41 protein-coding genes, 7 tRNA genes and 3 pseudogenes are annotated in these 47,981 nt (G+C 43.5%); 11 read left to right on the top strand and 40 right to left on the bottom strand.

What is annotated here, in order from left to right:
• Positions 1–130: 130 nt before the first annotated feature.
• The 16 genes from HUO09_RS21100 to cysP all read right to left on the bottom strand — a co-directional run bounded on the left by HUO09_RS21100 (position 131) and on the right by cysP (position 11,798).
• Positions 131–207 (bottom strand) — tRNA-Arg (locus tag HUO09_RS21100).
• 66 nt (positions 208–273) lie between these two features.
• Positions 274–366: transfer RNA gene (locus tag HUO09_RS21095), tRNA-Ser, on the bottom strand.
• Between the two features lie 48 nt (positions 367–414).
• Positions 415–491 (bottom strand) — tRNA-Arg (locus HUO09_RS21090).
• Between the two features lie 42 nt (positions 492–533).
• A tRNA-Ser gene (locus HUO09_RS21085) sits at positions 534–626 on the bottom strand.
• A 48-nt stretch (positions 627–674) separates the two neighbouring features.
• Positions 675–751, bottom strand: a tRNA-Arg gene (locus tag HUO09_RS21080).
• Between the two features lie 42 nt (positions 752–793).
• Positions 794–886: transfer RNA gene (locus HUO09_RS21075), tRNA-Ser, on the bottom strand.
• A gap of 181 nt (positions 887–1,067) precedes the next feature.
• On the bottom strand, positions 1,068–1,265 hold the full coding sequence (csrA, locus tag HUO09_RS21070) for a carbon storage regulator CsrA (protein ID WP_021712262.1): 198 nt from the start codon (positions 1,263–1,265) through the stop codon (positions 1,068–1,070).
• Between the two features lie 90 nt (positions 1,266–1,355).
• Positions 1,356–2,543, bottom strand: a complete 1,188-nt coding sequence (locus tag HUO09_RS21065) for an aspartate kinase (RefSeq protein ID WP_167412437.1) — start codon at positions 2,541–2,543, stop codon at positions 1,356–1,358.
• 189 nt (positions 2,544–2,732) lie between these two features.
• Positions 2,733–5,315 (bottom strand): alanine--tRNA ligase, encoded by a 2,583-nt coding sequence (gene alaS, locus HUO09_RS21060; RefSeq protein WP_188235223.1) that lies wholly within the window; start codon positions 5,313–5,315, stop codon positions 2,733–2,735.
• A 177-nt stretch (positions 5,316–5,492) separates the two neighbouring features.
• Complete coding sequence (gene recX, locus HUO09_RS21055; protein WP_188235222.1) at positions 5,493–5,960, bottom strand: recombination regulator RecX; 468 nt, start codon at positions 5,958–5,960, stop codon at positions 5,493–5,495.
• A 97-nt stretch (positions 5,961–6,057) separates the two neighbouring features.
• On the bottom strand, positions 6,058–7,107 hold the full coding sequence (recA, locus tag HUO09_RS21050; RefSeq protein WP_167412440.1) for a recombinase RecA: 1,050 nt from the start codon (positions 7,105–7,107) through the stop codon (positions 6,058–6,060).
• Between the two features lie 157 nt (positions 7,108–7,264).
• On the bottom strand, positions 7,265–7,747 hold the full coding sequence (gene pncC, locus HUO09_RS21045) for a nicotinamide-nucleotide amidase (RefSeq protein ID WP_188235221.1): 483 nt from the start codon (positions 7,745–7,747) through the stop codon (positions 7,265–7,267).
• A gap of 130 nt (positions 7,748–7,877) precedes the next feature.
• Positions 7,878–9,008, bottom strand: a complete 1,131-nt coding sequence (locus HUO09_RS21040) for a sulfate/molybdate ABC transporter ATP-binding protein (protein ID WP_188235220.1) — start codon at positions 9,006–9,008, stop codon at positions 7,878–7,880.
• Positions 9,005–9,862, bottom strand: coding sequence for a sulfate ABC transporter permease subunit CysW (cysW, locus tag HUO09_RS21035; protein WP_167412443.1), 858 nt, complete (start codon positions 9,860–9,862; stop codon positions 9,005–9,007). Before cysW ends, HUO09_RS21040 begins: the two co-directional genes overlap by 4 nt.
• Before the next feature lie 9 nt (positions 9,863–9,871).
• Entirely contained in the window at positions 9,872–10,723 is an 852-nt protein-coding gene (gene cysT, locus HUO09_RS21030) for a sulfate/thiosulfate ABC transporter permease CysT (protein ID WP_167412444.1), read from the bottom strand.
• 73 nt (positions 10,724–10,796) lie between these two features.
• Positions 10,797–11,798, bottom strand: a complete 1,002-nt coding sequence (gene cysP, locus HUO09_RS21025) for a thiosulfate ABC transporter substrate-binding protein CysP (RefSeq protein ID WP_188235219.1) — start codon at positions 11,796–11,798, stop codon at positions 10,797–10,799.
• Positions 11,799–12,029: 231 nt separating this feature from the next.
• Here cysP and cysM point away from each other — a divergent pair, with 231 nt between their 5' ends.
• Together cysM and mutS are read left to right on the top strand one after the other, a co-directional pair.
• Positions 12,030–12,920 carry a cysteine synthase CysM gene (gene cysM / locus HUO09_RS21020; RefSeq protein ID WP_188235218.1) on the top strand — a complete coding sequence of 297 codons (891 nt, stop codon included), beginning with the start codon at positions 12,030–12,032 and terminating at the stop codon, positions 12,918–12,920.
• A 201-nt stretch (positions 12,921–13,121) separates the two neighbouring features.
• On the top strand, positions 13,122–15,707 hold the full coding sequence (gene mutS / locus HUO09_RS21015; protein WP_188235217.1) for a DNA mismatch repair protein MutS: 2,586 nt from the start codon (positions 13,122–13,124) through the stop codon (positions 15,705–15,707).
• An 85-nt stretch (positions 15,708–15,792) separates the two neighbouring features.
• Here the strand turns inward: mutS and rpoS are convergent, their stop codons facing one another.
• The 12 genes and pseudogenes from rpoS to folB form a co-directional block, all read right to left on the bottom strand.
• A complete protein-coding gene (rpoS, locus tag HUO09_RS21010; protein ID WP_167412448.1) occupies positions 15,793–16,791 on the bottom strand; it encodes an RNA polymerase sigma factor RpoS in 999 nt (332 codons plus the stop codon).
• A gap of 71 nt (positions 16,792–16,862) precedes the next feature.
• Positions 16,863–17,357, bottom strand: a pseudogene (locus tag HUO09_RS22645) (peptidoglycan DD-metalloendopeptidase family protein); the annotation flags it as partial.
• 83 nt (positions 17,358–17,440) lie between these two features.
• A pseudogene (locus HUO09_RS22640) lies at positions 17,441–17,786 on the bottom strand (LysM peptidoglycan-binding domain-containing protein); the annotation flags it as partial.
• On the bottom strand, positions 17,786–18,412 hold the full coding sequence (locus HUO09_RS21000; protein WP_167412450.1) for a protein-L-isoaspartate(D-aspartate) O-methyltransferase: 627 nt from the start codon (positions 18,410–18,412) through the stop codon (positions 17,786–17,788). The gene HUO09_RS21000 and the pseudogene HUO09_RS22640, both read right to left, overlap by 1 nt.
• Positions 18,405–19,172, bottom strand: a complete 768-nt coding sequence (gene surE / locus HUO09_RS20995; RefSeq protein ID WP_188235216.1) for a 5'/3'-nucleotidase SurE — start codon at positions 19,170–19,172, stop codon at positions 18,405–18,407. Before surE ends, HUO09_RS21000 begins: the two co-directional genes overlap by 8 nt.
• On the bottom strand, positions 19,165–20,211 hold the full coding sequence (truD, locus tag HUO09_RS20990; protein WP_188235215.1) for a tRNA pseudouridine(13) synthase TruD: 1,047 nt from the start codon (positions 20,209–20,211) through the stop codon (positions 19,165–19,167). The genes surE and truD overlap by 8 nt, the downstream gene beginning before the upstream one ends.
• A 10-nt stretch (positions 20,212–20,221) precedes the next feature.
• Entirely contained in the window at positions 20,222–20,698 is a 477-nt protein-coding gene (gene ispF / locus HUO09_RS20985) for a 2-C-methyl-D-erythritol 2,4-cyclodiphosphate synthase (protein ID WP_112403333.1), read from the bottom strand.
• 2 nt (positions 20,699–20,700) lie between these two features.
• Positions 20,701–21,396, bottom strand: coding sequence for a 2-C-methyl-D-erythritol 4-phosphate cytidylyltransferase (gene ispD, locus HUO09_RS20980; protein WP_188235214.1), 696 nt, complete (start codon positions 21,394–21,396; stop codon positions 20,701–20,703).
• Positions 21,396–21,677 (bottom strand): cell division protein FtsB, encoded by a 282-nt coding sequence (gene ftsB / locus HUO09_RS20975; RefSeq protein ID WP_188235213.1) that lies wholly within the window; start codon positions 21,675–21,677, stop codon positions 21,396–21,398. The genes ispD and ftsB overlap by 1 nt, the downstream gene beginning before the upstream one ends.
• 126 nt (positions 21,678–21,803) lie before the next feature.
• Complete coding sequence (locus HUO09_RS20970; protein WP_167412456.1) at positions 21,804–22,607, bottom strand: undecaprenyl-diphosphate phosphatase; 804 nt, start codon at positions 22,605–22,607, stop codon at positions 21,804–21,806.
• A gap of 8 nt (positions 22,608–22,615) precedes the next feature.
• A complete protein-coding gene (gene folK, locus HUO09_RS20965; protein ID WP_188235212.1) occupies positions 22,616–23,107 on the bottom strand; it encodes a 2-amino-4-hydroxy-6-hydroxymethyldihydropteridine diphosphokinase in 492 nt (163 codons plus the stop codon).
• Positions 23,104–23,457, bottom strand: coding sequence for a bifunctional dihydroneopterin aldolase/7,8-dihydroneopterin epimerase (gene folB, locus HUO09_RS20960; protein WP_167412458.1), 354 nt, complete (start codon positions 23,455–23,457; stop codon positions 23,104–23,106). The genes folK and folB overlap by 4 nt, the downstream gene beginning before the upstream one ends.
• A gap of 235 nt (positions 23,458–23,692) precedes the next feature.
• Here folB and plsY point away from each other — a divergent pair, with 235 nt between their 5' ends.
• A complete protein-coding gene (gene plsY / locus HUO09_RS20955; RefSeq protein ID WP_188235211.1) occupies positions 23,693–24,289 on the top strand; it encodes a glycerol-3-phosphate 1-O-acyltransferase PlsY in 597 nt (198 codons plus the stop codon).
• Between the two features lie 72 nt (positions 24,290–24,361).
• Here the strand turns inward: plsY and tsaD are convergent, their stop codons facing one another.
• Complete coding sequence (tsaD, locus tag HUO09_RS20950) at positions 24,362–25,378, bottom strand: tRNA (adenosine(37)-N6)-threonylcarbamoyltransferase complex transferase subunit TsaD (protein WP_167412460.1); 1,017 nt, start codon at positions 25,376–25,378, stop codon at positions 24,362–24,364.
• 240 nt (positions 25,379–25,618) lie between these two features.
• Between tsaD and rpsU the strand changes: the two genes are divergently transcribed.
• The 6 genes from rpsU to HUO09_RS20920 all read left to right on the top strand — a co-directional run bounded on the left by rpsU (position 25,619) and on the right by HUO09_RS20920 (position 32,305).
• Entirely contained in the window at positions 25,619–25,834 is a 216-nt protein-coding gene (rpsU, locus tag HUO09_RS20945; protein ID WP_001145625.1) for a 30S ribosomal protein S21, read from the top strand.
• A gap of 27 nt (positions 25,835–25,861) precedes the next feature.
• Positions 25,862–26,305: a GatB/YqeY domain-containing protein gene (locus HUO09_RS20940; protein ID WP_167412461.1), complete on the top strand. Its 444-nt coding sequence runs from the start codon at positions 25,862–25,864 to the stop codon at positions 26,303–26,305.
• Between the two features lie 107 nt (positions 26,306–26,412).
• Positions 26,413–28,158, top strand: coding sequence for a DNA primase (gene dnaG / locus HUO09_RS20935; protein WP_188235210.1), 1,746 nt, complete (start codon positions 26,413–26,415; stop codon positions 28,156–28,158).
• Positions 28,159–28,255: 97 nt separating this feature from the next.
• On the top strand, positions 28,256–30,112 hold the full coding sequence (gene rpoD, locus HUO09_RS20930) for an RNA polymerase sigma factor RpoD (protein ID WP_167412463.1): 1,857 nt from the start codon (positions 28,256–28,258) through the stop codon (positions 30,110–30,112).
• Between the two features lie 155 nt (positions 30,113–30,267).
• Positions 30,268–30,343: transfer RNA gene (locus tag HUO09_RS20925), tRNA-Ile, on the top strand.
• A gap of 207 nt (positions 30,344–30,550) precedes the next feature.
• A complete protein-coding gene (locus tag HUO09_RS20920) occupies positions 30,551–32,305 on the top strand; it encodes a lysophospholipid acyltransferase family protein (RefSeq protein WP_188235209.1) in 1,755 nt (584 codons plus the stop codon).
• Between the two features lie 229 nt (positions 32,306–32,534).
• On the opposite strand, the gene hutZ is transcribed toward HUO09_RS20920, so the two are convergent.
• The 4 genes and pseudogenes from hutZ to HUO09_RS20905 form a co-directional block, all read right to left on the bottom strand.
• Positions 32,535–33,113, bottom strand: a complete 579-nt coding sequence (gene hutZ, locus HUO09_RS22370; RefSeq protein ID WP_373563711.1) for a heme utilization protein HutZ — start codon at positions 33,111–33,113, stop codon at positions 32,535–32,537.
• Positions 33,114–33,227: 114 nt separating this feature from the next.
• A pseudogene (locus HUO09_RS22505) lies at positions 33,228–33,332 on the bottom strand (heme utilization cystosolic carrier protein HutX); the annotation flags it as partial.
• A gap of 237 nt (positions 33,333–33,569) precedes the next feature.
• A complete protein-coding gene (glmS, locus tag HUO09_RS20910; RefSeq protein ID WP_188235207.1) occupies positions 33,570–35,402 on the bottom strand; it encodes a glutamine--fructose-6-phosphate transaminase (isomerizing) in 1,833 nt (610 codons plus the stop codon).
• A 101-nt stretch (positions 35,403–35,503) separates the two neighbouring features.
• A complete protein-coding gene (locus tag HUO09_RS20905) occupies positions 35,504–36,265 on the bottom strand; it encodes a DeoR/GlpR family DNA-binding transcription regulator (RefSeq protein WP_167413420.1) in 762 nt (253 codons plus the stop codon).
• Between the two features lie 427 nt (positions 36,266–36,692).
• Between HUO09_RS20905 and pykF the strand changes: the two genes are divergently transcribed.
• A complete protein-coding gene (gene pykF, locus HUO09_RS20900; protein WP_167413421.1) occupies positions 36,693–38,105 on the top strand; it encodes a pyruvate kinase PykF in 1,413 nt (470 codons plus the stop codon).
• A 421-nt stretch (positions 38,106–38,526) separates the two neighbouring features.
• On the opposite strand, the gene HUO09_RS20895 is transcribed toward pykF, so the two are convergent.
• From HUO09_RS20895 to HUO09_RS20885, 3 genes are all read right to left on the bottom strand, one after another.
• Positions 38,527–40,410 carry a sensor domain-containing diguanylate cyclase gene (locus HUO09_RS20895; RefSeq protein WP_188235206.1) on the bottom strand — a complete coding sequence of 628 codons (1,884 nt, stop codon included), beginning with the start codon at positions 40,408–40,410 and terminating at the stop codon, positions 38,527–38,529.
• 156 nt (positions 40,411–40,566) lie between these two features.
• A complete protein-coding gene (locus HUO09_RS20890) occupies positions 40,567–41,262 on the bottom strand; it encodes an oxidative stress defense protein (protein ID WP_188235205.1) in 696 nt (231 codons plus the stop codon).
• Positions 41,263–41,357: 95 nt separating this feature from the next.
• Positions 41,358–42,254: a LysR family transcriptional regulator ArgP gene (locus HUO09_RS20885; RefSeq protein ID WP_188235204.1), complete on the bottom strand. Its 897-nt coding sequence runs from the start codon at positions 42,252–42,254 to the stop codon at positions 41,358–41,360.
• Between the two features lie 113 nt (positions 42,255–42,367).
• On the opposite strand from HUO09_RS20885, the gene HUO09_RS20880 reads away from it, so the two are divergent.
• Positions 42,368–43,000 (top strand): LysE/ArgO family amino acid transporter, encoded by a 633-nt coding sequence (locus tag HUO09_RS20880; RefSeq protein WP_188235203.1) that lies wholly within the window; start codon positions 42,368–42,370, stop codon positions 42,998–43,000.
• A gap of 50 nt (positions 43,001–43,050) precedes the next feature.
• Here the strand turns inward: HUO09_RS20880 and mscS are convergent, their stop codons facing one another.
• The 4 genes from mscS to epd form a co-directional block, all read right to left on the bottom strand.
• The gene (mscS, locus tag HUO09_RS20875) at positions 43,051–43,914 is read right to left on the bottom strand and encodes a small-conductance mechanosensitive channel MscS (protein WP_188235202.1); all 864 of its coding nucleotides are present in this window, start codon (positions 43,912–43,914) and stop codon (positions 43,051–43,053) included.
• Positions 43,915–44,233: 319 nt separating this feature from the next.
• Complete coding sequence (gene fbaA / locus HUO09_RS20870) at positions 44,234–45,310, bottom strand: class II fructose-bisphosphate aldolase (protein WP_167413427.1); 1,077 nt, start codon at positions 45,308–45,310, stop codon at positions 44,234–44,236.
• Positions 45,311–45,472: 162 nt separating this feature from the next.
• On the bottom strand, positions 45,473–46,636 hold the full coding sequence (locus tag HUO09_RS20865) for a phosphoglycerate kinase (protein WP_167413428.1): 1,164 nt from the start codon (positions 46,634–46,636) through the stop codon (positions 45,473–45,475).
• A 147-nt stretch (positions 46,637–46,783) separates the two neighbouring features.
• On the bottom strand, positions 46,784–47,809 hold the full coding sequence (gene epd / locus HUO09_RS20860; RefSeq protein WP_188235201.1) for an erythrose-4-phosphate dehydrogenase: 1,026 nt from the start codon (positions 47,807–47,809) through the stop codon (positions 46,784–46,786).
• Positions 47,810–47,981 lie beyond the last annotated feature (172 nt).

The following is a 47,981-nucleotide window of genomic DNA, read 5'->3' as shown; positions in this document are numbered from 1 at the left end:
TACTCTATCCAGCTGAGCTATGAGCGCGCAGTTTTTAATATTCTAGTCTTAAAAACTAAGACCGATATATGGGCATTACCCAACACCCAAGATACTTGTCGTTACCAACAACATCTTAGACGATAAATAGTGGCGCGTCCTGGAGGATTCGAACCTCCGACCGCCTGGTTCGTAGCCAGGTACTCTATCCAGCTGAGCTAAGGACGCGCAGGGTGTGAAGCATATCACACTAAATTTATTTCAGAACAAAAAAATTGACCGTTGGTCAATAAATGGCGGTGAGGGAGGGATTCGAACCCTCGATGCGGCTACAAACCACATACTCCCTTAGCAGGGGAGCGCCTTCGGCCTCTCGGCCACCTCACCGCATTATATTCACATTCAATAACTTGCTCTAAAACAAGAGAAAGAATATGGCGCGTCCTGGAGGATTCGAACCTCCGACCGCCTGGTTCGTAGCCAGGTACTCTATCCAGCTGAGCTAAGGACGCACTTTGTTCTTTGTTTGGTTGCTAACCCAAACAAGGCAAGAATGGCGGTGAGGGAGGGATTCGAACCCTCGATGCGGCTACAAACCACATACTCCCTTAGCAGGGGAGCGCCTTCGGCCTCTCGGCCACCTCACCGCATTATATTCACATTCAATAACTTGCTCTAAAACAAGAGAAAGAATATGGCGCGTCCTGGAGGATTCGAACCTCCGACCGCCTGGTTCGTAGCCAGGTACTCTATCCAGCTGAGCTAAGGACGCACTTTGTTCTTTGTTTGGTTGCTAACCCAAACAAGGCAAGAATGGCGGTGAGGGAGGGATTCGAACCCTCGATGCGGCTACAAACCACATACTCCCTTAGCAGGGGAGCGCCTTCGGCCTCTCGGCCACCTCACCGTCTTGCGGAGGCACATATTACGATTTACCAAAAATATGTCAAACATTTTCTTGGCAAAAATAGCAAAAACCAAGTCAATCGTTGCCTATTTAATCAAAGCGCTATGAAATTACACTTTTATTAAAAAAAGCTTCTCTTAAAAACAAAAAAGGCTGGCGAATGTGCCAGCTCTTTTGAGAATTAGTAGTTGCCAGTTGCAACGTTACCATTGCCCTTTTCAGCTTGAATGCGCATGTAAATTTCTTCACGGTGCACAGATACTTCTTTCGGCGCATTTACACCAATACGTACTTGGTTACCTTTTACGCCTAAAACAGTAACAGTGACTTCATCACCGATCATTAGAGTTTCGCCAACACGACGAGTCAAAATTAGCATTCTTTGCTCCTTGAGTAATCTCTGAATTATCTTGCAGTTACACTATTATCCAACAGAAGTTATATTTTGGTAAACTCTGTTGGCAGTTTATTAACCTAAAGATACTTGCCTAGGTTGAAAATCTAATAGTTCGTCAGAAGTTATAAAAGCCTCATGCAAAATATTAGCTGCTGAATTAACACTTTCTGGACTTAACATAAGCATGAATGATTGCGAAGTCGTTGAAACATAATGAATATTTATGTCGTGTTCAGCCAGTAATGCAAAAGATCGGTCAACAAAGCTCGGGGCTTGTAAACCTACTGTGGTTAATAAACTCACATGTTCACTATTACGGATTTTGTCACTGAACACCAGCTTCAACTTAGCACAAGCATCAAGTTTTATGACCACTCCTGCCCAATCTGTATCCTCGATCACACTCCACACCTCAATACCCAACATTTGACAATGTTTCTGCAGGCTTGAAAGCGCGTCATGCTCAATGGAAATCAAAGCCATATCTCTTTGAATGGCGATACCACAGACAGGTTTTGTTCCCAGTTCACCTTTAATCAAACTACCTTGATTAACATCAAAAGTAGACAAGACACGAAGTGGAACCGCATTGTCCCATGCGTACTGAACACAAGGTAAATGTAAAACTTTTGCACCCTTACGTGCCATTTCTTCCATAGATGGAAAATCTACTACATCTAATTTCTGCGCATTGGGTACAACTCTTGGATCACAAGAGTACACACCATCTACATCAGTGAAGATTTGGCATTCGTCAGCCTTGAGAGCTCCGGCAAGTGTCACAGCACTTGTATCTGAGCCACCGCGCCCTAACGTGGTGATGTCCCCATTCTCATTAACACCTTGAAAACCCGCTACTATAACAATTTGGTCTTGTTCTAGTAGCTCAAAGATCGTTCGTGTATCAATGTTCTTAATCGTCGCGTCATTATGCAGATTATCTGTCACAATGTTCGCTTGAGCTCCGGTTAATGAACGAGCAGCAAAACCTAATTTATTTAAAGTCATTGCTAACAGTGCCATAGACACTTGTTCACCAGCAGAGAGCAAAACATCAAGTTCTCTTGCAGTTGGTACGCTATCGACTTGCTGAGCTAACGCCACTAATCGATTCGTTTCACCCGCCATTGCAGATACAACTACAACAACTTGATTACCATCATTTTTCGCCTTTATGATGTGTTCAGCTACCGTATGGATTGTTTCAATGGAACCCATAGAAGTTCCGCCAAACTTTTGCACGATAAGGGACTTTTTCACCAGTATTCACCTTCCCAAGACCGAAGTCTCATACGCACCAACTCGTTTATCCAACCGATAAATTCGTTAAGTAATAACAAAAACAAAACCAAGCAGATAACTGAGCGGAAAACTCCACCCAATTAAACCACTTGGTCAATGGAATTAAACATACGCCAGTTTAAGGTAAAACTGACGTAGCTAATTAATTTATAAGCGTTCTTCTAGCCAAGGCTGAACAGTTTGCATAGCCGCAGGTAAAGCTGATACATCTGTACCACCAGCCTGAGCCATATCAGGGCGACCGCCGCCCTTACCACCAACTTGTTCTGCAACCATCTTAACTAAATCACCTGCTTTAACTTTGCCAGTCAGGTCGTTAGTTACACCAGCAATAAGGCCGACTTTGTCGTCCGCCACATTGGCCAGTAGAACAACACCACTACCAAGTTGATTCTTAATATCGTCAACCATGGTTCTTAGATTCTTACTGTCTGCGCCTTCAAGACCAGCGATAAGAACTTTAGTGCCGTTGATAACTTGAGCTTTGCCCATGATGTTGGCACTTTCAGCCGCTGCCATTTTATCTTTCAGCTTCTGAATTTCTTTCTCTAACGCTTTCGCTTTGTTAGCCGCTTCAACAAGCTTCTCTTCGTACTTGAGTGTTTGAGCATCGATAACATCTAATGCTGATTCACCAGTAACCGCTTCAATACGACGGATACCCGCTGCGATACCACTTTCAGAAGTGATCTTGAATAGACCGATATCACCCGTATTTGATGCGTGAATACCACCACACAACTCAGTTGAGAACTCACCCATTGAAAGAACACGAACTTGGTCATCGTATTTCTCACCGAACAGTGCCATCGCACCTTTCTTCTTCGCTGATTCGATATCCATGATGTTCGTTTCAATCACGTGGTTACGACGTACTTGTTCGTTAACCAAACGCTCTACTTCTTTCAGCTCTTGAGCCGTTACCGCTTCAAGGTGAGAGAAGTCAAAACGCAGACCTTCAGGTTTCACTAAAGAACCTTTCTGAGTCACGTGTTCACCTAATACTTGGCGAAGTGCTGCGTGTAACAGGTGAGTCGCTGAGTGGTTAAGAGACGTTGCTTGACGACGTTTAGCATCGACAATCGCAATAACTTTATCGCCTTTAGCAAATACACCTTCAACAAGCACACCGTGATGAGCAAAAGCATTGCCCAATTTCTGAGTGTCTTCGACTTTGAACAAACCTGATTCAAGTTTCAGTACACCAGCATCACCACACTGACCACCTGATTCTGCATAGAAAGGTGTTTCGTCTAGTACAACAATCGCTTTATCACCGGCAGACAATGAATCAACTTCGTTGCCTTCAACGAACATAGCAGTGATAGTGCCCTGACCTTCTGTTGCGCTATAGCCACAGAATTCAGTGCTGCCATCAACTTTGATTAACGTGTTGTAATCAGTGCCAAATTGACCCGCTTCACGAGCACGTTGGCGCTGCCCTTCCATTGCCACTTCGAAGCCTGCTTCGTCAATAGTGAAGTTACGTTCACGAGCAACGTCGTTGGTTAAATCTGCTGGGAAACCGTATGTGTCATACAGTTTGAATACTGTTTCACCGTCAAGCTCATTGCCTTCTAGGTTATCCAGTGCTTCATTTAGAATAGCCATACCGCGGTCAAGTGTGCGGCTGAAGTTTTCTTCTTCAATGCGAAGTACTTTCTCTACCACAGCTTGTTGCTTCTTAAGCTCTTCACCTGCCGTACCCATAACATCAGCCAGTACAGAAACAAGTTTGTAGAAGAAAGAGCCCTGAGCACCCAGTTTGTTGCCATGACGAACTGCACGACGAATGATTCGGCGCAGTACATAGCCACGGCCTTCGTTAGAAGGCATAACGCCATCTACGATTAAGAATGCACATGAACGGATATGGTCAGCAACAACGCGCAATGACTGGTTAGAAAGGTCGTCATGACCTGTAACTTCAGCGGCTGCTTTAATTAGTGTTTGGAATACATCGATTTCGTAGTTTGAGTGTACGTTCTGCATAATTGCAGAGATACGCTCAATACCCATACCCGTGTCCACAGATGGCTTAGGTAGTGGTTCCATCGTGCCATCAGCATGACGGTTGAACTGCATAAATACGTTGTTCCAGATCTCGATGAATCGGTCACCGTCTTCTTCTGGAGAGCCCGGAGGACCGCCCCAAATATGATCACCGTGATCGTAGAAAATCTCTGTACATGGACCACATGGACCAGTATCGCCCATCTGCCAGAAGTTATCTGATTCATACGCTTTACCGCCAGGCTTGTCGCCAATGCGGATAATGCGTTCTGCCGGAATACCAACCTGTTTGTTCCAGATATCGAATGCTTCATCATCCGTCTGGTAAACCGTTACTAGCAGACGCTCTTTTGGTAGTTGCAGAACTTCAGTCAGAAATTCCCATGCAAAGTTGATGGCATCTTCTTTGAAGTAATCACCAAAGCTGAAGTTACCCAACATTTCAAAGAATGTGTGGTGACGCGCGGTGAAACCCACGTTCTCTAAGTCATTGTGTTTACCACCAGCACGAACACAGCGCTGAGCTGTTGTGGCGCGAGTGTAAGCTCGTTTCTCTAAACCTAGGAAACAATCTTTAAACTGGTTCATCCCTGCGTTAGTGAACAGCAAGGTAGGATCATTAGCAGGCACCAAAGACGAACTGTCGACGATTTGGTGACCTTTACTTTCAAAGAATGAGAGGAACGCGCGGCGAACCTCATCCGTGCTCATGTACATGCAGCTCTTCCTGAAATACTCAAGTTAGAATTTTGCGCTATTGTAAAGCATGGATAAGAGTTCGCCTAGTTTTCTTAAAGAAAAGACGAACAAGAATTGAAATTTAGCGGGATGTCATGAAGTTAAATGACTAATAGAATTGAGACGAGTGACAGCAAGCGACGGAGCAATTGGTGCTCAGTTACCGCCTTCTTCATCAGCACTCAAAGCATAGTTTATTTGGTCGAAGTTAAAGCCACGATACTGAAGGAATCTTACCCTCTTCGCGTACTCTTTTTGATCTTGAGTCATAACCTGTTTGAACTTCTTTTCTGCCGTTTGCTTCGCTAACTCAAACCAATCGACTTCTTCTTGTTCTATTGCACTACTAATCGCATCATTTTCAACGCGTTTCTGTTGCAGCTCCCGACGAATTCGTCTTTCTCCATGCCCTTTCGCAATATGTTGTCTAACTTGGCTTTGCGCAAAACGCTGATCATCTAAATAACCGTGCTCTTTACAATAGATAACGGCTTGTTGAACTTCCTCTTCTTCAAAGCCTTTCAACAATAACTTTTGCCAAAGCTCGAACTCGCCGTGATCACGTCTTGTCAGCAGATACAAAGCACGCTCTTTGCAACTCATTTTATTGGGGCTTGAATACATAACACCTCAACGATCTCACCTAAATCTGAGTAATAAAAAGCCCCGCTAAACAGCAGGGCTCTGAATTCACTATCACTGTGATGAAAACCAGTAGTGATTAAAACTCTTCTTCTTCAACAGACGGCTCAGCTACATCTGCAGACTCAGCCTTTTCTAAGCTAGGGGTTAGCAACATCTCACGAAGTTTAGCATCAATAGTTGTAGCCGCTTCTGGATTCTCACGTAGGTATTTACATGCGTTAGCTTTACCTTGGCCAATTTTGTCGCCATTGTAGCTATACCAAGCACCCGCTTTCTCAACCAACTTGTGCTTAACGCCTAGGTCAATCAGCTCACCCTCACGGTTAAAACCTTGACCGTAAAGAATTTGCGTATCCGCTTGTTTAAATGGTGCTGCAATCTTGTTTTTAACCACTTTGATACGAGTTTCGTTACCAACAACTTCATCGCCTTCTTTGATAGAACCCGTACGGCGAATATCAAGACGTACAGAAGCGTAGAATTTAAGAGCGTTACCACCCGTTGTTGTTTCTGGGTTACCGAACATCACACCAATCTTCATACGAATTTGGTTAATGAAGATACACATACAGTTTGACTGCTTAAGGTTACCCGTTAACTTACGCATTGCTTGAGAAAGCATACGTGCTTGAAGACCCATGTGGCTATCGCCCATCTCGCCTTCAATTTCTGCTTTAGGTGTAAGTGCTGCAACTGAGTCAACAACCATAACATCGACCGCACCAGAACGCGCTAATGCATCACAGATTTCAAGCGCTTGCTCACCAGTATCTGGTTGAGAAACCAATAGTTCATCAATATTCACGCCTAGCTTACGAGCGTAGATTGGATCTAGCGCATGCTCAGCATCAATAAAGGCACAAGTTTTACCCACACGCTGTGCAGCAGCAATCAGTTCAAGAGTCAGAGTGGTTTTACCTGAAGACTCGGGACCGTAAACTTCTACGATACGACCCATTGGTAAACCACCAGCACCTAATGCGATATCCAAAGAAAGTGAACCCGTAGAGATGGTTTCTACATCCATCGTACGGTTGTCACCAAGGCGCATGATCGAACCTTTACCGAATTGCTTTTCAATTTGACCTAGGGCTGCGGCTAGCGCCTTCTGTTTATTCTCGTCCATTACTTTCTCCAGACTGTCACTTGCGTGATGTTAGGGTTCATTGACCCTAGAAATTGGTTTGACTTAATTACGTCGAATGCTGCTCATTATACTGTTGATTCATACAGTGTCCACCCCTGTATGGAAAAAAGTTGTCACTTGCCGAAAAGTCAGAGACTTAAGACAAATGCTCTTTAATTGTTTCTAAGGCATGGATCACAGCTTGGGTTCGAACAGCGCTGCGATCGCCAGCAAAATGTTGCGTTTCAACTTTAAGCCAGTCGGATTTATCCGCCCAAGCAAAGCACACTGTTCCTACTGGTTTTTCTTCACTTCCCCCAGAAGGGCCTGCAATGCCGCTGATCGAGACACCAATCGTCGCGTTGGAATTTTTCAGAGCTCCCTGCACCATTTGAATCACAACGGGTTCAGATACCGCGCCAAATTCCGCGAGTGTTTGCCCTTCAACGCCTATCATTTCTTGTTTTGCTTCATTGCTATAGGTCACAAAAGCCCGATCAAACCATGCAGAACTTCCTGCAATTTCAGTGATTGCACTTGCGACGCCACCACCAGTACAGGACTCAGCAGTCACTAAGACCTGTTTGTGCTCAAGTAATAACTCACCGAGTTGTTGGCTTAATTGTTCTACGGAATTCATGAGAAACCACCTAACCTTTTTTCAATCAGATAAAGCTAACTGATAGTCGACCAATTGCCAACCGCAGAAACAACGAGAGTGCCAAATGGCACTCTCATCTGTAGGGTTTGTTAAAGCATATAAACAAACATTAAATCTCAAACATCAAATTGCCCGGAGCCAAGAACGGCCAGCGTATAACTTCTGGTGCTTGGTGTGATTCCTCGGCAAAGAAATATCCTACTTGAGGCAAAGCGAAAACCTGATCGCCGCGCTTTAGAGACTGCTCATTCAGAGAGCGATGAGAAAGTTTCGCTTCCCAAAGTTCGTCGGTTTGCCAGCCAATCGGTGATAGTTCTACACGCACTTCAGCCCCGACAGGGTTGATAGACACCACTTCGCAAGGCAAGGATGCTTGGCTGTTTTCTTTTGTCGATAGGCTCAGTTCATGGCTGCGTATGTAGAGCTGACCGTTTTTCTGTGTCGCTTCATTAAATGGTGGTAAAACAAACGCTTCACCATTCTTCCACTGTTCCTGTTGCCAGTTAGCCTTGAACTGGTTGACGTTACCAAAGAAATCAAACACAAAACGGCTATTGGGATGAGCATACAGCTCTACTGGTGAATCTACCTGCTCAATTCGACCATTACTCATTACCACCACGCGATCAGAGAGCTCTAAAGCCTCATCCTGATCATGAGTGACAAATACGCTGGTAAAGCCCAACTCATCGTGCAAGCTGCGTAACCAGCGACGTAAGTCTTTACGCACTTTGGCGTCCAATGCGCCGAAAGGTTCATCAAGCAAAAGTACTTCTGGCTTGGTTGCTAGCGCTCGCGCAAGTGCAATACGCTGCTTTTGTCCGCCAGAAAGCTGCTCTGGGTAGCGGCCAGCTAAATGCCCAAGCTGTACAATTTCCAACAGTTGCTTTACTCGCTTATTGATTTCAGCTTGAGATGGACGTTGTGAACGTTCCATAACCTGCAAACCAAACGCAACATTGTCAGCCACCGTCATGTGACGGAACAGTGCATAGTTTTGGAAAACAAAGCCAACTCGGCGGTCACGTACGTGTACGTTAGTCACATCGCGATCGCGGAAGTGGATGGAACCAGAATTAGCACTTTCCAAACCAGCAATAATGCGCAAAAGTGTTGTTTTACCTGAACCAGACGGCCCAAGAAGACCAATCATTTCGCCATCTTCAATGTGCAAGGAGAGTGGCGAAAGTGCCTGAAATTTGCCGAAATGCTTCGAAATATTGTCTAAACGAATACTCATAACGTTCCTTGCTGCTCTTGTTCTATGACATGATTTCGTTCTTGGCGCCATTCAACAAAGGCTTTCAAAATCAAAGTTAATAACGCGATAAAGGCCAAAAGTGATGCACTCGCAAATGCCGCTTCCGATTGGTAATCCTCATAGAGAAGCTGTACATGCAAAGGTAAAGTGTTGGTTTCACCACGGATGTTTCCTGATACTACCGCAACTGCGCCAAACTCACCGACGGCTCTAGCATTAGTTAGGATGACTCCGTAAATCAATGCCCACTTAATGTTTGGTAGTGTGACTCGGCGGAACAGTTGCCACCAAGAAGCACCAAGAATCACCGCCGCTTCTTCGTCACTACGACCTTGTTGCTGCATCAGAGGAATCAATTCTCTGGCAACAAATGGACAGGTCACAAACACCGTCACAAGCACAATACCCGGCCAAGCAAACATGATTTGCAGATCACGTTCATACAACCATTCACCGAGCCAACCACTGCTGCCATATAGCAACAGATACAGAAGGCCGGCAACTACCGGCGATACCGCAAACGGGATATCAATTAAAGTGATCAAGAATTTGCGCCCAGCGAATTCAAAGCGTGTCACCGCCCATGCGAGCATGACACCAAACACTAAGTTAATTGGCACGGTAAGCAATGCGACAACAAGCGTTAGGCCAATCGCATGCAGCGTATCCGGCTCACTCAAATTGTTAAAATACGTTTCTAAACCACTGGCAAACGCTTGCTGAAAGATACTCAACAGAGGGATCAGCAATAAAATAGTGACAAAAAACAATGCCAGTGAAATTAAGCTCCACTTAACTAACGGCTTTTCACCAATACGTAAAGGTTGCGACATAGTGACCCCTTATCTACCGTGAATGCGGCGTAAATACGCGCCTTGCCACAAGTTGATGACAAGTAACAAAGACAGTGAAGTTAAAAGAACAACTGAAGCAATCGCACTTGCAGCAGGGAAATCAAACTCCTGCAGGCGGACGAAAATCATTAACGAGGTAATCTCGCTGACGTAAGGCATGTTACCCGCGATAAATATCACCGCACCAAATTCACCTAAACTACGTGTAAATGACAGTGCTACCCCCACCAATAATGCTGGGCGTAAAGAAGGCATGATCACTCGCCAGAAAACCGCACTATCCGATGCGCCAAGCGTCATTCCCGCTTCTTCTTCTTCGCGTGATATTTCTTCCAGCACAGGCTGAACGGTACGAACCACGAAAGGTATACTGGTGAATGCCATCGCGACGATAATACCTAGTGGCGTATAGGCAACTTTAATCCCAATCGTTTCTAAAATGCTCCCCAGCCAGCCACTGCTTGAATAGAGCGTTGCTAATGTGATACCGGCAACGGCTGTTGGTAGAGCGAATGGTAAATCTACCAACGCGTCCAGAATACGTTTGCCGGGAAATTGATACCGAACCAGAACCCACGCAAGTAACAAGCCAAAAACACCGTTAAACAGAGATGCCACAAAAGCCGAACCAACAGTGACCTTATAACTAGCCACTAAACGAGGGTCAGTAATCACATACCAGTACTCACTCAATGACATTCCTTTCGTTTGCATAACCAACCCTGTGGCGGGCAGCAAGAGAATCAAGCTTATAAACAGTAAAGAAATACCTAAACTGATAGCAAAGCCAGGAAGGACACGTTGATGTTTTGGGCGAGAAGTCGCGTGAGATCCGCTCATAAACCCTCAAAATTACCGTAGAAAAATGATTGGTTACCGCCCTGAACGAACGGTAACAACATATTTAAAGAGATTAACGACGTTGCAATTGGTCTAACTTAGCACCACTCGCAAATTGAGTTTTCATAGCGTTATCCCAACCGCCAGCGATTTCTTCAACGGTCAATAGCTGTACTTCTGGGAAACGGTCAGCAAACTCAGCTTTCACTTTCTCATCGTGAACACGGTAGTTAAAACCAGCTAGCATACGTTGAGCTTCTTCGCTGTATAGGTAAGAAAGGTACTCCGTTGCAACTTCAACAGTACCGTTACGTTTTGCATTACGTTCAACCACAGCGACTGGGAACTCAGCTAAGATAGAGGTTTTAGGTACAACCACTTCGTAGTTATCTTCACCGTATTGTTTGCGGATATTGTTCACTTCTGATTCAAACGTGATTAGTACATCGCCGATCTTGCGTTCAACAAATGATGTTGTTGCACCACGACCGCCTGTATCAAACACGGCTACATTCGCCAACATTTTTTTCAGAAACTCGTCCTGCTTCGCTTCGTTGTCTTTGCCGAATGTTTTCTGGGCATAACCTAGAGCAGCCAGATAAGTGTAGCGAGCGTTACCTGATGTTTTCGGATTAGGGAATACCGAAGCGACGCCTTCACTAGCTAAATCACCCCAATCCTGAATATTTTTTGGGTTACCTTTACGGACTAAAAACGCAGTTGTTGAGTAATAAGGAGAACTCGCGTTCGGCAGTTTACTTTGCCAATCTGCAGGGATTAGTTTGCCTTTATCATGAAGAACCTGTACGTCAGTCACCTGGTTAAATGTGACTACGTCTGCCGACAAACCTTGAAGAATTGAACGAGCTTGAGCAGAAGAACCACCGTGAGATTGTTTAATCTCAATCGTTTTACCTGTCTTCTCTTCCCAATGTTTTGCAAAAATTGGGTTGTAAGTTGCGAACAGTTCACGAGCAATATCGTAAGAAGAGTTCAGGATTGATTGATCTGCTGCTGATGCATTAAATGAACCTGCAATTAGCAGTGCTGCAAGAGCTGACTTCATTCGTTTCATTATATTCATACTCCAAATTCACGTTGCCGGTGTGGCATCCTTTGTGACTAGAATATGTGTATAAAATGATTATAACAAAGGTTATAAATAGAACCTTTTGGAATATTATCAAACAATAAATTGTATATTGATCGCCAATGCAGACTTGTGCTGATACGAAGAAGAAATACACAATAGCAACAAATAGAGGCAGCTAAAGCCAACAACTCAACCCAGTAAAGAGGGAATCAAGTGTCTGACTTTCCAACCATTGAAGCTTATGTAGGCCAAACGCCTCTGGTAAAACTGCAACGATTAGCAGAAGGCAGCCAAAGTACAGTGCTGGTTAAGCTTGAAGGCAATAATCCGGCGGGCTCAGTGAAAGATCGGCCAGCACTTAATATGATTATTCAGGCTGAAGCTCGCGGAAGCATTAAACCCGGTGACACAATCATTGAAGCCACCAGTGGTAACACTGGTATCGCTCTGGCGATGGCCGCTGCAATCAAAGGCTACAAGATGATTCTTATCATGCCGGATAACTCCACTCAGGAGCGCAAGGATTCGATGCGTGCTTATGGCGCAGAACTGATTCTGGTAAGTAAAGAGCAAGGGATGGAAGGTGCACGCGACTTAGCCCTGAAAATGCAAAGTGAAGGCAAAGGTAAGGTTCTCGATCAATTCAATAACCCAGATAATCCTGATGCACACTTTCACTCTACGGGTCCAGAAATCTGGCAACAAAGCCAAGGTAAGATTACTCACTTCGTTTCAAGTATGGGAACAACCGGCACCATCATGGGTGTATCTCGATACCTAAAGAGCCAGAATCCTGAGATTAATATTGTTGGTCTACAACCTTCAGAAGGTAGTGCCATTCCGGGTATTCGCCGCTGGCCACAAGAATATTTACCGGGCATTTTCAATGCCGCTGACGTTGACCAAGTGATAGATATTGATCAACAAGATGCTGAAAACACAACAAGAGCACTGGCTCGTGAAGAAGGCATCTGTGCAGGCGTAAGCTCTGGTGGTGCAGTATTCGCAGCGATTGAAATTGCAAAACAAAATCCGGGTTCAGTAGTGGTTGCGATCATCTGTGATCGCGGCGATCGTTATCTTTCTTCAGGCCTTTTCTCTTAGCACCTCTTCCTTTCGTAGCACTTGTCTCGTATTCATCCCCTTATCATTCGCGATGTAAGGGGATAATTGCTCTGTCGTTGTTTGATTTGTTATCATCACTCACCGTTTTCAAGTGACCTTACGCGTGACTTAGCTCATGACTATTTATCTGATAGTTAGAGCAAAAGGACTGCCAACGATACCAACAAGTGATGTAACGCCATGAATCAATCGAGCGAGTCTCTTTCGCACCACACTCCAATGATGCAGCAGTACCTGAAGCTCAAGGCTGAAAACCCTGAGATATTGCTGTTCTATCGTATGGGGGATTTTTATGAGCTTTTCTACGATGACGCCAAACGCGCGTCGCAACTGTTGGATATCTCTCTGACCAAACGAGGCGCATCTGCCGGTGAACCAATTCCAATGGCGGGCGTTCCATTCCACGCCGTTGAAGGTTACTTAGCAAAATTAGTTCAATTGGGTGAGTCCGTCGCAATCTGTGAACAGATCGGCGATCCGGCCACCAGCAAAGGCCCCGTTGAACGTAAAGTGGTACGTATTGTAACTCCAGGTACGGTTACAGACGAAGCACTGCTGTCTGAACGCCTTGATAACCTTGTTGCTGCGATTTATCACCACGATGGTAAATTTGGTTACGCCACTTTGGATATTACTTCTGGTCGTTTCCAGCTGAGTGAACCTGAAACCGAAGAAGCAATGGCGGCAGAATTACAAAGAACCGCACCACGTGAACTGCTTTTCCCTGAAGATTTCACACCAGTTCAGCTAATGGCGAGCCGTAAAGCTAACCGCCGCCGCCCAATATGGGAATTTGAGCTGGACACAGCGAAGCAGCAACTCAACCAACAGTTTGGTACTCGTGATTTGGTTGGCTTTGGCGTTGAAAATGCAAAACTCGGATTGTGTGCTGCGGGCTGTTTGATCCAGTACGTCAAAGATACTCAGCGCACTGCTCTACCGCATATCCGTTCATTAACGTTTGATCGTCAGGATCAGTCGGTGATTCTCGATGCAGCGACACGTCGCAATTTAGAGCTGACGCAAAACCTTGCAGGTGGTACCGACAATACACTAGCGGAAGTACTGGATCACTGTGCTACGCCTATGGGTAGCCGTATGCTCAAGCGTTGGGTTCACCAGCCTATGCGTAGCATTAAGACATTAAACCATCGTCTGGATGCGATTGGAGAGATCAAGCAACAAGGCCTATTCGCCGATCTTCACCCTGTATTAAAACAAATCGGCGACATTGAACGAATTTTAGCACGTCTAGCTCTACGCTCAGCCCGACCAAGAGATTTGGCTCGCTTGCGTAATGCTATGCAACAGCTTCCTGAACTGAGCGATACATTAACTGAACTGTCACATCCTTATCTGACGAAATTACGTGATTACACTCAACCGATGGATGAGTTATGTGAGTTGCTAGAACGTGCGATCAAAGAGAACCCACCCGTGGTCATTCGTGATGGCGGTGTGATTGCTGAAGGCTACAACGCAGAGCTCGACGAATGGCGAGATCTCGCCACTGGCGCAACCGAATATCTGGAAAAACTGGAAGCCGATGAGCGAGATCGTCATGGTATCGACACACTTAAAGTCGGTTATAATGCTGTTCACGGTTTCTTTATTCAGGTAAGCCGAGGACAAAGCCACCTTGTTCCACCGCATTATGTGCGTCGTCAAACCTTAAAGAACGCAGAACGCTACATCATTCCAGAGTTGAAAGAGCACGAAGATAAGGTTCTGAACTCAAAATCGAAAGCACTGGCTTTGGAAAAGCAGCTTTGGGATCAACTGTTCGATTTATTACTGCCTCATCTTGAGCAAATGCAGAATCTTGCCTCCGCTTTGTCACAACTGGATGTACTGCAAAACTTAGCAGAGCGCGCCGAAAGTTTAGATTACTGCCGCCCAACCATTACCGAAGCTCCGGGGATTCACATCCAGTCAGGTCGTCATCCTGTGGTTGAGCAAGTCATGAATGACCCATTTATTGCTAACCCAATAGAACTGCACGCTCAGCGCAAAATGTTGATCATTACTGGGCCAAACATGGGAGGTAAATCCACCTATATGCGTCAAACAGCGTTGATTGCGCTACTTGCACATATTGGTTGTTATGTTCCGGCGGAATCGGCTCAAATTGGCTTGTTGGACAGAATCTTCACCCGCATTGGTGCTTCAGATGATCTTGCTTCTGGACGTTCAACCTTCATGGTTGAAATGACCGAGACGGCGAACATCCTGCATAACGCGACAGAGAAAAGCTTAGTCTTAATGGATGAAATCGGCCGAGGCACCAGTACTTATGATGGTCTGTCACTGGCTTGGGCAAGTGCCGAGTGGTTAGCAAAACAAATTGGCGCTTTAACCCTGTTTGCGACTCACTATTTTGAACTCACTGAACTGCCGAATGTGTTGCCAAATTTGGCGAACGTTCACTTAGATGCGGTTGAGCATGGTGACAGCATTGCCTTCATGCACGCAGTACAAGAAGGCGCTGCCAGCAAATCTTATGGCTTGGCCGTTGCAGGGCTGGCTGGTGTTCCGAAGACAGTAATCAAAAATGCGCGCAGCAAACTGACTCAACTTGAGCAACACAGTTTGCAGCAAAACGGGCAACCTTCTTCGGCATCAGGCTCTAGAGTCGACATCGCCAACCAGCTAAGTCTGATTCCAGAACCGAGTGAAGTTGAAAATGCATTAGCAGCGATTGATCCTGATGATTTAACTCCTCGTCAGGCGCTAGAAGAGCTGTACCGTCTGAAGAAATTGTTGTAGCTATTCTTTGCAGGGTTCAATAACAAAAAGGCACTCATCGAGTGCCTTTTTAATAGATAAAATTTGAACTTAAAAGAGGGGGTGATTAAGCTTCCGCTTCCACGTTGAACAATGATTCCATATTCAAACCTTGTTTCATCAGGATCTCTCTCAAACGGCGTAAACCTTCTACCTGAATCTGACGAACACGCTCACGAGTAAGGTTTATTTCACGTCCAACTTCTTCCAAAGTTGATGGCTCGTAGCCTAACAAACCAAAGCGTCTCGCTAACACTTCTTTTTGTTTAGGATTTAGCTCTTCAAGCCACGCAATCAATGAATCACGGATATCATCATCCTGAGTCGAAACTTCAGGATCTGAATTGTTAATGTCAGGAATAATATCGAGTAGTGCTTTATCCCCGTCACCACCGATAGGGGTATCGACAGAGCTAATACGTTCATTTAGACGCAGCATCTTGCTGACATCATCAACCGGCTTATCCAGCTCCGAAGCGATCTCTTCTGCTGTTGGCTCATGATCGAGTTTTTGCGAAAGCTCGCGTGCAGTACGTAGATAAATGTTGAGTTCTTTCACCACATGAATTGGCAGACGAATGGTGCGAGTTTGATTCATTAGCGCACGTTCTATCGTTTGACGGATCCACCAAGTGGCGTAGGTTGAAAAACGGAATCCACGTTCTGGATCGAATTTTTCAACAGCTCGGATCAAGCCTAAGTTACCTTCTTCAATAAGATCCAGTAAAGCGAGACCACGATTGCTATAACGACGGGATATTTTCACCACCAAACGTAAGTTACTTTCTATCATGCGTCGTCTTGCAGCTTCGTCTCCACGAAGTGCTCGGCGAGCATAAAGAACTTCTTCTTGGGCGGTTAAAAGAGGTGAGAAACCAATTTCGCTGAGATACATCTGCGTTGCATCTAAGCTTTTGGTTGAAGCATCGAACTCTTCACGGACTTCTTCCGCTTGGTCAATGTCATCGTCTTGGGTGGTAAGTTTAGCGTCGACTTCAACAGCCTCTGTTGATTCAATGTCTAAGTCAAACTCTTCTTCCTTGGTTACTGTATTGCTGATACTCATAGCGCCTCCCCCGGCGAGCTAGCAAGACATTACTGCTCAATATGTCACTACATAACTCTTCACAAGTATATTTAAGGTAAATACCGTTTTGGATTTACAGACTTACCTTGATAACGAATTTCAAAGTGCAGACGAACACTGTTCGCACCGGAGCTGCCCATTGTTGCTATTTTTTGGCCAGCTTTAACACTTTGTCCTTCTTTAACCAACAGCCGATCATTATGGGCATAAGCACTTAAATAATGCTCATTATGCTTCACGATGATTAAGTTGCCGTAACCTCGTAATGCATTACCCGAATAGACCACGGTTCCAGCAGCAGTAGAAGTAATGGATTGACCTCGCTGTCCAGCAATGTCGATGCCTTTATTCCCTTGATCTCCTGCTGAAAAGTTTTTAACAACTCTCCCTTTTGTTGGCCACAACCACTTATCTACTTTATCGTTCTGTGGTTTAGGTTTACTTATAGTTTTGTTAACATTTTGTTGAGTCTTAGAACCAACATACTCCTTTGCTTTCGATTGATCAATCGTCTTTCTTGGATCTTTTTTGACCGAATTTCTCGATTTGTTAGCTTGGGCAGTATTAGTATTTTTGCTCGATTTTGGAGGAGAAACCGACTTTGATGTGGCTTTAGAGACCGCAGGAATACTAGATGTAGTAGCAACGGCTGCGCCAGCCCCCGTTCCACCATAAGCAGGCGCTGTGTATGCCGGACGCCAAAGCCTTAACTTTTGACCAGGGTGAATGGTGTAAGGAGGAGTAAGTTTGTTGTAACTGATGATGTCTTTTACATCTTTGTCTGTGACATAAGCTATAAAATACAGCGTATCACCACGGTTCACTTCATAGAAACTACCGCGATAACTGCCTCGCGCAATTTCTCGGTAATCTTTTTTCAACCCAGAGACTGGCGCAGGAGAACTTGCTGCACAACCTAACAATAGGCCACACAGTACACACGCCGATAATGTCTTGAGCTGACACCACTTCATTACGCTAGGTCACCAGCAACTAAAGGTACAAAACGCACCGTTTCTATTAGCTGAGAAATAAACTCGTCACCTTTACGAATTATCTTATACAGTTGCTGCTCATCTTCACCGACAGGGATGATTAAACGTCCTCCGTCAGCAAGTTGATCTAACAGAGCTTGTGGTACTTTTTGCGCCGCAGCTGTCACTATGATTGCATCAAATGGGGCTTTCGCAGCCCAGCCCTGCCATCCGTCGCCATGTTTAGTCGAGACATTATAAATATCGAGTTGTTTTAGGCGACGTTTCGCTTCCCATTGCAGAGATTTAATTCGTTCAACAGAAAACACATGCTCAACTAAGTGCGACAAAATCGCGGTCTGATAACCAGATCCCGTCCCCACTTCCAGCACTCGGCTATTTCGTTGCAATTCCAACATTTGTGTCATTTTTGCAACGATATACGGCTGAGAAATGGTTTGGCCCTGACCAATCGGCAGAGCATTGTTGTCATACGCCTGATGAACCATTGCTTGAGAAACAAAGTATTCACGAGGCAACTGATGTATTACCTGCAAAACCTGCTGATCAGTAATACCATTTGCTAATAAAAACTGAATTAATTTATCGGCTTTTGGATTAGCCATCAGTTCTGTCCTTTAACCAATGATCCATACTACCTAAAGACTCATGCGCGGTAAGATCTACCTGCATTGGAGTCAGTGAAACAAATCCATGCTCAATAGCATAGAAGTCTGTCCCTTCACCAGCGTCTTGCTCTTTACCAGGAGGACCTAACCAATAAATATCATGACCTCGAGGATCTTTCTGCTTAATCATGCTTTCAGCGTGATGACGAGCACCTAAACGAGTCACTTGCGTACCGGCAAGCTCTTCAAATGGGACATCTGGAACATTAACGTTCAATAAACGATTAGTTGGAATAGCTCGACGCAGATGTTGCTCTACCAGCTGGCGAGCAATTTTTCCTGCTGTAGCAAAATGTTGGTTTCCAACCAATGAAAAGGCAATCGACTGAACACCTAAGAAGTGTCCTTCCATCGCAGCGGCAACAGTACCAGAATAAAGAACATCATCACCAAGATTCGCACCATGATTGATTCCGGTTAACACCAGATCTGGCATTGAATCTTTAAGCAACTCATTCAAAGCAAAATGGACGCAGTCAGTTGGTGTGCCTTGCACTGAGTATGTATTCGGCGCAACTTTAGAAACACGCAGTGGCTGTTCCAATGTCAGAGAGTTTGAAGCGCCAGAGCGGTTTCTGTCTGGCGCAACAATAATAACGTCTGCGAGATCAGAGATAGCCGCTGCTAGAGCATGAATGCCATCGGCAAACACACCATCATCATTACTTAACAGTATTTTTAGTTTCTTATCACTCATACACACGCTCTACAGGAATCTCTTCTATGAGTTCTCTCACTATCGACGTCGCAAAACTGCCAGCATCAAGAGCGAATTTTAACGTAATAGAGTCACCATCCACTTGCCAACTCAAATCTTGAGCTTTCAACGCGATTGCTCTGCGATCATGACGCATGCGATTACCGCGAATCAGCTTCATTAAGTCTTCTTCGGCATCGAGAAAGTGTTGTTCGATCTTTTGCGATTCCGCTTGTGTTGGCAGAGCGTTATCACCAGCTAAAGCCGCAGAAATCTGTACTTTATCTTGCTCAAGAAGTTGGTTAAATTCAGCAACCTTGTCTGCACTCACCAACGTTTGCTCACCGTTAATCAGAGCGATATCACCGTCGACAAAACGATAAAAACAATTTTGCTCAATACGAGAAGAGACAATGCGGTTGAATATCCAAGAACGAGCAGTAGATAGATAAAGACTACGCTGATTCTGATTGCGAGTACGGACGTTTTCACGCCCCCAACGGCGAGATTCTTCTAAGTTGTTACCATCTTTCCCAAAACGCTGATTACCGAAGTAATTAGGTACACCTTGTTTTGCCACCACTTCCAAACGTTTAACCACTTCTTCAACATCCGTCACTTCTGACATAGTGACTTCGAAGGTGTTACCTGCTAGGTCGCCGGGACGGAGCTTCTTGTGGTGGCGAGTCATCGCTAGAACTTCAATACTCGGGTGCTGTGATTGAAACAAAGCAAGATTTGGAAAGCCCGCGGTAGGTAAATGAACACTCAACCATTGTTCTGTCACAGCATGGCGGTCTTTCAACCCTGCCCAGCTAACATCTTTTGACTTTACGCCACACGCTTTAGCCAGTTCATTCGCAACAAAACTGGTATTTTCACCCGTCTTACGAATAGAAACCATAAGGTGCTCACCGCTGCCAGTAAACTCATAACCCAGATTCTCGACCACTTTAAAATCTTCTGGTTTAGCTTTTATTTTGCCTTTCACTGTGGGTTTACCACACAGGTAAGCGAGTGAAGATAGAATATCTGTCATTTTCTACTCTTTATGCTTTCATCAGTAGTACAACGGCTTCACACGCAATGCCTTCTTTGCGGCCAGTGAAACCTAAACGTTCAGACGTCGTAGCTTTGACATTGATATTACCAATGTCAGTCTCTAAATCCTGAGCAATTGCTGCGCACATTGCTTCTATATGAGGAGCCATTTTAGGTGCTTGAGCAATAATGGTGACGTCTGCATTTCCTAAACGATAGCCTGATTCTTTTACTCGACGATAAACATCTTTCAAGAGTTCACGGCTATCTGCACCTTTCCATTTATCATCAGTATCGGGAAAGTGCTTACCGATATCACCCGCAGCAATAGCACCAAGCAGTGCATCACAGAGTGCATGCAGAGCGACATCGCCATCAGAATGTGCAATTAAACCTTGTTCATAAGGAACGGCAACTCCGCCAATAATGACTGGGCCTTCACCACCAAATTTATGCACATCAAAACCATGGCCAATTCGTATCATGCTTATTCCTTATTTCGGCTTAAATAGAACTCAGCCAATGCGAGATCTTCTGGCTGGGTAATTTTTATATTGTCTGCTCGGCCATTAACTAAAGCCGGACTTAATTTCAGTCTTTCGAAAGCAGAAGCTTCATCGGTGATAGTCGCTTTGCTCGCTAACCCATCAATCAAGGCATCGCGCAAAGGTAGAGTGCGGAACATTTGCGGCGTCAAAGCGTGCCAAAGATTCGAACGCTCAACCGTGTGGTCGATGTTCTGCAGCTCATTGCTACGCTTCATGGTATCTCTGACTGGAGCCGCGAGAATCGCGCCAACAGAATGATTTTCAGCACATTCGATGAGTCGTGTAACATCCAGCTCGGTGAAACAAGGGCGAGCGGCATCATGCACTAAAACCCATTCGCTGACGTCATGTTTGCAGATGTAATTCAACGCTGAAAGAACAGAATCTGCTCGTTCTTTGCCGCCGTTAACTCGAATAACTTGAGGGTGGTTAGCAAGTGCTAACGTAGAAAAATAAGGGTCATCTTCGCTGACTGCAACAACCACTTTGGAAACTTTTGGAAGCGCCAGTAGCTTGGACACGGTGTGCTCAAGTACGGTTTTGCCCAAAAGTTTTAAATATTGTTTGGGACGGTCAGCCTGCATCCGACTGCCAACACCCGCTGCAGGTACAACCGCAATGATTGATTTATCCATCAACGGTCATCCTCTCCGATAATACGGTAAAAAGTTTCTCCACTTTTCACCATACCTAATTCATGACGAGCTCTTTCTTCAATCGCATCTAGACCTTGGCGCAAATCATCAATTTCCGCGAACATCTCTTGGTTACGTTGATGTAAGTTAGTATTTACTTGCTCTTGAACTTCTATCTCTGCCGCTACAGCATGATAATCAGATATTCCGTTCTTCCCCTGCCACAAGCTGTATTGTAGAAAACCAAGCAGCAGAGTTAATGTCACCGCAAGTACTCGCATTACTTTCACACTCGTTAATATTGATAAAAAAATCGGTGTATATAGAAGAAAGGCCGAATAAAAACGGCCTTTTTGTCAATTTGGGTAAAACACCCTATTTATACCATAAGCCCCTTTTTCAGGCGACTAACGGCTCAATAGAAAGGCAAATAACCCCACACCTAAAATCAAACGATAAATTACAAATGGGGTCATACCCATTCGAGAAATAAGCTTTAGGAAAAAGAAAATACAGATATAAGCGCTGATAAATGACGTCAATATACCTGTCATTAAGAATCCCACATGGATAGGCTCACCACTGGTGACCAGTTGTAAACCTAAGTAACTACCCGCCAGTACGATGATTGGTATCGACATTAAGAACGAAAAACGTGCCGCCGCTTCACGAGTAAAACCAAGATAAAGAGCCGCAGTAATGGTAATACCTGAACGAGAGGTTCCCGGAATCATGGCCACCGCTTGCGCAAAACCGATGAAAAGCGCTTTCTTCCAGCCAGATTGATACTCATTAATGTTCTGTTTTGCCGTTTTATCAGCGTACCAAAGCGGAATACCAAAAATAATGGTGGTAGCAGCAATCACCCAAGCGCTACGTAAGTAGATCTCGATGATGTCTTTCATCAACAAGCCAAAGACACAAGCTGGGATAGTTGCTAAAAAAATACACCAAGCTAAATTTGCTTCTTTGCTACGGTCGCCTTTGAAAATAGAAGCAAAAAATGCACTTAGCAACGCTTTGACTTCTTTTCTAAAGTAAATGACAACCGCTGTTAACGTGCCGACATGAACAGCAACATCAAATGCTAAACCTTGATCAGCCCAACCTAATACTGCCGATGGCAAGATAAGATGTGCAGAGCTGGAAATGGGCAAAAATTCAGTAAAACCTTGAATTAAAGCCAACATAAAAGACTCGAAATAACTCATTGTGTTCTCTACTTCATACTAAACCAGAGAGGGACTGGCTTTAGTTGTTCTAAACGTTCAGCATCTTGCCAAACTTTCTCGATGGACAGATTGGTTCCCGGAATATTGAGTTCGGGGCATAACTCATACAGAGGCTGAATCACAAATGGATACTGATAAATATCCGGACGCGGGACAACAGGTGAGCTTGGGGATATGACATCACCAAACAAAATAATATCCATATCCAGAGTACGATCTTGATATTTTTTCGCATCAATATCGCGCCCCCAACGGTATTCAGCATCTTTTAGAGACTGCTGAAAATCGTCCAGAGGCAATGAAGTTTTTAGCTCCACCACTAAATTGAAAAAAGGATGACTATCAAACCCTTGAGCTGGGCACTCATAAATTGTTGAAAGACGTAATTCGCTTCCCAACCGGCTCAGCTCTTGAATTGCCGCTTCAATATGACGGCGTCGTTCTATATTAGAACCAACGCCAACATAGGCAGTGATCATAATGATCCTCTTTCGATGATCACTCCTACACCTTTCGCCTGTGGCACTGCACCCGGTTTTGTCAGTCGGATACGAATCCAAGGCACATTGAAGCGTTGCATGATTAAACTAGCGACTTCTTCCGCCACTCTTTCAACCAATAAGAAACGGCCTGATTCAATATGTTCAATTACGGCTTGGCTGACTTGAGCGTAGTCTAGAGCATGAGCAACATCGTCGCTGTTACCTGCTGGCTTATTGTCATGAGCCATTTCCAAATCGAGAACCAATTTTTGTTTTATGGTCTGTTCCCAGTCATAAACCCCTATTGTGGTAATGACTTCTAGCTGCTCTATAAAGACTTTATCCATCTTCTATCGAATTCCTTCCAACAGTTAGACTCAATCACAGGTCGGATACCTATAATGAGTAAAAAAACGTACTATCGTCGCCAATCGCGATATCATATACGAAACCGCGTTTAGATGGGTAAACCAAACATAATTTTTACTTAAAGACGTTCATGCCTACTGGAAGTTACTAGTAGCATGGTTATAACAAGACGATGTAAAGCCCAGTTCAAAAATTCACCGTATTGAGGCAATAATGACGCCAGTGGCACTAATAATGATAATTTCCGCCTATTTACTGGGGTCGATCTCCAGTGCGGTGCTGATCTGTCGCTTATTACGCCTACCAGACCCTAGAGGTGTGGGTTCAAATAATCCGGGCGCTACAAACGTATTACGCATTGGGGGCAAAAAAGCGGCTGCCGCGGTGTTACTGTGCGACATGCTAAAAGGCACCATTCCTGTTTGGGTCGGTTACTTTCTAAAAATAGACCCACTTATATTGGGTTTAATCGCCATTGCTGCATGTCTCGGGCATATGTATCCTATTTTTTTCCACTTTAAGGGTGGGAAGGGTGTCGCCACAGCTTTAGGGGCAATCGCGCCTATCGGGTTAGATTTAACAGCAATGATTATGGCGACTTGGTTATTTGTAGCGGTTATTTTCCGCTATTCTTCTTTGGCCGCGATAGTCACTGTATTACTTGCTCCGTTTTATACATGGCTAGTGAAACCTCAATACACTCTGCCAGTAGCCATGCTCTGCTGCTTAATCATCTTGCGCCATCATCAAAACATTAAGCGTCTTTTTGCTGGGACAGAACCTAAAGTCGGCGAGAAAAAGAAAGCTTAATCACTGGGTTATTCCACAGACTCTACACATAAAAAACGGCCGCTAATGCGACCGTTTTCTTTATTCAGTTCTTTACTCGATAGGAGTCAGTTGATCAATTGGCCAGCGAGGACGCGCTTCAACGCTTAAATCTGTCACGTCACCATTCTTCAAACGCTGCATTCCAGCAAACGCAATCATGGCTCCATTATCAGTACAAAACTCGGTACGTGGGTAATACACTTCACCGCCAATTTTTTCCGCCAGCTTAGCCAAATCTGCACGTAACTGCTTATTTGCACTTACACCACCAGCGATAACGATACGTTTCATACCCGTTTCTTCCAGTGCACGTTTACACTTAATCACGAGTGTTGAGCAGACTGCATCTTGGAATGCATAGGCAATATCGGCACGAGTTTGTTCATCGTCACCATTTGCCGCAATAGTATTAGCCGTAAACGTTTTTAGGCCAGAAAAGCTCATATCTAGACCCGGACGATCCGTCATAGGACGCGGAAATTTGAAACGCCCCGGCGTACCTTTTTCTGCTAAGCGTGAAAGCAAAGGACCACCTGGGTAATCCAGCCCCATGAGTTTGGCAGTTTTATCAAACGCTTCACCAGCGGCATCATCAATAGATTCACCAAGAATGCGGTACTCACCAATGCCTTTGACTTCAACCATCATGCTATGACCGCCTGAAACAAGCAGTGCAACAAATGGGAACGGAGGTGGATTATCTTCCAACATCGGCGCGAGTAAGTGACCTTCCATATGGTGTACCGCTACTGCTGGAACATTCCAAGCGTAAGCAATACTGCGACCAATCGTTGCTCCTACTAATAAAGCCCCAACCAGACCGGGTCCAGCAGTATAAGCAACGCCATCAATATCTTTAGGTGTTACATTCGCTTCTGCCATTGCGGCTTTAATAAGCGGAATGGTTTTCTTAACGTGGTCACGCGAAGCCAGTTCTGGCACAACGCCGCCATAGTCAGCGTGAAGTTTAACTTGGCTATAAAGCTTATGTGACAGCAATCCCTTCTCGTCATCGTAAATCGCTATACCCGTCTCATCACAAGAGGTTTCAATACCAATAATACGCATATTTTTCTCAGCACACTGCCATCTAAAATTTCAAATTGGCGCAATGTTACAACGGCTTCGCTTCACAAACAAATTTTGTACAGAGGCTAAGCGACAAAGTACTTTACAAAGGCACAACGATCGGATTAAAATTCCGCACCATTTTTGATCTAGCTGATTAAAGACCAAACGAATAAGAAACCTTGTTGATTTGGTCACTGAATATCAGCATTAACGAATAACCCCTGAGGTGAAAGGCATATGCCAGTAGTTAAAGTACGTGAAAACGAACCGTTCGACGTTGCACTACGTCGTTTCAAACGCTCTTGCGAAAAAGCAGGTATCCTTTCTGAAGTGCGTCGTCGTGAGCACTACGAAAAACCAACTACAGTTCGCAAACGCGCTAAAGCAGCAGCTCAAAAGCGTCACGCTAAGAAGCTTGCTCGCGAAAACGCTCGTCGCGTTCGCCTGTACTAATAGCTTTTCCTAATTAAGGAATGAGTTATGGCTCTTATTGATAATCTCAGAGAAGAGCAAAAATTAGCGATGAAAGCCAAGGACAAAGCGCGCCTTGGCACTATTCGTTTAGCCCTTTCAGCCATCAAACAACGTGAAGTTGACGAGAAGATTACTCTGACCGATGACGATATCGTTGCTGTGCTGACCAAAATGGTTAAACAACGTCGCGACTCTGTATCGCAATACGAAACAGCAAATCGTTTAGATTTAGCTGAAGTGGAGCAAGCAGAAATCACCGTCCTTGAGGAATTTATGCCTCAACCACTGAGTGAAGAAGAAGTGTTAGCTCTGATTGAAAGTGCTATCGCAGAATCCTCACCAGCGGGCATGCAAGACATGGGTAAAGTGATGGCTATCTTGAAACCACAAATTCAAGGGCGTGCAGATATGGGTAAAGTCAGCGGTTTAGTTCGCGCTAAACTGGCTTAATCCAGAACTCTATTGCAACAAGCCGTGCTATTCTTTGAATGCACGGCTTGTTTGTATCTAAGGTCTGTTGGCCTTACACATTCGTTTTTATCTTTCTTTTAGGTTTTATGGCAGGACAGATCCCTCGTAGCTTCATCGATGACCTCCTAGCTCGACTTGATATTGTCGATGTTATCGACGCACGTGTGAAACTTAAAAAAAAGGGCAAAAACTACGGTGCATGTTGCCCATTCCACAATGAAAAAACCCCGTCATTTAGCGTAAGCCAAGAAAAGCAGTTCTATCACTGTTTCGGCTGTGGCGTACACGGTAATGCCATCGACTTCATGATGGAGTATGAGCGTCTTGAGTTTCCTGAAGCGATTGAAGAATTAGCTTCCTCTCTCGGTTTAGAAGTACCGAGAGAAGAACGCTCAAATAGTGGTTTCAAAAGTAATACGCCAAAAGTCAGCAGCGACGAAAAACGTAATCTTTACGATTTAATGGGCAGCATCGCTCAATTTTATCGTCAGCAACTTAAAGTTCCTGCTAACCGTCATGCCATAGAATATTTAAAAAATCGCGGTTTATCCGGCGAGATTGTTCAAAAATTTGGTATTGGCTATGTGGCTGATGAATGGGATTTAGTTCGTAAGAATTTCGGACAACAAAAGAATACGCAAGACATGTTGGTTTCTGGCGGCATGTTGATTGAAAACGACAATGGTAAACGCTATGACCGTTTTCGTGGCCGCGTAATGTTCCCGATTCGGGATCGTCGAGGTCGAGTAATTGGCTTCGGTGGCCGTGTTATTGGTGATGGTACGCCTAAGTACCTCAACTCCCCAGAAACGCCAATCTTCCATAAAGGCAAAGAGCTGTACGGACTTTATGAAGTTTTACAGGCTTATCGTGAACCACCACAGATCCTCGTGGTCGAAGGTTATATGGATGTAGTGGCTCTGGCTCAATACGGAATTGATTATTCCGTCGCTTCGCTGGGAACATCGACCACAGGCGACCATCTACAATTGTTGTTCAGACAAACCAATACCGTGGTTTGTTGTTACGATGGCGACCGTGCAGGTAGAGAAGCGGCATGGCGAGCACTGGAAAATGCACTTAGCTATCTGAAAAGTGGCAATATTTTAAAATTCTTGTTCCTTCCTGATGGCGAAGATCCGGACAGTTTTGTTCGTAAGAACGGCAAAGATGCATTTGAAGAATTGGTTCGAAATGCTGAACCATTATCAAAATATCTATTTTCTAATTTGCTTACCCAAGTTGATGTGGGTAACAACGAAGGCAAAGCCGCATTAGAGGCCCTTGCACTTCCTCTAATCAATAAAGTACCTGATGAGTCTATGCAAAATCAGCTACTTAAGATTTTAGGTCAAACAACTGGAATTTATAAAAAGCCAACTCTGCCGACGGATTCGAAAACTAGACCTCAGCCGCATAAAGAAATAAAGCGAACCCCGATGAGAGATGTCATCGCTTTGCTTCTTCAAAATCCGAGCTATGCTGATATGGTGCCAGACCTTTCTACTACTCAAGGTTTGGACATTCCAGGGCTTAAATTGTTAACGGAAGTGCTTGAAAAATGCAGACATCAACCCCATATAAAAACGGGTCAATTGCTAGAGCATTGGCGAAACACAAAAAACGAGGCACTGTTGTCTCGACTTGCAAGCTGGGATATCCCAGTTGTAGAAGATAATCAAAACGAACTATTTTTTGACTCATTGGACAAAATAATTGCCCAGTGCGTAGAGAAACAAATTGAACAATTGCTAGCTAAATCAAGAAGTATCGGTTTATCAAGCGACGAAAAAAGGGAGCTTCAAGAACTCATGAGAGATTTGAAAGCGTAACCCTGTTTGAATAGTCAGCAACAATTTAATTTGTTATTATTCGTGGTTTGCATTTCGCATACTATTCCTTCACCAGATACGAAGTTGGATACCGTCTATGGATCAAAATCCGCAGTCACAGCTTAAGCAACTTGTCATTCGCGGCAAGGAACAGGGCTATCTGACCTACGCCGAAGTAAATGACCACCTACCAGCAGAAATCGTAGATTCTGAACAGGTAGAAGATATTATTCAGATGATCAACGACATGGGTATTAAAGTTGTAGAAACTGCCCCTGACGCTGATGATCTAGCTCTTAATGATGATGAAACCATCACCGACGAAGATGCAGCTGAAGCTGCCGCTGCTGCGCTATCTAGCGTAGAAAGCGAGATTGGTAGAACAACTGACCCCGTTCGTATGTATATGCGTGAAATGGGTACAGTAGAACTACTAACTCGTGAAGGTGAAATCGATATCGCGAAGCGTATCGAAGATGGTATTAACCAAGTACAAAGCGCTGTTGCTGAATACCCTGGAACAATCCCATACATTCTTGAGCAATTTGACAAAGTTCAAGCTGAGGAACTTCGCCTAACCGATATCATTAGTGGTTTTGTAGACCCTGATGATGTTGAAAGTGAAGCACCAACAGCAACACACATCGGTTCAGAATTAACAGGTTCAGACCTAGATGACGAAGACGATGATGAAGATGAAGACGAAGATGGCGACGATGATAGCAGTGATGATGAAGAAGTTGGTATCGATCCTGAACTTGCTTTAGAGAAATTTACTGAGCTTCGTAATCAATATCAGAATCTTCAACTTGCTATCAATGAGCATGGCGACAACAGCAGCAAAGCTCAAGAAGCGACTGAACTCGTGCTAACGGTCTTCCGTGAATTTCGTTTGACACCTAAGCAGTTCGATCATCTTGTGAATACGCTACGCAACTCTATGGATCGCGTACGTACACAAGAGCGTCTAATCATGCGCTCTGTTGTTGAAAAAGCTAAAATGCCGAAGAAATCATTTATCTCGGTATTTACTGGCAATGAATCAGATGAAGCTTGGTTTGACCAAATTCTTGCATCAGACAAGCCATATGTAGCGAAAATCCGTGATGATGAAGAAGATATTCGTCGTTCAATTCAAAAGCTACGTATTATCGAACAAGAGACATCTTTAACAGTAAATCGTATTAAAGATATCAGCCGTCGCATGTCTATCGGTGAAGCAAAAGCTCGCCGTGCGAAGAAAGAGATGGTTGAAGCGAACTTACGTCTGGTTATTTCTATTGCGAAGAAATACACAAACCGTGGTCTACAATTCTTGGATCTCATCCAAGAAGGTAACATCGGTCTGATGAAAGCAGTAGACAAGTTTGAATACCGTCGTGGTTACAAGTTCTCGACATATGCAACATGGTGGATCCGTCAGGCAATTACTCGTTCAATTGCAGACCAAGCTCGTACGATCCGTATCCCTGTTCATATGATTGAAACGATCAACAAACTGAATCGTATCTCTCGTCAGATGCTACAAGAAATGGGGCGTGAGCCTCTGCCAGAAGAATTGGCAGAACGTATGCAAATGCCAGAAGATAAGATTCGTAAAGTACTGAAAATTGCTAAAGAGCCAATCTCAATGGAGACACCAATCGGTGACGACGAAGATTCGCATCTAGGCGATTTCATCGAGGATACTACTCTAGAACTACCGCTAGATTCTGCAACGGCGACAAGCCTACGCGCAGCAACTCGTGATGTTTTAGGCGGTCTAACACCTCGTGAAGCAAAAGTACTGCGTATGCGTTTCGGTATCGATATGAACACTGACCATACTTTGGAAGAAGTAGGTAAGCAGTTCGACGTAACTCGTGAACGTATCCGTCAGATCGAAGCTAAAGCACTACGTAAGCTTCGTCACCCAAGCCGCTCAGAAACTCTGCGCAGCTTCCTAGACGAATAACGTAGCAGCAATCTTTCATCAAGCATTGAATAAAAGGTGAGCGACAGCTCGCCTTTTTTATTATCTAAGGTTCTAAGTGGATAAAAACTAAGCGCTATTACCCTACTTTGCGTCTAGACACACCCCACCCCTTCCCCTATAATCATTGCCTATTCGGCCCCTTAGCTCAGTGGTTAGAGCAGTCGACTCATAATCGATTGGTCCCCAGTTCAAGTCTGGGAGGGGCCACCAAATTCTAGAAGCCTGATGAGGAAACTCATCAGGCTTTTCGTTTATTTAAACAAACGTTTCCACTCGTTCCTACTGATACTCCTCCCGCCAACATTCGCCATTCATTATTCTGAAAAAAATCCGACATCAAAGACTCACATAACTGCAGCGTAGATGAAATATTCACCTTCTAGCATGGACTCATAATACAAGTATTGTGAGGTTAACATGCTGTCTAAAAGCCCTTTTAAATTGCCACGAAAAACGCCGTTTGGTTTAGGTGAAAACCTAGCAGAATGGGCAACGGGTTTAAGTCAACTTGATAAATTCTACGCACAACGTCCTGCTGGCTGTGACACTCGTCAGTTCCTTCGTTTCACTCTCGAAATTTTAGGCATTGATTATCAACTGATTAAAGGTTCCCTTAATAATGTGCCTCAGGTGGGGCCAACGGTTGTCGTTGCCAACCACCCACTAGGTTGTGTTGAAGGCGTGATACTGGCGGAAATGCTCCTTACGATTCGCTCTGATGTTCAAATACTGGCAAATCAATACCTGAAAACCGTCCCCGAGCTAGACTCCTTGTTTATTGGCGTTGATGTCTTTGAGACCGATAAAGCACGTAAAGCAAACCTTCAGGCAATGCGTCAGGCACATAAACATTTAGAACAAGGCGGCTTATTGTTGATGTTTCCAGCAGGAGAAGTCTCTCAGTTGGTAGACAGCAAGCAACGTCGACTAGAAGATAAAGAGTGGAGCCAATCGGTTAGCCGACTGATCAAAAAGCATAAAGCGGCAGCTGTACCTGTGTACATTGAAGGTCATAACTCTACTCATTTTTATATGGCAGGAAAAATTCACCCGTTGCTCCGCACCATAATGCTCGGCCGCGAACTACTGAATAAAAAACAAACCTGTATCGACATCTCGATTAGCGACGCAATTCACTACAAAGAAATGCAACATCTTTGCGATCAGCAGTTGGTTAATTACTTACGTCTGAATACCTATTTGTTGGGGGCAAAAAAAAATATTGCTCGAGATAAAACTAACCTAGATGAAGCGTTGCACCCCATTGCTGACCGACTTCCGCTCTATGAGTTGCTGCAAGATCTATATGATCTTCCCTCATCGGCTCATCTTCTTAGTCTTAATGAATTTGATGTTTACTGTACTCAGTCCGAGAGTATCCCTTCACTAATGCACGAGATTGGTCGCTTGCGTGAGAAGAATTTTCGCCAAGTCGGTGAAGGGACTGGTATGGCGTTAGACGTGGACGAATTTGACCGCGAGTACCTGCACCTTTTCATTTGGGACAGAGAACGAAATGAGATGGTTGGCGCTTATCGCCTTGGACTGGTAGACAAAATTGTCGAGTCTCGCGGCATACAAGGGCTCTATTCAAGTACCTTATTTAACTATGATCCTCGCTTTCTTGAAAATATGGGTAATGCCATAGAGCTTGGTCGTTCAGTGATTGATGAGCACTATCAGAAAAGTATGGCGCCACTGCTACTGTTATGGAAAGGAATCGGAGCATTTATTCATAGAAACCCTCAATACACTCACTTATTTGGCCCAGTCAGTATCAGTAATGATTATAGTGAACAAGCACGCCGTTTACTTGCAGACACAATGACACTCCACTTTTACGACAACGAGCAAGCAAACTTTGTGGCAGCGTCGAATCCTCTACCGGCAATTCCAGCACAGTGGAATGCGAGTTTGTTAACTTCATTAGCAGATTTACAACTTCTTTCACGAGTCATTGCGCGTATTGATGAAGGAAAAGGTATTCCGGTGCTATTACGTCAGTATTTAGGGTTAAACGGAAAACTGGTCAGCTTCAACGTAGACCCGGCTTTCAACGATGCCTTAGATGGTTTGATTGTTGTCGATTTGCACGATGTTCCAATGAAAACCCTAGGTCGTTATATGGGTGTGAAAGAAGCGGAAGAGTACCTAAGAGCAACGAAGCAGTAAAAAAACAGAGGGCGCGTTAAGCGCCCTCTGTTTTATCGGCTATTCATTACGAATAGAAGTTATATTCCACACTCCCCCCGCTACGGCCCACTTGTGATTCAAAACCACCGAAAACATCGCTCATTCGGGTAGAAGCCGCTTAGAGTTATTAAATTTATGGGAATATCATTAATAGTTGAGCTGAGATTTCAGACTATGTTTTTACTGAGTAAGCATTAGTTAGTAAGTACTAATTATTGCCCATATGCTCTTTCTCAGCTTTAACATGCCCTTCTGTTAAGTGAACAAAATCGAGCATGTCACTACCGGAAACGACAAACGCTTGTCCGAACCCTTTAACGTAACGTCCTGATTCAGGCACTAAGCGGTAAAGATTAAAATCACCAAGCTGGCTTAAATTATCAATAATTTCACCAAAACGAGTTTGTAATGCTGCAATGCCTTGGATCCAATCTGGTGTGTGTCTCTCAACAAGTTCTGCACGCGTGTCGAAAGTTAGTCTCTTACGGGCATAAATGTTCTTACAGTCGCTTTCATCTTCGATCATTAAAATCGAAACATTGTGATTCGTTTTTAAGTTCTGCCCATGGACTGCAAGATCACTCACGAGTATGTAATAAGCTTTGCTATCAAAAGCGAAAGGCGCATAGGTAGCGTTCGGAATACCAGCAGCGTTAATTGTTGCTAACTGTAAGGTTTTGCGAGAATCACGAAATTCGCGAACTTCTGGCTCTAGTCGGCCTTGCAGGCGTTCACGCCGAATTTCTTCTCGTTGAATATTTTCTTGTGGCTGACTTTTTATATTCACGTGGCAAACTCCTTTTCCATTTGCGTAAACGCTTCTACCTGGAGTGAAAAAAGCTGATGTTTTTATCTGGACTACGTACGCTTTAAACACACAATCTTCATCAGAATTGAAGAAACCAATAAAGTAACTTTCCATACCTCGAAATGGATTACTCACAAACGCAATGTGTATCACCAAGTCTAAGCATAGATGACCATGAAATTCGCCCTCTCTTCCCATTAAGTTATAGTTGCTTTGCGCTTCTTTGCCTTTCAGGAAATTGGCTTTGGTTTCAAAGCAATCATCGAGATACTTCTCCACTCTGATAGAGGTTCTAAAATAGCATGTCACAGGCTACTCTGGTTAGCATCTCGTCAGGAAGAGCAAATGCAATTGAACCTTCGCTTAAGCTCAATGACAAAAAAGGCGATGAACCGTATGGTCATCGCCTTTTTATATTTAGATGAAGAGTGCTTATTACTCTACGGTAACCGCTTTAGCTAGGTTACGAGGTTGGTCAACGTCAGTACCTTTGATTAACGCTACGTGGTAAGAAAGTAGCTGCATTGGTACTGTGTAGAAGATTGGCGCTGTGATTTCGCTAACGTGCGGCATTGGGATAATTTTCAAAGTATCGTCCGCTTCAAAGCCTGCTTTCTCATCTGCAAATACATATAGCAGACCACCACGAGCACGTACTTCTTCAACGTTTGATTTCAGTTTTTCTAACAAATCGTTGTTTGGCGCAATAACCACAACTGGCATATCCGCATCAATCAAAGCCAATGGACCATGTTTTAATTCACCTGCAGCATAAGCTTCAGCATGGATGTAAGAGATCTCTTTTAGCTTTAGTGCTGCTTCCATAGCGATTGGGTAGTATTCACCACGACCCAAGAACAGTGTGTGGTGCTTATCAGCAAAATCTTCTGCTAATGCTTCAATCTGTTTATCAAATGCCAATGCACTTTCGATTTGAACTGGAAGGGCATGAATCGCTTCAACGATTTCGGCTTCTTTAGCCGCGTCAACGCGACCTTGCTCTTTACCAATTGCCGTTACCAGCATCAGCATTGCTGCAAGTTGAGTAGTAAATGCTTTGGTTGAAGCAACACCGATTTCAGTTCCTGCGCGAGTCATGAATGCAATATCAGATTCACGAACAAGTGACGAACCTGATACGTTACAAATCGTCATCGCTGCCATGTAGCCTTTCTCTTTTGCGATACGCAGAGCCGCAAGTGTATCTGCAGTTTCACCAGATTGAGAAAGAGTGATTAACAAGCTATTTGGACGAGTCACAAAGTTACGGTAACGGAATTCAGAAGCGATCTCTACATCACAGCTAACGCCTGCAATATCTTCAAACCAGTAACGAGCCGCCATACCAGAGTTATAAGAAGTACCACATGCGATGATTTGAACGTGTTCTACTTTCTTCAGGATCTCAACCGCATTAACACCAATGCTTTCTGTGATCACTGAGTTATGCGTGATTCGACCTTCCATAGTGCTTTTCAGCGCCATTGGTTGTTCGAAGATCTCTTTTTGCATGAAGTGACGGTATTGACCTTTATCACCCGCATCGTGCTCGATGCTTGATTCAATGACTTCACGCTCAACCAACTTGCCTGCTTGATCGTAAATGGTAACGTCACGACGAGTAATTTCAGCCACATCCCCTTCTTCAAGGAACATAAAGCGACGCGTTACACTTAGAAGCGCAAGTTGATCAGAAGCTAGGAAGTTTTCACCAATACCCAAACCAATAACAATTGGGCTACCAGAGCGAGCAACAACAATACGGCTAGGATCTTTGCGATCAAGAGCAACCGTACCATATGCACCTTCTAACTGAGTAGCCGTTTTTTGTAGTGCTTCTAAAAGTGTATCTGAAGTGCGAAGTTCCCATTCAACAAGGTGGGCAATAACTTCTGTATCGGTTTGAGAAACAAATACGTAACCACGTTCTTGAAGCAGAGTACGAAGCTCTTCGTGGTTTTCGATAATACCGTTGTGAACAACAGCAATATCACCAGACACATGTGGGTGAGCATTCACTTCAGAAGGAACACCGTGGGTTGCCCAGCGAGTATGGGCGATACCAGTGCCACCGCTAACCTTTGCAGAATCAACAGCATCTGCTAACTCTTGGACCTTACCTAGACGGCGAACACGAGTTAAGTTGCTTTGTGCATCAACCACAGCAACACCTGCTGAGTCGTAACCGCGATACTCTAGACGACGTAAACCTTCAACCAGAATTTCAGCTACATCACGCTGTGCAACAGCGCCAACAATTCCACACATGTTATTACTCCAATTTCTTTTTTATCTAGTGCACTCTACGGCTGCAAGCAAAGCCTTAAGGTAGAGGCGGATTTAAATTTTGTGAGTCTCAATGACCCTGTCTAAGCTCGAATCACTCGAACCTGATGAAATTCTATTTTTGCAACCAGTTCGTCAGACAAACCTTTGTCAGTTATGAGAACGTCAATGTCGTTCCATGGCAGTTCTAAGTTTGGGATCTTTCTTCCCACTTTGTCCGATTCAACCATGACAACGACTTCTCTGGACACTTCAGCCATAACCTTGCTTAAACCGACTAACTCATTAAATGTCGATGTACCACGTTCGAGGTCTATGCCATCTGCACCAATGAACAACTGATCAAAATCATACGAACGAAGAACCGATTCCGCCACTTTTCCTTGAAATGACTCCGAGTGGGTATCCCAAGTTCCGCCAGTCATAAGCAGTGTAGGCTCACTCTCTAGCTCATTTAATGCATTCGCGACATTCAAAGAGTTGGTCATGACAATTAACCCGTGCTTATCATTGAGCTGGTTAATCAGTGCCGCGGTTGTACTTCCGCTATCGATAACAATACGGTTATGGTCTCTGATCAATTTGGCAGCGGCTTTTGCTAGCGCTTCCTTTCGAACTGAAACTTTTGAATTCAGCTCGTCATTCACTACTTCTTTAGGTAAAGCAATAGCACCACCATAACGACGCAGCAGTTGGCCGTTCTGCTCTAGTGATGCTAAATCCTTTCTTATAGTGACTTCTGAAGTTTCAAACTGAGTAGATAATTCTTCAACACTGACTTCACCCAATTGATTAACTAAGTTAACAATTGTGTGTCTTCTTAGCTGAGTATTACGTTTTGACATGACATTCACAAGAACAAGTTACGAAACGAAAGTTATTATATTCAAAACGAAACTTTTATGTCTATTTATTTCGAACTAAAAAATTAATATTTCTGGCTAAAACCTTGTCCTAAGACAATTCTTAAGCAGTGATATTGTAATGATTAGGTGTTAGAATTCGCACCCTAAAGAAAAAAAATTACAGAATGGTGTGTGATACTTTTGTAATTCTCACCAATCATGGTGACCTAGATCGCATTAAAATGGTAATACGCACTCAATAGGTAGTCATAAAATGACTAAACCTGTTGTAAGACTTTCAGTTTTGGAGTGAGCTGTACTCGAGTGAGAAATGTGGTAACGAAGAGATAAATTTGCCGCCATCGAGGCCATTCTTAAGCTATATATTAACTTTCAAATTGATAATATTCACCGGAGAGACTCTTCCATGAAAAAGACCAAAATCGTATGTACGATTGGCCCTAAAACTGAATCTGTAGAAAAATTAACAGAGCTTGTTAATGCAGGCATGAACGTAATGCGCCTTAACTTTTCTCACGGAGACTTCGTAGAGCACGGCACTCGTATCGCTAACTTCCGTAAAGTTATGGAAAACACTGGTAAACAACTAGCAATCCTTTTGGATACTAAAGGTCCAGAAATTCGTACTATCAAATTAGAGAACGGTGATGATGTTGATCTAGTTGCAGGTCAAGAGTTCACTTTTACCACAGATACTTCTGTAGTTGGTAACAAAGACAAAGTGGCAGTAACTTACGCAGGTTTCGCTAAAGACTTAAGTGTTGGCAACACTATCCTTGTTGATGACGGTCTAATCGAAATGGAAGTTGTTTCTACAACTGATACAGACGTTACCTGTAAAGTTTTAAACAACGGCGCACTAGGTGAAAACAAAGGTGTTAACCTACCTGGCGTTTCAGTTAACCTACCAGCTTTATCTGAGAAAGATAAAGGCGACCTTAAGTTTGGTTGCGAGCAAGGCGTTGACTTCGTAGCAGCATCTTTCATCCGTAAAGCTTCTGACGTAAAAGAAATCCGTGAAGTTCTTACTGCAAACGGCGGCGAAAACATCCAAATCATCTCTAAAATTGAAAACCAAGAAGGTGTGGACAATTTTGATGAGATCCTTGAGCTATCTGACGGCATCATGGTTGCGCGTGGCGACCTAGGTGTTGAAATTCCAGCTGAAGAAGTAATCTTCGCTCAGAAGATGATGATCGAAAAATGTAACCGTGCACGTAAAGTTGTTATCACTGCAACTCAAATGCTTGATTCTATGATCAAAAACCCTCGTCCAACTCGCGCAGAAGCGGGTGACGTTGCGAACGCAATCATGGACGGTACTGACGCAGTAATGCTTTCTGGCGAAACAGCAAAAGGTAAATACCCTGTTGAAGCGGTAACTATCATGGCGCAAATCGCTAAACGTACGGATTCTGTACTAAAAGCTGAACTAGGTTCTCGTTTAGACAGCCCACGCCTACGTATCACTGAAGCGGTATGTAAAGGTGCTGTAGATACTGCTGAGAAACTGGCTGCTCCACTTATCGTTGTTGCAACTGAAGCAGGTAAATCTGCTCGTTCAGTTCGTAAATACTTCCCAACAGCGAACATCATTGCTGTAACAACTAATGCTAAAACAGCTGCACAGCTTGTTCTTTCTAAAGGCGTTACTCCAGTTGTTGTTAACGCTTACGAAAGTACTGATGACTTCTACCGTCAAGGTAAAGAAATCGCTCTTGAGTCTGGTTTGGGCAAAAAAGGTGACATCGTTGTTATGGTTTCTGGCGCTCTAGTGGCTTCAGGTACAACTAACACAGCATCTGTACACGTTCTTTAATCACAGAACCCCAGATACTAAAAACCAGAGCTTAGGCTCTGGTTTTTTTATATCCCATATTTTTAACGCTTTTAGCTTTATCCGTTAACTAATTCACGCTAAAAAGTTACCAACCAAAAAACTCTTTATGGTGAGTGTTAAGCAGTAACACCATAGGAAGAAAATAAAGCGCGCTTAATTTAATTCCGAGTACCAATAAAAAGCTAATTGTAAGCCTCACTAGAAAATGATTAACCATACCCTGCCTCATGTTGCCAGAGTGTTTTAGCTTCCTTATTTTTACTGAGTCGAGCTGAGTAAAAACTATTAAGAGGAAAACCGGATCACTACTGATGAAAAAACAACAGTTTACTTATTGTACAGTTTAGCTCAAGTAAAAATTTAAATTAGACTTTAGTCGATGCGTAATGAAAACGTGACATCAAGCAACTTCATCAGTCGTCAGACAGAGAGAAACTTGATTTCTACCCAGTGTTTTAGATTCATAAAGCGCGATATCCGCACATTTATAAGAGCGAGTGCTGTCCTGGGAAAGGTCGGAAATACCGGCACTTATGGTGATTGTTAGACTTTCGTCTAACTCAATAGCCTGTCTTAAGCGCTCAACGACTATTTGTGACTCAGAGGTTGAAGTATGAGGCATGATCACTGCAAACTCTTCTCCGCCGATACGAGCTAGAAAGTCTGTAGCACGAAGTTTATCCGATAGAACATCAGCGACTTTTACGATCACTTTGTCACCCTGATCATGTCCTTGCTCATCATTAACACGTTTAAAGTAGTCAATATCAATTAAGCATAGGCAAACAGTGTATTCATCTGGGTATCGTTCTACCAATTGAGTCTGCAGAGTTAACTCCCTTTCGAATTTTCGACGGTTCCAAAGATGAGTAAGTGAATCTTTTTCACTCAATTCTCTGAGTTTGTTTTCCAGCTCTTTTCGCTCGGAAATATCGACGATAGATGTGATGTAGTAACTGACCTTTCCGGCTTCAATGATTGCCTGAATTCTCATAATTGTCGTCAGCAACTGGCCCTCAGGCGTCACACATTCAACTTCACCTTCCCAAAGATTATTCTGATCAACTTGTTCAAGCACCTTTAGAATAAACTCCATGCCATTATGGCTGAGTAAGGTTTTGAGAGCATTATGTCCACGAACCTCTTTGCTCGATAAACCTATCATGGTCTCAAACTCTCTGTTCACCATGATTACTTGGTGAGATTTGTCCGAAATCATCACAGCAGTCATACCATCCAGTGCAGCGCGAGCAAGCTTACTTTCGATATTGCGATGATAATAGTGCAATGACATAGAAACCGTTGGTAGAGCAAAAACCAACATAATCATGAAGACAAAGAACCCCTCTTTGACTACATCATTTAACTCATGCCTTGCTCGATCATTGAGTTGCTTAGGAGTGAAACGAATGACTAGATGGATACTCTGTCCGAAAAACTTATCGATCGGCTTAAACACGATAAGGTTCATATCTTCCATCAGATAGTTGTGGCCAGAGGTTTGTGCTTGCATTAATTCCCAAGTTTTCGGGAAAAAGGTGGCAAGATCGAATCCGTGGTAATGATTCGACATATCACCGTAGAAAGGCAACATGTTCTTTCCTGTCACCATATATCCATTGTTACCAACAATCGCGGGTGTTAAATCATTTTTAGGAGAGTAATTCAGCTTATCAACCATCATCGACATGTCGACTGAAATTACTATATAGCCTTTGCGAACACCAAGAACGGAAACCGGGGCTATGACTTGTATGATTGGTGTATAAGGCTTAGAAAAAGTGTCTGGGTCATTCGTTAACTCTTCTGCCCAGAATCCAACGTCATTGTCAGACAATGATTGCGCGTATTGGAAAAATGGCGTTTGAGAAATGTCTACTACGTCATCTAACGCCTTAGTTTTGTGGATACTCGGCAGGTACTCGACATGAACAGTATCTATGCCTTTCACATCAATAAAGCCCACGCCATCAAACCATTTCTGTCCATTAGCCGCAGAAGCTAATGCCATTTGGAGCTGATTACGAGTGACTAAGCTTGGAGACTCAACATAGTTATAAGCGCTGCGTCCGTGACTTAACAGAGAAATAGTCGAAAAGAGCTGATCCCTTAAATTACGGTATTCTTGCTCGCTGTAAGAAAGTTGGCTAACAGCTTCACGTACAGAACGCTGATTACTTATCGTTTGAACGTGATCGTATCGATAAGAATAGAACGTGACGATACCCGCTGTGGCTAAGGCACAAGCTATGAGAAAAGCGACAATAATTTTAGAATATCTCATAACCCAGACTTACAAGTAGCAGCAAATTGAAAGGCGCGCATTATATCACCATTGATAGTAATCTGAATAAAAAAGTAGCGCCTAAATAATATCCCTCTCAATTAAAACTGTTAAAAACGTCGCATATTATTACTATAATTATCAATAATTTAAAATTTAGTTAAGCTTATATATAACGTTTACATTGTCTCGAATAACCAAGGTGGAATCTTGATAGCTGTTGCTGACCGCCGAGTCTTCACTGAATGTCGCAGCTCGTGTTAACACCGCTTTTCTCATCGGTGCATTGTAGTCGATGCGCCACACACCATCTAATTCACGTCCAAATCCCTCAGCTAAAGACTGCGCTTTCTGTTGAGCATCTTTGATAGCCGCCATACGCGCTTGTTGTTGATATTTTTCTTCATCGCGAACTTTTAATTGAATATCGTCCACTTGATTTATTTTCTCTTCCAGAGCGATATCTAAGTACTCATTCAAATTGGATAAATCATCGACTTCAACAGAAACATTTCTGATCGCACGATAACCTACCAGTTCAGGCTTGCCGGTTTTCGGATAGTGATATTGAGGAGTTAAGTAGAGGTTTGAACTGGTTATTTGAGACTCTTTCACACCTGCTTGAGTAAGGTGTTTGATAAATGAAGTAACTATGTTGTCAACACTCTCTTTCGCTTGTTCCGCATTCATAGTTATTTCGACCACTTTGACTGAAAACTGCGCCATATCTGGCGTCGCGATAACTTCACCATAACCAGACGTCACCACATGCGGAAAGTCGAATTCCTGTGCTTGTGCCGCCACTGAAAACATACTCAATACCGCTAGAACCATTACAGAAAGTGCTTTCATTTCATTCCCCTAATTCAAAACCTATTGCTCAATAATAGATGAAAAATATTTCAGTCCCAGCCTCAGTGGATGTAAATCACACAATCTTGACATGCTCACTGTGGTAAGTTTTTTCTCGCATACTCAACCAAAGCCTGAGAACATTTCTTCAAACTTCCCGTTTCTAACTGCCAATGATGCCAGTAGAGTTTCTGGTCTATATACATCCCCGGCGTGATATCCATCAATAACCCTTTTTCCAGTTCTTCAGCGATTTGGATTTTTGGAATCATGCAATAACCGAACCCCGCCACCGCGGCTTTTACACAGGCTTCCGAGCTTCCAACGGTGTGCTTTACTTCACTGACCATTTCAAAACCAAAATTGTCGTAAACAAAGCGCTCATTGATAAGATCTTGCCTGTCGTAAGCGACTGCTGGTGCCACTTGTAAAGTTTGTCTGCTGACTCCTAGAGGGAAATAGCGACGATAAAAATCAGGCGAAGCCACACACAAGTAAGGCATATCACCGAGCAGAACTGCGTTACAACCCGGCAAAGTTCTAGGGGATTGGCTGATAGCCCCAATCACTTCTCCATTCTTAAGTTTATCTAAGGTTCTACGTTCATCATCGACAACCAAATGAATTTCCAAATTACTTTGTTTCATCGCCTCAGAAATAGCAGGTAGCAACCATGTAGCCAAACTGTCAGCGTTGGTCGCAATAGAAATAGAGATAGGCTTTTCACCGATATCGTTACTAAGATCTGGCAAAATATCCTGCTCCAAAACACAAACCTGACGATAAAGCCCAAGTAACTTTTGGCCAGCTGGTGTTACTCTTGGCGGGCTTTCTCTCACTAATACTGGCTGAGCGAGCCATTTTTCAAGCTGCTTAATTCTTTGTGATACCGCTGATTGCGACACGCACAATACAGCAGCGGCTTTCTCAAAGCTTCTTTGCAAAATAATCTGATCTAACGCTTCTAGCCATCGGTAATCTAAACCACGCACAATTTCACCATAAGAGTATCTAATGACACATTAATATTATTAGTTTTATTTCTAGTAATCTATGCCGTATTTTTCATTCAACATTTATTAACTTAAACCTTAAAGAAACGACTATGAATTTTTGGATATTGCTACAGGGATTTAGCCTAGGCGCCACCATGATTATCCCCATAGGGGCACAAAATGCTTATGTGCTGAACCAAGGCATCAAAAGAAACCATCATCTGACTACAGCAACGATTTGCAGCGTTATGGATGTGTTCTTTATTTCTTTAGGCATTTTTGGCGGTGGTGCAGTGCTTTCTCAAAATGAGACACTACTGACTATTGTTACTCTGGGTGGTATTGCATTTCTGACTTTTTATGGCTGGCTTTCATTTCGAGCAGCTTTGCAAAGTTCCGACGAGCAGGAGGGCCAACCTCAGAAGCTAGCACGAGGTCGACGGGCGGTTATATTAGGCGCACTTGCGGTTACTGTATTAAACCCACATCTCTATTTAGATACCGTGGTTATTCTTGGCTCAATTGGCGGACAATTTGAAGGAAGTGATCGCCTTTCCTTTGCTTTGGGTACTATGGCGGCCTCTTTTGTTTGGTTCTATGGCTTATCCATTGGAGCAGCTAAATTGGCTCCTGTTTTATCGAAACCTAAGACAAAGAAAACCATCGACTTAATCGTAGCAACCATGATGTTCATCATCGCTTTTGCTTTAGCCAAGAGCCTCTATATTCAGTGGTTCAGCTGAGACATAAAAAACGGAGGACACTGCCTCCGTTTTTAAATTCATCATCGATATTAGTCGACCTTGTTGAGATGAACGTCCATTTGTGGGAATGGGATTTCAATACCGTTCGCATCCAACGCTTCTTTAATCTCTTGCATTGAATCGAAGTAAACGCCCCAATAATCTTCTGTTTTACACCAAGGACGTACGACAAAATTCACTGAAGAATCGGCTAGAGCCAATACACCAATAGTGATGTCTGGATCTTTCAGAATACGTGAATCTTTTTCTAGCGTTTCACGAATCACTTTTTTAGTTAACTGAAGATCCGCTTTATAAGAAACACCAATAACTAAATCAACACGACGAGTAGCGTGACGAGAGTAGTTGGTGATTGAACCACCGATGATTGCACCGTTTGGTACAACGACCATTTTGTTATCTGGTGTTTTTAGAATAGTTTGGAAAATCTGAATCGCTTCAACCGAACCCGCGACACCCGAGACTTCAACATAATCACCTGATTTAAATGGACGGAATCCAACAATCAACACACCCGCAGCAAAGTTGGAAAGAGAACCTTGCAGAGCCAAACCAATAGCTAAACCAGCCGCACCAATTACCGCTACGACAGAAGCAGTTTCAACCCCTACTCGGCCTAATGCTGCAATCAATACGATAACGAATAAAACGTAACGAACAAGACCATGGATAAACTCAACTACCGCTTTGTCCATCTCTTTTTTATGCAAAACTTTAGCGACACTACCCGCCACGGCTTTAACAATGATATTACCAATGATCAGGATAAGAATTGCCGAAACAATATTCACCCCATATTGAATGAATAAATCTGAATTACTGCTAAGCCAATCACTCATTTTATTCAAACTATCCGCAATTGGCGCTTCCATATCCAAAGATTCACCAGCCATACTTTCTTACCCTCTAACTAAAAATTTTTATATTTTATAAACGATTATTTTACTCACTGAGCGTACCTAGCAGTACAAATATGCACAGCTACTTTTCACTCATTGTGGGATTTATATGATATGACGTACAACATCTTGCTAAGTCATATTTTTGCAAACAACACAGCAAAAGGTTATTCCATCTACCTAGATCCTGTATCAGATTAAGCAATAAATTCACATTCTGCCAGTGCTTTGAAAAAAATAGCGTTTCTGTCTCTTAGACAAGAAAAAAGCCCGCTCATCAGAGCGGGCTTAATCTAGCATCTAAAAGTCTAGATTATAGTACGTCTACTGCATTAAGGTCTGCGAATGCTTTCTCAAGACGAGTAACCATAGAAGCTTGACCAGCACGTAGCCATACACGTGGATCGTAGTATTTCTTGTTCGGAGCAGCTTCACCAGTTGGGTTACCGATTTGACCTTGTAGGTAATCGTGGTTTTCTGCTTCGTATTGACGAATACCATCCCAAGTTGCCCACTGTGTATCTGTATCGATGTTCATTTTGATAACACCGTAAGAGATAGACTCTTTGATTTCTTCTTCAGAAGAACCAGAACCACCGTGGAATACGAAGTTTAGAGAATTCGCTGGAAGACCGAATTTCTCTGAAACGTATGCTTGAGAATCACGTAGGATAGTTGGAGTAAGAACAACGTTACCAGCTTGGTATACACCGTGTACGTTACCGAAAGATGCAGCGATAGTGAAACGGTGGCTAATAGCACTTAGTTTCTCGTATGCGTATGCAACATCTTCAGGAGAAGTGTATAGCTCAGAAGAATCCATATCTGAGTTATCAACGCCATCTTCTTCACCACCAGTACAACCAAGTTCGATCTCGATTGTCATGTTCATTTTAGCCATGCGCTCTAGGTACTTAGCACATGTTTCAATGTTCTCTTCTAGAGACTCTTCAGAAAGGTCTAGCATGTGAGAAGAGAATAGTGGCTTACCAGTTTGAGCGAAGAACTCTTCACCCGCGTCTAGTAGGCCGTCAATCCAAGGTAGTAGTTTCTTAGCTGCGTGGTCAGTGTGAAGAATTACAGGCACACCGTAAGACTCAGCAACAGCGTGAACGTATTTTGCACCAGCTACAGCGCCAAGAACTTGTGCACCTTGACCTTCTAGTTTAACGCCTTTACCTGCAAAGAAAGCAGCGCCACCGTTAGAAAATTGAACGATAACAGGAGCTTTAACTTTAGCAGCCGCTTCTAGTACGCCGTTCACAGAATCTGTGTTCACACAGTTAACTGCTGGAAGAGCGAAGTTGTTCTCTTTAGCTACTTGAAATACTTTTTGTACGTCATCACCAGAGATAACACCAGGTTTTACGAAATCGAAGATCTTAGACATGGATTTGATCCTATTTTCTGTCGTTTTAATAAATAAAAACGGTGAGTTTGAATTCTTTCATACGTCTGCTCACAACACTTGAAGTTTAACAGAACCAAGCTTGTTACGCAGCAAACAATAAAGCGGAAAACTCATTTCCGCTTTATTAATAAATCATGATGATTAAGCTTTCGCGCGCTCTTCTAGCATCGCTACTGCAGGAAGTACTTTACCTTCAACGAATTCAAGGAATGCACCGCCACCTGTTGAGATGTAAGAAACGTCAGCTTTGATACCGAACTTGTCGATAGCCGCTAGTGTGTCACCACCACCCGCTACAGAGAAACCTGCAGATTTAGCGATAGCTTCTGAAATACCTTTAGTACCCGCTTCGAAGTTCTTGAACTCGAATACACCTACAGGGCCGTTCCAAAGAATCGTTTTTGCATTACCAATGATTTCAGCAAGAGCCGCAGTTGAATCTGGACCTAGGTCGAAGATCATGTCGTCATCTTGAACATCAGCAACGTTCTTAATTTCAGCTTCTGCGTTTTCGTCGAATGCTTTCGCACATGCAACGTCAGTAGCAACTGGGATAGAACACTCTTTCATTAGTTTTTGAGCTGTTTCGATAAGGTCTGCTTCGTATAGAGACTTACCTACATTGTTACCAGCTGCTGCGATGAAAGTATTCGCGATACCACCACCAACAACAAGTTGGTCAGCAATTTTAGAAAGAGATTCTAGAACTGTTAGTTTAGTAGAAACTTTAGAACCACCAACGATAGCAACAAGTGGACGCTCTGGCTTGTCCATTGCTTTACCTAGTGCTTCAAGCTCAGCAGCAAGAAGAGGGCCAGCACATGCTACAGGAGCGTGCATACCAACACCGTGAGTTGAAGCTTGAGCACGGTGTGCAGTACCGAATGCGTCCATTACGAAAATGTCACATAGCGCAGCGTACTTCTTAGATAGTTCTTCTTCGTTTTTCTTCTCGCCTTTGTTAAAGCGAACGTTTTCAAGAACAACAAGCTCACCAGCGTTCAGCTCTAGGCCATCTAGGTAATCTTTAGCAAGTTTTACTTCGCACTCTAGTGCATCTTTTAGGTAGTTAACTACAGGTAGTAGAGAGAACTCTTCCGCATATTCGCCTTCAGTTGGACGACCTAGGTGAGAAGTCACCATTACTTTAGCGCCAGCTTCAATACAGTGTTTGATAGTTGGTAGTGAAGCTAGAATACGTGCATCAGATGTCACTTTGCCATCTTTCACAGGTACGTTTAGGTCAGCACGGATAAATACACGTTTACCTGCTAAATCCAGGTCAGTCATCTTGATTACAGACATGGTTTGTCCTCTCAAATATTAAAAAGAAAAGTTTCTGTAAGCCCGGCTATCCTGCCGAGCCTGTAAAATCATAAACTGCATACTAATATGGGGCACCAGATATTTATTTCAAGTTATAAAATAAATAATTTCGCCACCAAAGAGTAACTACTTTGCAGCCTGCATTGCTAACGCGGTATCAAGCATTCGGTTAGCAAATCCCCACTCGTTATCACACCAAACGAGCATCTTCACAAGATGTCCGTTACTTACTCGAGTTTGGCTGCCATCCACAATCGCGCTGTGCGGATCGTGATTAAAATCGATGGATACGAGCGGTGATTCAGTATAGTCAACAATGCCGTGTAATGTACACTGAGATGCCTCGATCATGGTTTGATTTACGTCATTAACTTTCACATTTTCGTTAATAGTGACACTTAAATCCATCGCAGTAACATTTACTGTTGGAACTCTTACCGAGATCGCCTCAAATTTGTTAGAAAATTTCGGAAATATTCTTTCAATCCCTTTATGTAATTTTGTATCAACGGGAATAATTGATTGGCTTGCCGATCGGGTACGGCGTAAATCACTGTGATAGGCATCGATAACTTGTTGGTCATTCATTGAAGAATGAATCGTTGTAATGGTGCCAGATTCAATACCAAACGCTTCGTCTAACACTTTTATAATCGGCACAATACAGTTAGTGGTACAGGAGCCATTAGAAACAATGTGCTGCTCTGCAGTCAGCGTTTCGTGGTTCACACCATAAATAACTGTGTTATCAAGATCGGCTGAGCCCGGATGAGAAAATAGTACTTTTTTAGCACCGGCTGCAATGTGCTCTTCACCATCAGCTTTAGAACCATACACACCAGTACAATCCAAAACGATATCGACTTCGAGATCTCGCCAAGGTAATAGATGAATATCTGAAGAGTGTAGAATTCGGACACTATCAAACTCACCATTTTCATGGTGGATATGTAAATGCTCTTGGTCGTGAGAAATTTTCTTACCGAAACGGCCATGGCTGGTGTCGTATTGTAACAAGTGCGCCATAGCCTCAGGCTGAGCCAACTCATTTACAGCAACAACTTTTATCTGCTGAGCTTTGCCACTTTCGTAAACAGCGCGTAAAACGTTACGCCCTATTCGCCCGAATCCATTTATTGCGACTCTTAACATCCGTACCATCAACCGACTAAAATTTCGTGGCACAGATATTAACCGATGACAGCGTAAAGCGCACCCTTAACAGAGGTGATCCAACCATTTATTTCACATTAAAAAAATCCCCGCACAATGGCGGGGATTTCTATTCTTTATCGTATTGGATTAAGCCAGTAGCTCGTTCGCT

The sequence above is a fragment of the Vibrio sp. Y2-5 genome, from assembly GCF_014596725.1.
In the GTDB taxonomy this organism is placed as follows: Bacteria; Pseudomonadota; Gammaproteobacteria; order Enterobacterales; family Vibrionaceae; genus Vibrio.
The sequence above is the reverse complement of the archived record's forward strand: the minus strand, read 5'-3'. Positions and strand labels throughout refer to the sequence as shown.

What these genes read in the sequence shown, in the direction of transcription:
- fbaA (WP_167413427.1), bottom strand. Translation starts at nt 45,310, where the DNA reads ATGTCTAAGATCTTCGATTTCGTAAAACCTGGTGTTATCTCTGGTGAT.
- ftsB (WP_188235213.1), bottom strand. Translation starts at nt 21,677, where the DNA reads ATGCGAGTACTTGCGGTGACATTAACTCTGCTGCTTGGTTTTCTACAA.
- pykF (WP_167413421.1), top strand. Translation starts at nt 36,693, where the DNA reads ATGAAAAAGACCAAAATCGTATGTACGATTGGCCCTAAAACTGAATCT.
- cysW (WP_167412443.1), bottom strand. Translation starts at nt 9,862, where the DNA reads ATGTCGCAACCTTTACGTATTGGTGAAAAGCCGTTAGTTAAGTGGAGC.
- HUO09_RS20970 (WP_167412456.1), bottom strand. Translation starts at nt 22,607, where the DNA reads ATGAGTTATTTCGAGTCTTTTATGTTGGCTTTAATTCAAGGTTTTACT.
- truD (WP_188235215.1), bottom strand. Translation starts at nt 20,211, where the DNA reads ATGACAGATATTCTATCTTCACTCGCTTACCTGTGTGGTAAACCCACA.
- cysP (WP_188235219.1), bottom strand. Translation starts at nt 11,798, where the DNA reads ATGAAACGAATGAAGTCAGCTCTTGCAGCACTGCTAATTGCAGGTTCA.
- plsY (WP_188235211.1), top strand. Translation starts at nt 23,693, where the DNA reads ATGACGCCAGTGGCACTAATAATGATAATTTCCGCCTATTTACTGGGG.
- HUO09_RS20905 (WP_167413420.1), bottom strand. Translation starts at nt 36,265, where the DNA reads ATGTCAAAACGTAATACTCAGCTAAGAAGACACACAATTGTTAACTTA.
- rpoD (WP_167412463.1), top strand. Translation starts at nt 28,256, where the DNA reads ATGGATCAAAATCCGCAGTCACAGCTTAAGCAACTTGTCATTCGCGGC.
- rpsU (WP_001145625.1), top strand. Translation starts at nt 25,619, where the DNA reads ATGCCAGTAGTTAAAGTACGTGAAAACGAACCGTTCGACGTTGCACTA.
- folK (WP_188235212.1), bottom strand. Translation starts at nt 23,107, where the DNA reads ATGATCACTGCCTATGTTGGCGTTGGTTCTAATATAGAACGACGCCGT.
- HUO09_RS20890 (WP_188235205.1), bottom strand. Translation starts at nt 41,262, where the DNA reads ATGAAAGCACTTTCTGTAATGGTTCTAGCGGTATTGAGTATGTTTTCA.
- pncC (WP_188235221.1), bottom strand. Translation starts at nt 7,747, where the DNA reads ATGAATTCCGTAGAACAATTAAGCCAACAACTCGGTGAGTTATTACTT.
- mscS (WP_188235202.1), bottom strand. Translation starts at nt 43,914, where the DNA reads ATGGCTGGTGAATCTTTGGATATGGAAGCGCCAATTGCGGATAGTTTG.
- cysT (WP_167412444.1), bottom strand. Translation starts at nt 10,723, where the DNA reads ATGAGCGGATCTCACGCGACTTCTCGCCCAAAACATCAACGTGTCCTT.
- HUO09_RS21040 (WP_188235220.1), bottom strand. Translation starts at nt 9,008, where the DNA reads ATGAGTATTCGTTTAGACAATATTTCGAAGCATTTCGGCAAATTTCAG.
- mutS (WP_188235217.1), top strand. Translation starts at nt 13,122, where the DNA reads ATGAATCAATCGAGCGAGTCTCTTTCGCACCACACTCCAATGATGCAG.
- rpoS (WP_167412448.1), bottom strand. Translation starts at nt 16,791, where the DNA reads ATGAGTATCAGCAATACAGTAACCAAGGAAGAAGAGTTTGACTTAGAC.
- surE (WP_188235216.1), bottom strand. Translation starts at nt 19,172, where the DNA reads ATGAGTGATAAGAAACTAAAAATACTGTTAAGTAATGATGATGGTGTG.
- folB (WP_167412458.1), bottom strand. Translation starts at nt 23,457, where the DNA reads ATGGATAAAGTCTTTATAGAGCAGCTAGAAGTCATTACCACAATAGGG.
- csrA (WP_021712262.1), bottom strand. Translation starts at nt 1,265, where the DNA reads ATGCTAATTTTGACTCGTCGTGTTGGCGAAACTCTAATGATCGGTGAT.
- ispF (WP_112403333.1), bottom strand. Translation starts at nt 20,698, where the DNA reads ATGATACGAATTGGCCATGGTTTTGATGTGCATAAATTTGGTGGTGAA.
- ispD (WP_188235214.1), bottom strand. Translation starts at nt 21,396, where the DNA reads ATGGATAAATCAATCATTGCGGTTGTACCTGCAGCGGGTGTTGGCAGT.
- HUO09_RS20895 (WP_188235206.1), bottom strand. Translation starts at nt 40,410, where the DNA reads ATGAGATATTCTAAAATTATTGTCGCTTTTCTCATAGCTTGTGCCTTA.
- tsaD (WP_167412460.1), bottom strand. Translation starts at nt 25,378, where the DNA reads ATGCGTATTATTGGTATTGAAACCTCTTGTGATGAGACGGGTATAGCG.
- recA (WP_167412440.1), bottom strand. Translation starts at nt 7,107, where the DNA reads ATGGACGAGAATAAACAGAAGGCGCTAGCCGCAGCCCTAGGTCAAATT.
- HUO09_RS21000 (WP_167412450.1), bottom strand. Translation starts at nt 18,412, where the DNA reads ATGGCTAATCCAAAAGCCGATAAATTAATTCAGTTTTTATTAGCAAAT.
- epd (WP_188235201.1), bottom strand. Translation starts at nt 47,809, where the DNA reads ATGTTAAGAGTCGCAATAAATGGATTCGGGCGAATAGGGCGTAACGTT.
- HUO09_RS20920 (WP_188235209.1), top strand. Translation starts at nt 30,551, where the DNA reads ATGCTGTCTAAAAGCCCTTTTAAATTGCCACGAAAAACGCCGTTTGGT.
- HUO09_RS20940 (WP_167412461.1), top strand. Translation starts at nt 25,862, where the DNA reads ATGGCTCTTATTGATAATCTCAGAGAAGAGCAAAAATTAGCGATGAAA.
- dnaG (WP_188235210.1), top strand. Translation starts at nt 26,413, where the DNA reads ATGGCAGGACAGATCCCTCGTAGCTTCATCGATGACCTCCTAGCTCGA.
- recX (WP_188235222.1), bottom strand. Translation starts at nt 5,960, where the DNA reads ATGTATTCAAGCCCCAATAAAATGAGTTGCAAAGAGCGTGCTTTGTAT.
- alaS (WP_188235223.1), bottom strand. Translation starts at nt 5,315, where the DNA reads ATGTACATGAGCACGGATGAGGTTCGCCGCGCGTTCCTCTCATTCTTT.
- HUO09_RS20880 (WP_188235203.1), top strand. Translation starts at nt 42,368, where the DNA reads ATGAATTTTTGGATATTGCTACAGGGATTTAGCCTAGGCGCCACCATG.
- glmS (WP_188235207.1), bottom strand. Translation starts at nt 35,402, where the DNA reads ATGTGTGGAATTGTTGGCGCTGTTGCACAGCGTGATGTAGCTGAAATT.
- HUO09_RS20865 (WP_167413428.1), bottom strand. Translation starts at nt 46,636, where the DNA reads ATGTCTGTAATCAAGATGACTGACCTGGATTTAGCAGGTAAACGTGTA.